The following is a 57671-nucleotide window of genomic DNA, read 5'->3' as shown; positions in this document are numbered from 1 at the left end:
CTGGAAGACCATGCCGACGTCGGCACGCAGCCGGGCCAGCTCCTTGCCCTCGGCGGGCAGCGGCTTGCCGTCGAGCGTGATGCTCCCTGAGTCGATGCCTTCCAGGCGGTTGATCGCCCGGCACAACGTCGACTTGCCCGAGCCCGAGGGCCCGATCACCACGACGACCTCGCCACGGGCGATGGTCAGGTCGATGTCCTGGAGCACATGCAACGCGCCGAAGTGCTTGTTGACGTTCTTCAGCACGACCAGTTCGTCCGCCGCCGGTGCGGCGTCCTTGGTCACCGATACTTCGGCCATGGGGGTTCTTGCTCCGTCCTCCTCGGTTGGGAGGACCTTAGTAATGCCGTACGACCAGCGTCATTACATCTGAGGGGAAATTGAGCATAACGATCCGGCAGCAACCGGACACTCCTCGTGAAGGGGACGCCCGCCCCGCGTACCGGCTGCATAACGGAACCCGCCCGTAACAAGAACGGCCTTGACGCCGTCGCCGTGCATCGGCGTGACTGCCTGAGTACATAAGGACCGCGTGAACGGAAGGAGGACAGGATGAGACTGCTGCTCGTCGAGGACGACGATCACGTGGCGGCCGCGCTGTCCGCCGTCCTCGCCCGGCACGGCTTCGATGTCGTTCACGCTCGCAACGGCGAAGAGGCGCTGCGAGCGCTGCTCCCCACGGACAAACCGCCCTTCGGGGTCGTTCTGCTCGATCTCGGACTTCCCGACCAGGACGGGTACGAGGTCTGCGGGAAGATCCGCAAGCGGAGTTCGACCCCCGTGATCATGGTGACGGCCCGCGGTGACATCCGCAGCCGGATCCACGGCCTGAACCTCGGCGCCGACGACTATGTCGTGAAGCCGTACGACACAGGGGAGTTGCTGGCCCGTATCCACGCGGTCAGCCGGCGCACGACGCAGGAGGACTCCACCGGCCCGATCGAGACGGGCATCACGCTCGGCGACGTCCATGTGGAGCTGCCCACGCGCAGAGTGACCGTCTCGGGTGAGGACGTACAGCTGACGCGCAAGGAGTTCGACCTGCTCGCGCTGCTCGCCCAGCGCCCGGGTGTGGTCTTCCGGCGCGAGCAGATCATCAGCGAGGTCTGGCGGACCAGCTGGGAGGGCACGGGCCGCACGCTCGAAGTGCATGTGGCCTCGCTGCGCTCCAAGTTGCGGATGCCCGCGCTGATCGAGACGGTGCGCGGCGTCGGCTACCGGCTCGTCGCCCCCGCATCGCCTGTCGCCTGAGGCCCCTTCGTGCGTACGCGTCTGCTCCCCCTGCTCATCGTGCTCATGGCCTCGATCCTGCTCGCCCTCGGCTTTCCGCTCGCGGTGAGCCTGGCAGCGGCGCAGCAGCAGAAGGTCGTGGTCGACCGGATCGAGGATGCCGCCCGTTTCGCGGGACTTGCGCAGTACGTCACCGATCCGCCGGAGACCCTGCCCGGCGACGAGGGCGAACGCCTGAAGACGCTGCGCAACGATCTTCAGCGCTACTACAAGGTGTACGGAATCCGGGCGGGCGTCTTCTACCGCGACCGGGAGGTGATGGTCCGCTCCCACGACTGGTCCGTGCCCGAGGACGGCGAGGGACGTGAGGCCTTCGAGGACGCGCTCTACAGCCACAGCAGCCAGGACCCGCGGCAGATCTGGCCCTGGCAGAAGCGCCGTCTGTACGTGGCGACTCCGGTCGTACGCGACGGCGATGTCGTCGCTGTCGTGCTCACGGACTCGCCCACCGGCAGGATGCGCTCCGAGATCACCCGCGGCTGGCTGCTCATCGGCGCCGGCGAGGCCGCGGCGATGCTCCTGGCGATAGGGGCGGCGCTGCGCCTGACGGGCTGGGTGCTCCGTCCCGTACGGGATCTGGACGCGACCACGCACGACATCGCGACGGGCCGTCTGAAGTCCCGCGTCGCGGTGGCCGGCGGACCGCCCGAACTGCGCCGTCTGGCCCGCTCGTTCAACGAGATGGTGGACAACGTCGAGGACGTCCTGGAGCAGCAGCGCGCGTTCGTGGCCGACGCCTCGCACCAGTTGCGCAATCCGCTGGCCGCGCTGCTCCTGCGCATCGAACTGCTCGCGCTCGAACTGCCCGAGGGGAACGAGGAGATCGCCTCGGTCCGTACGGAGGGCAAGCGCCTCGCCCAGGTTCTGGACGACCTGCTCGATCTCGCGCTGGCCGAGCACGCGGGCATAGAGGCGGAGCTGACGGACATCGGCGAGCTGGTCGCCGAGCGGGTCGCGGCCTGGGGCCCGCTGGCCGAGGACAAGGGCGTGGAGCTGCGTACGGAAGGGCTGCGCGCGGCGACGGCCTGGGCGGACCCGGTGACACTGTCCAGCGCGCTCGACGCGGTGATCGACAACGCCCTGAAGTTCACGCCCTCGGGCGAGCAGGTCACGGTGACCGTCGCGGCCAACGGCGCCAAGACGACGGTGGAGATCGCGGACGGCGGCCCCGGCCTCACCGAGGAGGAGCTGACCCGGATCGGGGACCGCTTCTGGCGCAGCAACCGCCATCAGAACATCAAGGGTTCGGGCCTGGGCCTCTCCATCACGCGGGCCCTGCTCACCTCGTACGGCGGCACGATCTCCTACGGCCCGAACGAGCCGCACGGCTTGCGGGTGACGGTGACGCTGCCTCGCTCGGCGGGTGCCTGAGCCCGCGGCTCAGGGCTCGACCCGCGGCTCAGGGCTTGACGGAGCGGTAATACCGCCGCGCGCCCTCGTGCAGCTCCAGCGGATCCGTGTACACGGCCGTGCGCAGGTCCACCAGTTGGGCCGCATGGACCTCACGGCCGATCTCGTCCCGGTGGTCTATCACCACCCGCGTCAGCCACTCCGTGACCCGTGTGTCCGCACGTTCCGTGGTGACCAGCAGGTTGGCCACCGCGATGGTCTGCACCGATGCCTTGTTCTTCACCTTCGGATAGGCATCGGCCGGCACGGTCGCCGCACGGTAGTAGCTGGACCGGCCGCCCTGGCGGTGCAGCTTGTCCACCAAGGCCGCGTCGAGCTCGACGAGCCTGATGTCGGTCCTCGTCGAGAGGTCCTTCACGAACGGCGTCGTCAGCCCTCCGGACCAGAAGAACGCGTCGACATCCCTCGTCGTCAACGACGGACCGGCCGCCTGCGACGCCGTGTCCACGGCCTCGATGTCGTCGAGCCCCAGGCCCGCCGCCGCAAGGACACGCTCGGCGATGATCCGTACACCGGATCCCTCAGGACCGACCACGACCCGCTTGCCCTTGAGGTCCTTGACAGTGGTCACGGGCGAATCGTCACGGACGACCAGGTGCACATAGTCGTCGTACAGACGCACACAGCCGCGCAGCCGGTCCCAGCCCGGAGCCTGGTCCTGCTGGTACTGCCGCACCGCGTCGGCCGCCGCGATGGTGAAGTCGGCCTTGCCGGTGGCGACCCGCTGAACGTTCTCCTTGGAGCCACGGCTGCCGCGCAGGTCGATGTCCAGATCGGGCAGGTCGTCCGCGACGGCCTTCTTCAGCTCATTGCCGTAGACCTCGTACACACCCGAGGCTCCCCCGGTGCTGAAGACCACCTTCCCGTCGGGCAGATCCTCGCCCAGGGGCAGCAGCCACCACAGAAGGAGCCCGAAGACCACGAGCCCGGCAGCCGCGCCTTCGAAGGCGCGGCGCCTGCTGAGGCGCGGGAGTGTGAGCGGCATGCGCGCGATCCTGCCAGGTCACGCGCTGTGAGCACCAGGGCCGATGTCACACCGTGACCGCCGGGGCGTCTGCACGGTGACCGCCTGGGCGCATACACGGCCAGGACGCGGGAGGGAAGCGTTCCGGACCCGACGGGAACGCGGCTTGACTCGGGAGGCATGCAGTCGGTTGCATACGTTCTGTGATCGTGCACCCTGCGCCAACTGCCCTCTCCCGTACGTCGTACAGCACCGAGACGGCAGGAGGCGCCGCACCGTGGACCCGGTGATCATCGTGGGCGCCGGGCCCGTGGGCCTCACGTCGGCCCTGGCCCTGGCCCGGCACGGCGTCCCGTCCGTCGTCCTGGACGAGGGACCCGGCAAGGACGAGCAGCGCCCTGCCCGCACTCTGGTGCTCCGCGAGGACACAGCCGCCCTCGTCGAACGACTCACGGGGATCACTCTGAGCGACAGCCGGTGGACGGGCTGGCGTTCCCTGCGCCGCAAGCAGGAGCTGCGCCACGTCGCCTTCGACGAGGCCGCCCCAGGGCCCGCACATCTGCCCCAGCACACCCTCACCGCCGCCCTGCGCGCCGCCGCCGACGAGGAACGCCTGGTCAAGGTGGCCGTCGACAGCCGCCTCGACTCCATCGAGCAGGACGCGGGCGGTGTCACCGCGCACACCCGGGGCCCCAAGGGCACCTGGTGGCGCGGCAGTTACCTGATCGGCTGCGACGGCCCGCGCTCCACCGTGCGCAAGCTCCTCGACGTCCGCTTCCCCGGCCGTACGGCGGTGGAACGGCACGCCGTCGCGGCCCTGCGCGCCGAACTGCCGTGGCCCGGTGAGGCCTTGCTGCACCGGATGGCCCCCTGGCGCGGCGCCCCGGCCGAGATCACCGCGCGTCCGCTGCCGGGCGACGTGTGGCGGCTCGACTGGCTGCTGCCAGCCCGCAGCGAACTGGTCACGCCCGAGCGCCTGGTCTCCCTCGTACGGGACACGCTGGCCGACTGGTGCGGTACGACGCCTCCGTACGAACTACTCGACACCGGCGTGCACACCGTGCACCACCGGCTGGCGCGGCGCTGGCGCGTGGGCCGCTGCTTCCTCGCCGGGGACGCGGCGCATCTGCTCGGCGCGCTCGGCACCCAGGGCGTGGACGAAGGGCTGCGCGACGCGGACAACCTCGCATGGAAGCTGGCGCTGTGCCGCGACCACGGCGAGTCGAAGCTGCTGCTCGACAGCTACCAGGCCGAGCGCCGCGGCGCGGTCGCGGCCCGCCTGCGCGCCGCCGACCAGGCGCTGCCGATACTGCGTGGCGGCGGAGGGCTGCGGGCTTACGTACCGGGGACGGCGCGCGGGCATGACGCGCTCCTGACCGACGGACACCTGGGCCGGGGCCCGCTGGGCTCGCTCCCCTCGTACGAGAAGTCGCCGCTCGCCCTCGAGGAGCCCTCGGAGTCCGAGGTTCCGGTCGGCACGGCGCCGGGTGCGCCGATCGCGGATGTGCCCGTGACCGCGCCGGACGGCGCCGAGGTGCGGCTGCGGGACCGGCTCGGGCGCGGCCGGCTGCTCGTGGTCCTGGTCGCGCCCGGCACGGGTGTGTGGGACCGGCGGCACTGGCTGACGGCCGGGGTGATGCCACGGCTCGCGGCGGCCGTCACGGCGCTGCCTCTGCCGGCCGAACTCCTCGTCGCGGAGGGCTATCCCGGCGCGGTGGCCCACACAGTGCTGCTCATCCGTCCCGACGGGCATCTGGTGACAGCGCTGAGCGGTGTACGGCCCGCCGAGCTGTACGCGGCGGCGGACACCGCGCGGGGCGGGAAGCCGGCGCCGCCGTCGGGGGCGCGGCGGGCGGCAGGGGACGAGGAGAGCTTGTCGGTGGACGACAGGGGCGCATCCGCTGCCACGGGGGCAAGCCCCGCCATCCGGGCCGCGGACGCAGATTGACCGCCTGACCGCGTCCTGGACGCCGATTGACCGCCACGTTCCGTCATGGTCTACTCCGCCCATGACGGAACGTGGCGTGCTGATGTGGCGGAGGGTCCATCTGGACCTGGTCCGCTACGCAGGCTGCGTCTGTACCGAATCCTGCTGATTCGCCCTTCCCTCGCGCTCCCCGCCCGAAGCGGGTCCGACGCGCATCCCAGCGAACCTTCAGGACGGTATCCGTGTCCGCACCTTCCGCCACCCCGACGCCCCCTGCCACAGCAGCTCCCACCCCTGCTCAACTCCTCGATTTCGTCCGGCGCAGCGCCGCCGACGCCGAGCTGATCGCCTCGCTCCCGCTCGACCCCGAGGGCCGCACCTGGCTGCGGCTCGAAGGGCCCGGCGGCAGCGAAGCCTGGCTGATCGGCTGGCCGCCGGGCACCGGTACGGGCTGGCACGACCACGCCGAGTCGGTCGGCGCGTTCGCCACGGCGGCGGGCACGCTCAAGGAGAACTCGCTCGCCGTCCGCATCCCGACCTTCGCCTGGAAGTCCCTGGAGCTGGCCGAAGACCTGGACAGGGAGCGGGAGTTGGAGGCGGGCGAGGGCCGCGCGTTTGGACAGCACCACATCCACGAGGTGCTCAACGAGTCCGCCGAACGGCACGCCGTCTCGGTGCACGCCTACTACCCGCCCCTGCCGCTGATCCGCCGCTACAGCCGCACCGGCCCGGTCCTGCGCCTCGAAGACGTCGAGCAGCCGGAGGACTGGCAGTGAGCGGCCGCCCCGTGTCGAACGGACCTGTATCGATCACCCCCGCGTCGATCGCCCCCGCATCAATCGCCCCCGTATCGATCGCCCCCGTATCGATCGACGAGCGCTTGGAGCAGGTCCGCGCCGGTCTGGACCGGATCTCACCGCAGGAGGCCTACGAGGGTTTCCAGGCAGGCGAGTTGCTCCTGGTGGACACCCGCTACGCGGAGCTGCGCGAGCGCGACGGGCTGATCCCCGGCGCGCTCGTGATCGAGCGCAATGAGCTCGAATGGCGCCTCGACCCACTGGGCAGCCATCGGGCGGCGGCGATCACCAGCCATGACCAACGCCTTGTGATCTTCTGCAACGAGGGTTACGCGTCGAGCCTGGCGGTGCAGTCCCTGCTGCAGCTGGGACTGCACCGGGCCACGGATCTGATCGGCGGCTTCCAGGCCTGGCGCTCGGCGGGGCTGCCGGTGGTGGATGCGGATTCCGTGCCGGATCCGGTGACCAAGCCGATCGCTTAGTCCCTTGCCAGCGCCGCCTCGATCGGCCGGGCCCGCAAGGCCGAACGGCCGGGCAGGGAGGTCGCGATGAGGGCGAGCCCGGCGGCCGCGGAGACGACCGTGACGTACAGGAGCGGAGCCACCGAAGGCGCGGCGGCGCCGGTCATACCGACGCTGAAGGCCGTGAGGACGGCGAGCGCGATACCGCTGCCGAGTGCCGTGGCGAGCAGCAGGACCGAGACCGCCTCGATCCGCAGCATCCGCAGCACCTGGTGGCGGGTCGCGCCGGCCAGGCGCAGCTGGGCGAACTCGCGGACGCGTTCCGACACCGACATCACCAGGGTGTTGACCACGGCGATCGCGGTGAAGGCGAGGACGAGGGCCATGGCGAGGAGGTTCACCTCGGCGCCTGCCTGCTGACGCTGCGCCTGGAGCTGGTCGGCCTCGTCCGGCGCGAGGATCTGCGTACCGGGGAAGTCCTCGAGCGCGTCGGCCAGTTGGTGGCGCGGCTTGTCGGAGGCGACGAGGACCGTGGCGGACAGGGGGTTGTCGACGTGGGTGGCGACCAGGTCGTGGGCGAGGGTGATGTCACCGAAGCCGAGGCCCCGTGTGTAGACGGCGGTGACCTCGACCGTCGCGGGAGTGCCGTCGCCGAGTGTCAGCTTCAGGGTGCTGCCGGGCTTCAATCCGAGCTGGTCGGCGGCCAGTTCACTGATCGCCGCGGTGCCGGTGCCGAATCCCTTGAGCGTGCCGGCCGTGACCTCGGGGTCCCAGGTGCGCAGGAGGCCTTCCGGGGTGACGCTCTGCGTCTGGTACTTGTCGAGGCCCACGCGCACCGTGGTCCGTACGACCTCAGTGGCGGTGGCGCCCGAGGCGCGGATCCGGTCCGCGGCTGCGGCCGGGACGCCGGGACCCTGCGCGGCGAGCACCCAGTCGGCCCGTACGCCTTCGCGGGCCTGGGCTCGGGCGGCGTCGCCGAGCGTGGACTGGACGAACAGGACCGTGCAGGTCATCCCGATCAGAAGGACGAGCGGGGTGACCACGGAGGCCATCCGTGCGGAGTTGCCGCGCAGATTGGCGGTGGCGAGCTTTCCGCCGTGGCCGGTGATCCGCAGCGGGAGCTTCAGCAGGAACGCCGTCGCCTTGACGAGCAGCGGTCCGAGCAGCGCCACGGCGACGGCGAGGACCACAACGGCCAGGAAGGTCACGGGAGTCGACGCCGGCTCGGTGCGCAGGGTGCTGAGCACGGCGACGAGGGTGATGCCGCCGGCGAGCGTGACGACTCCCGCGGCGATACGGGTCCACGCGGGGCGCGCAGGCTCCAGTGACGCTTCCGACAGGGCCTGGGCGGGGCGGATACGGGCGATACGGCGACCGGAGATCCGGGCGGCGGCCCATGCTCCGAGCAGGGTCGCGCCGACGGCGGCGAACAGCGGGAAGACGCTGACGGTGTGCTCCAGGGATGCGGGGATCGCGCCGGCCTCGACGAAGCGATGTTGCAGCCACGCCCCGAGCGGCAGGCCGAACAGGGCCCCGGTGATGCCGGCGAGCGCGCCTACCAACAGGGCTTCGCGGGCCAGCAGTTGACGTACCTGCTTCGAGGTGGTGGCGATGGCGCGCAGCAGCGCGAGCTCGCGGTGGCGCTGCTGCACGGAGAGCGCGAAGGTACCGACGACCACGAGCACGGCGACGAGCAGCGAGGTGCCGCCCATCGCGCCGCCCATGGAGACGAGTTTGGTGCGGGCGCCCGCGGCGTCCAGGAACTCGACGGCGCCCTTGGCCTCACCCGTGCTGACCTGCACCTGGGGTGCGGGGAGCGCCTCGCGCAGCCGCTCGCTCAACTCGTCAGCGGACACGCCGGCTTCGGGGATCACGGCGAGGGCCGTCACCTTGCCGGGGTGCGCGGCGAGACGCTCGGCCTCCGCGTCGCTGAAGAAGAGGGCGCTCTGGTGCCTGAGGTCCTGCCCCTGGGCTGGGGCGACGATCCCGGTGATGCGGTACGTGCGCGGGGTCTGCGTGGACTGCACGGTGAGCCGGTCGCCGGTGGTGAGACCCGCGCGCTCGGAGAATCCGCTGTCGACGACCAGGTCGGTGGCGCCCTTGGGCGCCTTGCCGTCGGTGAGGCGGAAGGGAGTGAGGGCGGCGGAGGACCAGGCGTGGCCGAGGGGGCTTGCCGCTGCGGAGGTGCCCAACGGCTGGGCGAGGAAGGAGAGTTCGGGGATCACCTGCCGCACCCCGTCGACGGCCCGCACCTCGTCGGCCGTCTCCCGGGGCAGCCAGGCCCGCTCGGCCAGGGGCTTGGCCTTGTGCTTGACCTTGGTCTTGCCCTTCTTCTCCTTGACCGTGGTCCGATGCACATTCTGATCGGCGGAGACGATCACGGGGGCGCCCGCATACCGCTCGGCCGCGATCTTTCCGCGCAGCCCGGTCTCGAGCAGCGAGCCACAGGCGGCGATCAGGGCGGCGGCACACATCAGCGCGAGAAACGCTCCGACGAAGCCACCTTTGCGGTGCCGGACGGTCCTGAGGGCGTAGCGCAGCAGCATGACGCAGGGTCTCTTTTCGGTTGTCGGGGAGGGAGCTCGGACCGCTCCGAACTGCCCCTCCAGGGTGCTGCGCGCACCCCGCCCGACACACTGGAGCCCTCTGCCGTCCTCACCGGGGGCTAACCCCACCGCTGCCGCTGCGGCTTCCCCTCACTCCATCCCGAACCCCAACTCCTCCACGTCCTCCCCCTCTTCCTCAAGCGCCCTGCGCACCACCCTGAGCGCCATCCCCTCCGGGTACCCCTTGCGAGCGAGCATCCCGGCAAGCCGGCGCAGCCGCTTGTCGCGGTCGAGCCCCCGCGTCGACCGCAGCTTGCGGGCGACGAGCTCGCGGGCCGTCTCCTCCTCCTGGTCGGAGTCGAGCTGGCCTACCGCCTCGTCGATGGTCATGGAGTCGACCCCGCGCGTACGCAGCTCCCTCGCCAGGGCACGCCGGGCGAGCCCACGGCCGTGGTGCCGTGACTCCACCCAGGCGTCGGCGAACGCCGAGTCATTGATCAGCCCGACTTCCTCGAAGCGGGAGAGCACTTCCTCCGCGACCTCGTCGGGGATCTCCTTCTTGCGCAGGGCGTCGGCGAGCTGCTTACGAGTGCGCGGGGTGCCGGTCAGCAGGCGCAGACAGATGTTCCGAGCGCGCTCGGCCGGGTCGGTCTCCCGCTCCGGCCGACGCGGCGCGCGCGACTCACCGTCCCGATCCGGCTCACCGCCCTGATCCGGCGCACCGTCCCCGTCCGGCCCACCGGCTCGCCACGCACGCGGCTCCCCCTCCCCGGCCCTCGACGGAGCGGGGGAACCGCTGTCCTGTTCGCCGAACCCACGCCGGCGCCCACGGCGCCCGCGTCCCCGTGGCTCGGACGGCCCGAGGCCGGAGTCCCCCGTCTCCTCGGGCCACTCGGTGCGACGTACCACGGATCAGCTCTTGGCCGCCGCGGCCTTGGTCGCCTTGGCCTTGGCGGCCGGGGCCGGAACGGTCTTGGCAGCCGCGTCCTTGTCGGCGTCCGCCGCGGCCGGACCGGCGGCGTCCGCGCCGGGCTCGGCCTCCGGGGCCGGCTTCACACCGACGCCGAGCTTCTCCTTGATCTTCTTCTCGATCTCATTGGCGAGATCGGGGTTGTCCTTCAGGAAGTTACGGGCGTTCTCCTTGCCCTGGCCGAGCTGGTCGCCCTCGTACGTGTACCAGGCACCGGCCTTGCGCACGAAGCCGTGCTCCACACCCATGTCGATCAGGCCGCCCTCGCGGGAGATGCCCTGGCCGTAGAGGATGTCGAACTCGGCCTGCTTGAAGGGCGGCGCGACCTTGTTCTTGACGACCTTCACGCGGGTGCGGTTGCCCACCGCGTCCGTGCCGTCCTTGAGGGTCTCGATACGGCGGATGTCCATGCGCACCGAGGCGTAGAACTTCAGCGCGCGGCCACCGGTCGTGGTCTCCGGCGAGCCGAACATCACGCCGATCTTCTCGCGGAGCTGGTTGATGAAGATCGCGGTGGTCTTGGACTGGTTGAGCGCGCTGGTGATCTTGCGCAGCGCCTGGGACATCAGACGGGCCTGCAGACCCACGTGGCTGTCGCCCATCTCGCCCTCGATCTCCGCACGCGGCACGAGCGCCGCCACGGAGTCGATGACGATCAGGTCGAGGGCGCCGGAGCGGACCAGCATGTCGACGATCTCGAGGGCCTGCTCACCATTGTCCGGCTGGGACAGGATGAGGTTGTCGATGTCGACGCCGAGCTTCTTGGCGTACTCCGGGTCGAGCGCGTGCTCGGCGTCCACGAAGGCCACCTGGCCGCCGGCGCGCTGGGCATTGGCCACCGCGTGCAGGGTCAGCGTGGTCTTACCGGAGGACTCCGGCCCGTACACCTCCACCACGCGGCCACGGGGAATGCCGCCGACGCCGAGCGCGACGTCGAGTGCGGTCGACCCGGTGGGGATGACCTCGATGGGCTCGTTCGGCCGCTCGCCCATGCGCATCACTGCGCCCTTGCCGAATTGGCGTTCAATCTGTGCGAGCGCGGCGTCCAGCGCCTTCTCGCGGTCGGTTCCTGCCATGGGTTCCACCCGATTTGCTTGAGTCGATCGCTTCACGTCAAAGACGCTATCGCCTGCCACTGACAATCCGCCCCGACGCCCGTCCAGCCTGTGGATAACTCCGCGCGAATCGCGGAGCACCCCCGCTGAAATCCCGTGCAAACCCCGGAATCACGGGCCTGCAGAGAGGCCAGGACATCAATGAGAATGGATGTTCGATTTCCGTGTCAAGCGCACCACGCGGCACGGCGCGCCGTGTCCCACGGGTGCTCCCGATGACTTTCGCCGCCGGACGGAGTCTGCCCTTCCGCCGGACGGAGTCCGTCCTTCCGGCACGCCGGCACCCGTCCGGCGCGGCAGAGAGGAGCCGATCGTGGCCGTGGGAATCTTCGCGGGCATCCCTGTCAGCGACTGCAAGAGCGCGGTGGAGTGGTACACCAAGCTCTTCGGCAAGGACCCGGCGTTCTTCCCCAACGAGGTCGAAGCCGTGTGGCAGCTGGCCGAGGACCGCTATGTCTACGTCATCGAGGACGCCGCCCGCGTCGGCGGCGGTGTCGGCATGATCTGGGTGGACGACCCGGCATCCGAGGTGGCACGGATCGCCGAGCGCGGGCTGCGCCCGGTGGACAAGGAGCAGCACGGCAACGTCTGCAAGTGGGTCTTCCATGACGCCGACGGCAACGAGACGGGTATCGGGGGCGAACTCGCCTCCGCACCCTGATGCAAGAGGCCGGCGGCCGGTGACCGGCGGCCGGCCGCTGGTGACCGGCGGCCGCCGCGAGGAAGCGCGAATATCCTCGGACCATGACTCTCCCCCCGGCCGACCCGCTCACCGCGCGCCTCTCGGAGCGCGGCAAGGACCTCGCCGTGGTGCTCGCCGTCGCGGCGGTCGTGGTCGGCGGGACGTTCTGGTCGATGCGGGGCAAGAGCGAGACGTTCTGGCAGGCGGTGACCGGCTGGGTGATCATCGCGTTGGCCTGCGGCGCCCTGTACTTCCGGCGCCGCTGGCCCGTCGGGGTCGCCCTGTTCACGCTCGCTGCCTGCGCCGTCTACTACCCGCTCAGCGTCTACGACGGCCCGGTGCTGGTCACCTTCGTGATCGCGCTGTACGCGGCCGCCGCCGAGGGCCGATTCGTCGCGGCGGTCGCGATCGGTGTCGCCGTGATGCTGATGATCGTCTACGGCGAGACACAGCAGGGCAGCGATCATCGGCATGTCGACGACGCCCAGTTCATGATGCTCGCCGGCTGGCTCCTGAGCATCCTGGTCCTCGCCCGCGCCCAACGCACCCGCGCCGCCTACCTGGAGGAGGTACGCGCCCGCGCGCTGGCCGCCGAGCGCGAGCAGGAGGCGCGGGCGCAGCAGAGCGCGACCGAGGAGCGGCTGCGGATCGCCCGCGAGGTGCACGACGTGCTCGGGCACAGCATTTCGCTGATCAACGTGCAGTCGAGCGCGGCACTGCACAAGCTGGGCAAGAAGCGCACCACCGACGATCCCGTCGCCGCGCTCGCCACGGCCGAAGCGGCCCTCGAAGCCGTGAAGTCCACCAGCAAGGACGCCCTGGGCGAGCTGCGCTCCACGCTCGGCATGCTGCGCGGCGCGGGCGAGGCCGCCCCCACCGCGCCCGCGTCGGGCCTTGCGCAGCTGCCCGAACTCGCCGAGCGGGCAAGGAGCGCCGGACTCGACGTACGCATCGTCACGCAGGGCGGCGCACGGGAGCTGCCGCCGCCGCTCGACCTGGCCGCGTACCGCATCGTGCAGGAGTCGCTCACCAATGTGACCCGGCACGCGCGGGCGACCGCCGCCACGATCACGCTCGACTACGGTACGGACGACCTGCGGCTGCGGATCGAGGACAACGGCGCGGGCGCCCCCGACGGGATCGGCGGGGGCAGCGGGATCCGCGGCATGGCCGAACGGGCCAGGGCCTTCGGCGGCGAACTGACCACCGAGAACACCGCGGACGGCTTCCGGGTCATGGCCCGGCTGCCGTTCGAGACGAACCAGGGGGCGCGATGAACAGCGTGGGGTACGGCTCGGCAAACAGCACGGGGCAGACGCCCGGCACGATCCGCGTCCTGCTTGCCGACGACCAGACGCTGGTGCGCGCGGGCTTCCGCTCCATGCTGGACGACGAGGACGACATCGAGGTGGTGGGCGAGGCCTCGGACGGCGAGCAGGCCTGTGCGCTGGCCCGCCAACTGCGCCCGGACGTGGTCCTCATGGACATCCGTATGCCCGTACTCGACGGCCTCGAGGCGACCGCGAGGATCACCGCCGACCCCGCGCTCGAAGGGGTGCGGGTGGTGATCCTGACGACCTTCGACATGGACGACTACGTGTACGGCGCGCTGCGCGCGGGAGCTTCGGGCTTCCTGGTCAAGGACACCGAGCCGATGGAACTCCTGCACGGCGTACGGGTGGTGGCGCGCGGCGACGCGCTGATCGCGCCGGCCGTGACGCGGCGGCTGATCGCGGAGTTCGCGGGCCGCGCCAAGCAGCCCGACCCGAGCCCGCGGCTCAACGCGCTGACCGACCGCGAGCGGGAAGTCATGGGCCTGGTCGGCGCCGGCCTCTCCAACGACGAGATCGCCCAGCGGCTCGTCCTGTCCCCCGCGACCGCGAAAACCCACGTCAGCCGCATCATGACCAAACTGGACGTCCGCGACCGCGCCCAGCTGGTGATCCTCGCGTACGAGTCGGGAATGATCACGCCGGGGTGGCTGGCCTGAGGCTCCAGGCTTCCCAGAGCGGACAGCCCCTCCCTCCTGGGGGCCGAGCCCTTCCAAGGCTATCGGCCCCCACTGACAACGCCGCCCCGCTGACGCCTCCCCTCTGACGCCTCCCCGCTGGCGCCGCCACCCCCGCCGACACAACTCCGGTGGTACACGCCCGCCCCCACCCACAACCCACGTGGTACCCCCACTGTCCACCGCCGGCCGACGCCCCACCCCCAGCCGTACGCCGACGCTGAGGGTGTGAATCCGGAAACGCTTGATCTCGCCCGGCTGCAGTTCGCCCTCACGGCGGGCGGCCACTTCCTCTTCGTCGCGCTCACCCTGGGCCTCGCGACGGTCGTGGCCTGTCTGCAGACGGCGGCGACGTTCAGCAGCAAGCCCCTGTACGCGCGGATGGTGCGCTACTGGGGCCAGCTGTACGTGATCAACTACGCGGTCGGGATCGTCACCGGCCTGGTCATGGAGTTCCAGTTCGGTCTGAGCTGGAGCGGACTCACCCATCACGCGGGCGATGTCTTCGGCTCCTCGCTGGCCATGGAGACGGTGATCGCCTTCTTCGTGGAGTCCACCTTCCTCGGCCTGTGGATCTTCGGCTGGCACCGCTTCTCCAAGCGCGTCCACCTGGCACTGATCTGGGGCGTCACGCTCACCGCGTACGCCTCGGCGTACTGGATCCTGGTCGCCAACGGCTTCCTCAACAACCCGGTCGGACACCGCGAGGAGAACGGCCGCCTGGTGCTCGACAACACCGTCGAGGTGTTCACCAACCCGTCCGCCCTGCTCGCCTTCGGCCACGTCCTGGGCGGCGCGCTGATCACGGCCGGGTTCTTCCTGGCCGGAGTCTCCGCGTACCACCTGTTCAAGCGCACACCCGAGTGGGAGTTCTTCAGCAAGAGCCTGCGGATCGGGGTGTTCCTCTCGCTGCCCGCGCTGTTCGTGACGGCCACCTTCGGCGGACTGCAGTTCGTGGGGATGCAGCCGATGAAGGAGGCGGTGTTCAGCGCGAAGAACGCCGAGATCGCCAAGCTGCAGGCCGAGATGGTGGAGCGGTTCGGACCTGGTGACTATGTGCCCTCCGAAGCGCTCACGCGCGCGGCCGGAATCCTGATGCTGCTCGCGTTCGCCCTGATGATGTACCTCTGCGTCGCCGGCGCCGTGCTCGCCGCCTTCCGCAAGGTCGTCTTCCGCTTCCGGCTCTGGCATGTGGTCCTGATGGCCGCCGTGCCGCTGCCGTATCTCGCGATGATCAGCGGCTGGGTGTTCCGCGAGGCGGGCCGCCAACCCTGGGTCGTATACGGCCTGTTGAAGACCGAGGACGCGGTCTCCAAGGTCTCGCCCGGGCAGATGCGCCTCTCCCTGATCGTCTTCACCTCGCTCTTCGCGCTGCTCGCCGCCCTCAACTTCTGGCTGATCGTGCGCCATGCGCGCCGCGGCCCCGTCGAGACCGACCTCGGCCTGGACGAACGCGAGGCCGACGACCCCGCCGACGCCCTGCCCGCCGCCCGCTACTAGGAGCCCAGGAGACCTGGACCGCCCACCAGACCTGGAGACCCGGAGACCGCCATGGAAACCCTCGCCACCGCCCTGCTCGGCTTCTTCGCCGCCGGCTACTTCGTCCTCGGGGGCGCCGACATCGGCACGGGCATGCTCGCCCCGTACCTGGGCCGCTCGGACCGTGAACGCCGCCTGGTCATCGCCTCGTTCGCCCCCTTCTTCCTCGGCAACGAGGTGTGGCTCGTGGCCACCGCCGGACTGCTCATCGGCTGCTTCCCGGAGCTCGAAGGGGAGCTCCTGAGCGGCCAGTTCGCGGTCTTCGTCCCGCTCCTGACCGGCTGGATCGTGCGCGACACGGGCCTGTGGCTGCGCGGCCGCGCCGGCGGCCGCGGCTGGCGCCTGGCCTGCGACACGGCGGTGACGGGCGGCAGCTGGACCGTGGCCCTGGCCTGGGGCTGGCTGCTCGCCGGCCTGTTCGGCGGCTCGCTCCACGAGCCCGCGAGCGGACCGGTCGCGGTGATCACGGCCCTCGCGGTGGCGGTGCTCTTCGCGCTGCACGGGCTCGGCTTCGCGGTCCTGAGGCTGACCGGCGATCCGTACGCCCGCGCCCGCGTCCTGATCGGCCGCGCGGCCCGCCCCTGGCAGTCGTTCGCGCTGACCGCCGCCCTGATGGCGGCCCTGCCGCTGGTCGCCGGACTCGGCCTGCCGCTCGGCGAGTCGGCCGGCTCGTCCGTCGGCACCCTCGTGCCCGCACTGCTCGTGGTGACACCGCTGCTCGTGGCGGCCCAGGCGTGGATGTGGCGCACGTTCCGCGCCCGCGTCACACGCCCCTCGTACCTCTGACGTTCCGCGCCCGCGTCACACGCCCGTCCCCGCGTCACGCACCCCTCATACCTCTCGCGCCCTTCCCGACACCTTACGGAGAAGCCCATGTCCACCGACCAACTCACCAGGCCCACCGCCCGGTCGAGCATCTTCGAGCGGCTCGCCGCCTTCTCGCACCGCCACCGCTGGTGGGCGCTGATCCTCTGGGTCGTGCTCGTCGCGGGCATCACGGGCGCGTCCACGGCGGTCGGCAGCGCGTATCACAACGACTTCTCGCTGCCCGGCACCGATTCGCAGACCGCGCAGAGCGTCCTGGAGGAGCACGGCTCCGCGCAGGCCGACGCCTCGGTGCAGATCGTGTTCAAGGACGCGCAGGACATACGGGACGCAGGCGTGCGCGACCGCGTCGAGGACCTGCTCGGCAAGGTCGAAGGCATGCCGAGCGTGACCGGCGTGACCGGCCCGTACGAGGACAAGTCGGCGATCTCGCGCGACGGCACCGTCGGCTACGCCACCGTCACCCTCGACGGCGCCGCCGAGAACGTACCGAAGGAGCACGTCCGCGAGATCATCGAGGCCGCCAAGTCCCTTGACGGGGACGGGCTCCAAGCGGCGGTCGGCGGAGACGCGGCACGTGGCGCCGAGGAGGCCGGGGGCGGTGCGGCCGAGGGTGCGGGGATCCTCGGGGCGCTGGTGATCCTGGTGTTCCTGTTCGGGTCGCTCGTCGCGGCCAGCCTGCCGGTGGTGACCGCGCTGTTCGCGGTGGGCTCGTCGATCGGCCTGATCGCTCTCGCCTCGCACTTCGCGAACGTCGCCGACTTCACCCCGCCGATCATGATGCTGGTCGGCCTCGGCGTCGGTATCGACTACGCGCTGCTGATCTTCTCGCGCTACCGCTCCGAACTCCTGCGCGGCGCAGGCCCTGAGCAGGCCACCCGCTCGGCCCTGGACGCCGCCGGCCGTACGGTCTTCTTCGCGGGTTGCACCGTGATCATCGCCCTGATGGGTCTGGTCGCGCTCGGCCTCGGCTCACTGCAGGGTGTGGCGCTCGCCGTCGCGCTCACCGTCCTGGTGACGATGGCCGCCTCGCTGACGCTGCTGCCCGCGCTGCTCGGCATCTTCGGCAGCCGGCTGCAGCGCCAGGTGGCCAAGCGCGCGGCGAAGGCCAAGCGCGTCGAGGGCGCCGGCTGGCGGCGCTGGGCGACGGGCGTCCAGCGTCGGCCGTGGGCCGCGCTCCTCGTCTCCGTGGTGGCGCTCGGCGCGCTCGCGGCACCGGCCACGGGGATGCGGCTCGGCTTCGCGGACGCGGGCAACGACGCCACGACGACCTCAAGCCGCCAGGCGTACGACCTGCTCGCCGAGGGCTTCGGGCCGGGCTTCAACGGGCCGCTGTTCGTGGTCGCCGAAGGCACCGCGGACGTCGGGCCGGTCCGTACGGCGCTTGAGGACACCCCGGGCGTCGCGGCCGTCGGCGGCCCCATCCCGTCGAAGGACGGCGAGGTCGGCACGCTGATGGCGTTCCCCGAGTCGGCCCCGCAGTCGGAGGAGACCTCCGAGCTCGTGGACCGCCTGCGCGGCGACGTACTGCCGCCGCTGGTGGACGAGACCGGAGCGCGGCTCCTGGTGGGCGGCGCGACCGCCGCGACCGAGGACTTCGCGGCCACGGTGTCGGACCGGATGCCGCTGTTCGTGGCGATCGTGGTCGGGCTCTCTGCGCTGCTGCTCCTGCTCGTCTTCCGCAGCGTCCTGATCCCCCTGAAGGCCGCGCTGCTCAATCTCGTGAGCATCGGCGCCGCGCTCGGCGCGATCACGCTCGTCTTCCAGCACGGCTGGTTCGGCGTCGAGCCCGGTCCGATCGAGGCCTTCATCCCGGTGATGATCTTCGCGATCGTCTTCGGTCTCTCGATGGACTACGAGGTCTTCCTGCTCTCCCGTATCCACGAGGAGTGGGAGCGCACGAAGGACGCGCAGGCGGCTGTACGGGAGGGTCTTGCCGCGACCGGGAAGGTGATCACGGCGGCCGCGGCCATCATGATCGTGGTGTTCGGCGCGTTCATGATGAGCCCCGACCGGATGCTCCAGCAGTTCGGCCTCGGACTCGCGGTGGCGATCCTGCTCGACGCCGTGGTGATCCGCTGCCTGATCGTGCCCGCCGTGATGCAGCTCCTGGGCACGCGGGCCTGGTGGCTGCCGGCGTGGCTGCGCAGGGTGCTGCCACGGGTGGAGCTGGAGCGGCACTGAGGGGTCTTACGGGGTTCAGGTCCGGTCGCCGTCGGAGGTGGCCGGACCCGAACCGTCGGCGGCCGGACCCGAGCTGTCCGCCCCCGCCGAGGAACCGGCCCGGCCCGCACCGGCCGGACCCGAACCGTCGGCCGACACCGCCTGGTCCACGGGCGCCCCGGTGGGCTCGCCCCGCAGCGCCTTCCGCAGCCGGGCGAGCGGCGGCCCGCCCCGGCGCCGGTGGCCGTGCACGCGCGGGTCGTCGGTCACGTCGTACCGCTTCACGTACGCGCCGAGGAAGGCCTGCAGCGTCGCGACCGCCGGGATGGCGATCAGCGCGCCGACCGCGCCGAGCAGCGCGGTGCCCGCGACCACCGAGCCGAACGCGACCGCCGGGTGGATGTCGACGGTCTTGGCGGTGAGCTTGGGCTGCAGGAGGTAGTTCTCGAACTGCTGGTAGACGACGACGAAGATGAGCACCCACAGCGCGTACCAGGGGTCCACGGTGAACGCGATCAGCATCGGCAGCGCACCCGCCAGATACGTACCGATGGTGGGGATGAACTGGGAGATCACACCGACCCAGACGGCGAGCGCGGGCGCATACGGCACGTCGAGGAAGACCAGCAGGATGTAGTGCGCAATGCCGGAGATCAGCGCCATCAGACCGCGCGAGTACAGATAGCCGCCGGTCTTGTCGACGGCGATCTCCCAGGCGCGAAGGACCTCGGCCTGCCGGGCCGGCGGCAGCACCGAGCAGAGCGCGCGGCGCAGCCGGGGGCCGTCGGCCGCGAAGTAGAACGAGAACAGCAGGATGGTGAGCAGCCGGAACAGCCCGCCGAGCACCTGAGCGGACACGTCGAGCACACCCGTCGCGCTGTTCTGCACGTACTTCTGCAGCCAGTCCGAGTGCACGAGGCTGTCCTGGATCTCGACCCGGGACAGCTCGGTGTGGAAGGTCGTGTTGATCCAGCTGATCACCGAGTCGAGGTACTTCGGGAAGTCCTCGACCATGTCGACGATCTGGCCCGCGAGCATCGATCCGAGCAGGGTGATGAACCCCGCGCCCGCGACGATCACCCCGAGGAAGACCAGGCCCGTGGCCGCGCCGCGGCGCATGCCGTGGTGTGCCATCCGGCTGACCGCGGGCTCGACGGCGAGCGCGAGGAAGAACGCGATCAGGATGTTGATCAGCAGCCCGGTCAGCTGATGGAAGGCCCAACTGCCCAGCTGGAAACAGGCGATGAGGGCCAGCGCGAGCACCATCGCACGCGGCAGCCACCGCGGCATGGGGTTCGCCCGCCCCGACGGCGCCTCGGGCGGCACGGTCGTGGGCGGTCCTGAGTCCTGCGCTGCTGCGGTGTGTTCGGTGGCTGCCACGGGGTCAGTCTCGCCTACGTGCACCCGGTTCGTACGGACGGACGGCTGACGCCCGCGTCACATTCGGGGCCGGGCCCCTGCTCCGCCGCCCGGGCCTCCGCTCCGCCGCCCGGGCCCTGGCGACGGAGCAGGCCCTTCACCGGTCGGCGCACCGGGCCTACCGGAAGGCCGGCAGACTGCGCTCGACCCAAGCGCCGAAGGGCCTTCCGGGACGCCCGAGCACCCGCTCGACATCGGGACCGACCGCCTGCTCGTCGGGCAGCGGTCGCCCGAGGATGTCGAGGGTCCCGTCGATCACCTCGTCGGGCATGAACTGCGCCAGGTGCGCCCGCGCGTCCTCCCGGCTCAGCTCCACGAAGGCGACCTCCTCCCCCAGCGCCCGCGCGATCGCCGCGGTCTGCTCGCGCGGGCTGACGGCTTCGGGCCCGGTCAGCTCGTACGTGCGCCCCGCATGCCCCTCTTCCCGCAGTACGGCCGCGGCGACCGCGGCGATGTCCGCCGGATCGATCACGGGCAGGGCCACATCACCGAAGGGCGCGAAGACCGTGCGCCGCGTGCGCACGGAGTCGGCCCAGGCGAAGGCGTTGGAGGCGAAACCGCCCGGACGCAGAATCGTGAAATCGACGCCCGACGCGCGTGTGGCGGCCTCGAATTCCCGCAGCCTGGCATGTGAACCGGCCTGCGGGCGCGTGCGGTTGATCTGCGAGGAGACGAGGACGATGCGCTTGACGCCGCCCTCCAGGGCCGCGTCGAGCAGGACGTCCGGGCTTTCGCCGCCTCCGTTCAACTCCCCGCCGAGCAGCAGGAAAAGGGCATCGGCCCCTTCCAGTACGGGCCGCATGCCGGCGCCGTCGCCGACGTCCGCCCGGGCGTGCCGGACACCGGCCGGCAGACCCTCGGGGCGCGGGCGCCGCGAGACGGCGAGCACCTGCTCGCCCGCCTCGTGCAGCAGCGGAACCAAGGTCTGTCCGATGTTTCCGGTCGAGCCTGTCACTACGATCATCGCCGTACCCCTGAAGTGAGTTAGTTGACTGACTTAGTTGGACCGTAGCACGGCTCCACGGGGTGCTGTCTATAGTTAGTCGGGTGACTGACTCAGTGAAGCCCGCAGCGCGGGCACGAGCGCAGGACAAACGCCGCCGGCTGACGCGGGAGGCGGCGCGCGTCCTGCACGAGAAGGGCGTCGAGCGCACCACGCTCGCCGACATCGCGCGCGCGGCCGACGTACCGGTCGGGAACGTCTACTACTACTTCAAGACCAAGGACGACCTGATCCTGGCGGCGCTCTCCGAGCACAGCGCGCACCTCGACGAACTCACCGGGCGCCTGGAGCAGTTGGCCGACCCGCGCGACCGCCTCAAGGGGCTCATCGAGGCCTGGGTCGACCAGCGCGAGATCGCCGCCCTGCACGGCTGTCCGACCGGCACCCTCGCCGTCGAGCTCGACAAGCGCGCCGACGGCACGCTCGACGCGGAGGCCGGCGTGGTCATGCGGCGGCTGATCGACTGGGCCGAGCGCCAGTTCCGCGCCCTGGGCATGGCCGATCCGGCCGATCTCGCCGTCAGCCTCGTCTCCGCCTACCAGGGCATGTCCCTGCTGGCCAACGCCCTGCGCGACCCGGAGCTCATGTCCCGCCAGGGCGCCCGGCTCCTCGACTGGCTGGACTCGCTGCAGAAGCCCGACGGCAGCCCTGACTCCGACGGACAGGCCTGAGCGGGACGGGCAGCCCTGAGGACTTACCGGGACTCCGCCGGCACCCCCATCGCCGAGCACACACCCCGCCACACGTCCTTGGCCTCCCAGCCCGCGTCCAGTGCCTCGTGCACCGTCCGCCCGCCGAGCTCGGACATCACATGATCGCGCGCGAACATCTCGGCGTACCCCGCACCGAAGTGCTCCGCCATCCGCTCCCAGAAGACCGTCAACCGCATGACTCCAGTATCCAGCCCGTGAGAGTGGGCCTTGGCCCGAACCTCTTGTGGGGAGCGCTTTCCGGCCTACGGTGCCGTGCATGGCCGAATCCGTAGCCCCGGGACAGTCCCCGGGCGCCGCCGCCCCGGGGCAGTCCCCCGCCGGGCGTTCCCCAGCAGAACCGTCACCTCACCGCTCCGCGCTGGCCCGGGCCGAGCAGTTCATCTGGCTCACGGCCCGCGTCCTCGAGCAGCGCCGCTTCGCGTACCACTTCCTGGGCGCCGCCGCCGAGCCGGTCGAGGCTGCCCTCGCCGCCTACCGCACCGACGACGACGGCTACGGCCACGCGCTGGAGCCCGATCTGCGCGGCCCCGTGAGCCAGCCCCTGCACACCGCCCATGCGCTGCGCGTCCTGGACGCGATCGGGCGCTGCGGCGGTCAGCGCGTCGAGCGCGTCTGCCGCTATCTGTCCGAGGTCTCGACGCGGGACGGCGCGCTGCCCGCGATCCACCCGAGCCAACGCGGCTATCCCTACGCCCCGTTCGTCCCCGTCGTCGACAACCCGCCGAGCGACCTGCTCGCCACCGGCCCCGTGGTGGGTCTCCTGCACCGCAACCAGGTCTGGCACGCATGGCTGTTCCGCGCCACGGACTACTGCTGGGCCGCGGTCGAGGCGCTGGACAAGTCGCACCCGTACGAGATCCATGCGGCGGTCGCGTTCCTGGACGGCGCACCTGATCGCTCGCGGGCCCAGGCCATGGCGGACCGGCTCGGCCGGCTCGTACGCGAGCAGCGTCTGGCCGTGCTCGATCCGCGCCGTCGTGACGCGTATCCGGTGGCCGCCGGGTACGCACCCGGCGAACACCACTTCCCGCACGACTATGCGCGGGTCCCGACCTCGCTGGCCCGCTCCTGGTTCACCGACGAGGAGATGGAGCTCTCGCTCGACCACCTCGCCGCGGAACAGGAGGAGGACGGCGGCTGGCCCGTCCACTGGAAGCAGTGGGCCCCGGGCACGTCCCTGGAATGGCGCCCGATCGTCACGATCGAGGCGCTGCGCACACTGCGGGCGCATGGGCGGTCGCTGGAATGAGCGCCTCGCCCGCACGTTGTCCGGGCGCTCAGACCATGGCCAGGAGGTGCTCTGTGGGGCCGTAGTCGATCTTCCAGTCGACGTAGACCCCGCAGAACCCGTCCTCGACGCACCGCAGGCCGACGGTCACCCAGCGGACCGTCCCCTCGTCACCGAGCGAGAACGCGACCGCGGCCTCGAACTCCTCGCTCCCGCACGGACAGCAGGCCTCTCCGGGCTCGTCGCCCTCCTGGGACACGTCGTCCCAGTACTCCTCGCTGTCCGCGATGAAGGCACGGCCGCCGCAGCCGGCGCACGCGCGCTCTGCCACGGACTCGCCGACCAGCACGGAGAACACCCGCCCCGCGCACCCGGCACACACGCACGCGGCGATCTTCACCGGACGCCCGTCGTCCTCACTCCGCAGGAAGTCGGCGAGCTCCGCGGAGACGGTCTCGTCCACCTGATCATCGGCATGGACCGGCGCATCGTGTCAGGCGTCCGGAACGACCACCAGGTCTGTGGGGCGGATCGCATCCGACCCGCGCGGATGCCGCGCCCTCACCCCCCGATCGCCCGCACCCCCGCCGTCACCACCACCGCGGCGCCGATGATCAGCAGGAACGGGGCACGCAGGACGAACGCCACCGCGGCCGCGAGGAGGCCGGCCGCCTTGGCGTCCAGGATCAGGGACTGGCCGTCGGCGAAGGTCTGCTGTGCGGTGAGCGCCGCGAGCAGCGCCACGGGAAGCAGCGCGGCCATCCGCTTGACCAGCGGCCTCTCCAGTACGCCCACGGGTACGAGCAGTCCGAGCAGCTTGACGGCGTAGCAGCCGACCGCGGTCACCGCGATCGCGATCCAGATGTTCAACGGTCGGTTCCTTCCCGGGAGTTCGCATCGGCCGACTGCCGGCGGCCGTGGGCACCGGCCGACTGCCGACGGCCTTGCACGAAGAGGACCAACGGCGCGGCGAGCGCCGCCACCAGCACGGGCACACCGTTCGGCAGCACGGGCACGAGGCCGAGCATCAGGACCACGGCGAGCGCCGCCACGGCCCGCTCGGTCGTCGAGCGCAGCATGGGCCCGAGCAGCGCGAGGAAGGTCGCGGGCCCCGCCGCGTCCAGGCCCCAGGCGGCGGTGTCCCCGATGGCCTCCGCCCCGAGGGCGCCGAGCAGGGTGGTGAGGTTCCACAGCACGTACAGCGTGAGACCGGTGACCGCGAAGCCGATCCGCCGGGCACGCCGCGTGGGCTGCGCCAGCGTCACGGCGGCGGTTTCGTCGATCACCCACTGGGCTGCGAACGGCCGTACCCAGCGCGGAAGTTGCAGCAGCTGCGAAAGCCGAAGGCCGTAGAAGGCGTTGCGCACGCCGAGGAAGAACGCCCCCGCCGCGGCCGTCACCGGATTCCCGCCGCCCGCGAGCGCCCCGACGAGCGCGAACTGCGAGGCTCCGGTGAACACGAGCAGGCTGAGCGCACAGGTCTGCAGGAGGCTGAGCCCGTTGCTCGCCGAGGTGACACCGAAGGCGAAGCCGGAGAGCCCGACGGCGAAGCCCACGCCGAGCGCGTCGCGTACGACGGCGGAGTCGGGCTTGGCGGCGCCGTTCAGTCGGTCCGGTGCGCGTCCGCCGGTCCCTGGCCCCTCGGCTGGTCGTCCTTCGGTACGTATAGGTGCGGGTGTCTGCTGTTCTGCCACGCGTCCGACCGTACGAGGAGGCGGCCGCTCCGGTCTTGTACGTTCTTGCGGGCACCTTCGGCGGCCGACCCCCGGCTACCGCGCCCCTTCTGATACGCCCCCGGTGGCACCCCCACGATCCGGCTGAAGTGCCGGTTGAGGTGCGGCTGGTCCGTGAACCCCACGGCGGTGGCCGCCTCGGCGGGCGCGGTGCCCGCGTCGAGCAGCGCACGGGCCCGCCGTACCCGCGCATTGGTGAGCCAGCTGTGCGGCGGCATCCCGTACTGCTGCTTGAAGGCCCGGAGCAGTGCGAAGGGGCTGGTGCCGAGCTCGTTCGCCAGCGCCTCCAGGGTGGGCGGCTCGGCCATCCGCTCCTGGAGCACGGCCCGCGCCCGCTGGGCGTTGCGCGCCCCCGCCGAACGGGGCGCCCGGGGCTGCAGCGCGCTCCCGTGCCGCCGCAGCATCCGCGCGACAAGGACCTTCAGAACCGTGTCGGCCGCGAGCGCGTTGCCTTCCTCGGCGGCGCGGTGCACCTCCCGTATGAGATGCGCGCCCTCCACGTCGGGCACGTCCACCTCGGCGAATCCGGGGGTGCCGCGCAGCCCGGTGGTCTCCTCGGCGATCTTCGCGACGAGCTCGACCGAGGGGTAGAGCGTCGAGTACGACCACCCCTCCGGCACCCCGGCCCGTGCCGAGTGCGGCACTTCCGGATTGAGCAGAATGACGTTGCCGGGTGCGCAGTGCACGGTGGACCCGTCGGGCATGAACAGATCCTCGACACCGCCGCTGACGGCCGCGACCACGTACCCCTCGTGCGTATGCCGCGAAAAGGTGTGCCGCACATACCGCGCCTGAAGCAGGTCGACCCCCGGCAGCTCCTCATGCTGCCAGTACCGCGCCCACTCCTTCGCTGCCATCAGCCAAGTCTGACATTCCAGCCCCTGCGGCGTTTGAGCAGATCCGAACGAAGTTCGGATGCGGGGTCCGGGGCGAAGCCCCGGTTTCGGGAAGGGGCGGGGCGGGGAGAAAGGCCCGCCGCAGGCGCCACCCACCCCAGCCCGGACGCACCCGCACCCCGACTGTCAGTGCCAAGGTGCACGATGGCCTCATGACCCGGAGCGCCCTCGACCTGTTCTCCCCCGCGACCCGCAGCTGGTTCCAGGGCGCCTTCGACGCGCCCACCTCCGCCCAGGAGGGCGCATGGGGAGCCATCGCGGAGGGCGCGGACGTCCTGGTCGTCGCCCCCACCGGCTCCGGCAAGACCCTCGCCGCGTTCCTCTCCGCCCTCGACAAACTCGCCAGCACCCCACCCCCCGCGGACAGCAAGAAGCGCTGCCGCGTCCTCTACGTATCGCCGCTCAAGGCACTCGCGGTCGACGTCGAGCGCAATCTGCGCAGCCCGCTCACCGGCATCCGCCAGGAGTCCGTCCGCCTCGGCCTGCCCGAGCCCGAGATCAAGGTGGGCATCCGCTCCGGCGACACCCCGGCCGCCGAGCGCCGCGCGCTGAGCACCCGGCCGCCGGACATCCTGATCACCACGCCCGAGTCCCTGTTCCTGATGCTGACCTCGGCCACCCGCGAGGCCCTGACCGGCATCGACACCGTCATCCTCGACGAGGTGCACGCGGTCGCCGGCACCAAGCGCGGCGCCCATCTCGCCCTGTCCCTGGAGCGGCTGGACGAGCTGCTGCCGCGCCCGGCCCGCCGTATCGGCCTCTCCGCGACCGTACGGCCGGTCGACGAGGTCGCCCGCTATCTCTCGCCGCAGCGCCGCGTGGAGATCGTGCAGCCGCCGTCCGGCAAGGAGTTCGACCTCTCGGTGGTGGTCCCCGTCGAGGACATGGGCGAGCTCGCGGGCTCCCCGGTCACCGACACGGACGGCGGCGGACAGGCGGACCGCCCGTCCATCTGGCCGCATGTCGAGGAGAAGATCGCGGACCTGGTCCAGGCCCACCGCTCCACGATCGTGTTCGCCAACTCCCGCCGCCTCGCCGAGCGCCTGTGCAACCGGCTCAACGAGATCGCGTACGAGAGGGCCACCGGCGAGACGATCCCGGAGGCCCACTCCCCGGCCGACCTCATGGGCGGCTCCGGCGCCGCCCAGGGCGCACCGCCGATCCTCGCCCGCGCCCACCACGGCTCCGTATCGAAGGAGCAACGCGCGCTCGTCGAGGAGGACTTGAAGGCGGGCAGGCTCCCCACGGTCGTCGCCACCTCCTCCCTGGAGCTCGGCATCGACATGGGCGCGGTCGATCTGGTCGTCCAGGTCGAGTCCCCGCCCTCCGTCGCCTCCGGCCTGCAGCGCGTCGGCCGCGCGGGCCACCAGGTCGGCGCGGTCTCCACGGGCGTCGTCTTCCCCAAGTACCGGGGCGACCTCGTCCAGGCCGCGGTCGTCACCGAGCGCATGCGCACCGGCGGCATCGAATCGCTGCGCGTCCCGGCCAACCCCCTGGACGTACTGGCCCAACAGCTCGTCGCCATGGTCGCGCTGGACTCCTGGCAGGTCGACGACCTCCTGTCCGTCGTCCGCCGCGCGGCCCCCTTCGCCTCCCTGCCCGAGTCGGCGTTCACCGCGGTCCTCGACATGCTCGCGGGCCGCTATCCCTCGGACGCCTTCGCCGAGCTGCGCCCGCGTGTGGTCTGGGACCGTGTGGCGGGCACGGTCACCGGCCGCCCGGGCGCCCAGCGCCTGGCCGTCACCTCCGGCGGCACCATCCCCGACCGCGGCCTCTTCGGCGTCTTCCTCGCCGGCTCCGACCCCAAGAAGGGCGGCGGCCGGGTCGGTGAGCTCGACGAGGAGATGGTCTACGAGTCGCGCGTGGGCGATGTGTTCACGCTCGGCACCAGCTCCTGGCGTATCGAGGACATCACCCGCGACCGGGTCCTTGTCTCCCCCGCGCCCGGAGTCCCCGGCCGCCTCCCGTTCTGGAAGGGCGACCAGCTGGGCCGCCCGCTCGAACTCGGCCGTGCGGTGGGCGCGTTCCTGCGCGAGGTCGGCGGCCTGAGCGCCGACGACGCCCGCGCCCGCCTCGCCGCAGCGGGCCTCGACCAGTGGGCGGCGGGCAATGTCCTCGCCTACCTCGACGAACAGCGCAAGGCCTGCGGCCACATCCCCGACGACCGCACCATCGTCGTCGAGCGCTTCCGCGACGAGCTCGGCGACTGGCGTGTGGTCGTCCACTCCCCGTTCGGCGCGCAGGTCCACGCGCCCTGGGCGCTGGCCCTCGGTGCCAAGCTGACCGAGAAGTACGGCATGGACGCCCAGGTCATGCACGCCGACGACGGCATCGTGCTCCGCCTGCCGGACGCCGACCTGATGGGCATGGACCTGCTCGACCAGGAACCCATGAAGCTCGGCACGGAGTTCGACTCCGAGCAGGCCCCGGTCGGCGCGGCCGATGTCGCCTTCGACAAGGGCGAGGTCAACCAACTGGTGACGGACCAGGTGGGCGGCTCGGCCCTGTTCGCCTCGCGCTTCCGCGAGTGCGCGGCCCGCGCCCTGCTCCTGCCCCGCCGCAACCCCGGCCGTCGCACACCCCTGTGGCAGCAGCGCCAGCGCGCGGCCCAACTCCTCGAGGTGGCAAGCGAGTTCGGCTCGTTCCCCATCGTCCTCGAAGCCGTACGCGAATGCCTCCAGGACGTCTTCGACGTGCCCGGCCTCACCGAGCTCATGGGCGACATCGAGTCCCGCCGCGTCCGCCTCGTCGAGGTCACCACCCCCGAGCCCTCGCCCTTCGCCCGCTCGCTGCTCTTCGGCTATGTGGCGCAGTTCCTGTACGAGGGCGACTCGCCCCTGGCCGAACGGCGCGCGGCCGCCCTGTCGCTGGACTCCCGCCTCCTGGCCGAGCTGCTCGGCCAGGCGGAGCTGCGCGAGCTCCTGGACGCCGACGTACTCGCCGAGTTGGAGCAGGAGCTGCAGTGGCGGACGGAGGACCGCCGGGTCAAGGACGCGGAAGGCGTGGCCGATCTGCTGCGCCTGCTCGGCCCGCTGACCGCCGCCGAACTCACCGAGCGGGGCGCCGACCCCGCCTGGGCCGAGGAGCTCGCGGCGACCCGCCGCGCCATCCGGGTCCGTATCGCGGGCGCCGACCACTGGGCGGCCGTCGAGGACGCGGGCCGGCTGCGCGACGCCCTCGGCACCGCACTGCCCGTGGGCGTACCAGAGGCCTTCACCGAGCCGGTCAAGGACCCGCTCGGCGATCTGCTCGCCCGCTTTGCCCGCACCCACGGCCCGTTCACCTCGGCCACCGTGGCCGGGCGCTTCGGCCTCGGCATCGCGGTCACCGAGGGCGCACTGCGCCGCCTGGCCGCGAACGGCCGTGTCGTACAAGGCGAGTTCCACCCAGCGGGCATCGGCCAGGAGTGGTGCGACGCCACCGTCCTGCGCCGGCTGCGCCGCCGCTCGCTCGCGGCCCTGCGCCAGGAGCTGGAGCCCGTACCGCCCGCGGCCCTCGCCGACTTCCTGCCGCAGTGGCAGCACCTCGGCGGCCACGGTCTGCGGGGCGTGGACGGCCTGGTCCGCGCGATCGAGCAGCTCCAGGGCGCCTCGGTCCCGGCCTCGGCCCTGGAGAAACTGGTCCTGCCCTCGCGCGTCCAGGGCTACCACCCCGCCCTTCTCGACGAGTTGACGACCACCGGTGAGGTGGTCTGGGCGGGCGCGGGCGCCCTGCCCGGCAAGGACGGCTGGATCTCCCTCTACCTCGCCGACGCGGCCCCGCTGCTGCTTCCCGACCCGCACCCCATGGAGCTCACCGCGCTCCAGGAATCGATCATGACCGCCCTGTCCGGCGGCTACGGTCTCTTCTTCCGCCAGATCGCCGACCAGGTGCGCGCCACCACCCACCCCGAGGCATCGGATCCCCAACTGGCCGACGCCCTTTGGGAACTGGCCTGGTCGGGCCGCCTCACCAACGACACGCTCGCCCCGCTGCGCGCCCTGCTGGGCTCCGGCCGTACGGCGGGTTCCACCGCGCACCGCGCCAAGCGCCCGGTCCCGCGCGGCCGTTACGGAGCCCTCTCCGGCGGCGCCCGGCCCGTCTCCCGTACGGGACCGCCGACCGTGGCCGGCCGCTGGTCGCTGATCCCGGCCCGCGAGCCCGACCCGACGGTGCGCGCCCACGCCCTGGCCCGCACCCTCCTCGACCGGCATGGCGTGGTCACCCGCGGCGCGGTCGCCGCAGAGGGCGTGGAGGGCGGCTTCTCCGCCGTCTACCGGATCCTGTCCGCCTTCGAGGACAGCGGTCAGGCCCGCAGGGGCTATGTGGTGGAGGGCCTGGGCGCGGCCCAGTTCGCCATGGACGGCGCGGTGGACCGCCTGCGCGCGGCGGCCACGGCCCGCGAACGCGGCGGGGAGTCCACGACCGGCCAGGCGGTGGTCCTGGCGGCGGCCGATCCCGCGAACGCCTATGGCGCCGCGCTGAGTTGGCCCGAACCCCCGGCCGGCGCCGGCCACAAGCCGGGCCGCAAGGCGGGCTCCCTCGTCGTCCTGGTGGACGGTGAACTGACCCTGTACATGGAACGCGGCGGCAAGACCCTGCTCGCCTGGCCCACCGACCCGCAGGAATCGCCGGCCCCGGACGACCCCCGGCTGCGCGCCGCCGCCGAGGCCCTGGCCGCAGCGGCCTCCGCGGGCACCCTGGGGACGGTCACGGTGGAGCGGATCAACGGCGCCGCGTCGCTGACGTCTCCCCTGGGCCGCCTCCTGGAGGACGCGGGCTTCGTGGCCACGCCTAGGGGGCTGCGTCTGAGGGCGTGACGGAACGGGGAGCCGTCGGCGTCCGCAGGACCTCGCGGGCCTGTTCGGCGGCCCGTTGGATGCTCTCGCCGATGAAGTCGACGAAGCGCGCGATGTTCTCCAGACGCTCCGCGGCCGGGCTGCCGGGACCGAGGACCTGGACGCCCTGCCGTGCCGTCTCCCCGAGTCGGAGACTCGCCCGCGCGCTGGCGAGCGTCGACTCGTACCAGACGTCGTCGTCCGCCCGATAGCGCTCGCGGCGGCCCTCGTCACGCTCGCGCAACACGAGGCCCTGGCTCTCCAGGAACCCGACGGCCTTGGACACGGACGCCGGGCTGACCTGGAGCCGCCCCACCAGCTCGGACGCCGTGAGGCTGCCCTCGTCGGCGGTGTAGAGGCAGGTCAGCACCCTGGCCATCATCTTGGGCAGCCCCTGCTGCATCAGCAGCGTGGCGAAGACCTCTTCGTACTCCCGTACGGCATCGGCATCACGCCCCGGCACCTGCCCGGGCGCCACCCTGCGGCGCGGCGCAGGCGTTCTGCGCCGATGGGCCCGGCGTTCGGTGGCGCGGTGCGCCAAGTCGGCGCGGTACGCGGCCGGTCCGCCGTTGCGCATCACTTCGCGGGTCACCGTCGAGGTGGGCCGCTGCAGACGTCTGCCGATCTCCGCATAGGCAAGGCCGTCGGCGAGCCACTGGGCGATCTGCTGCCGTTCCTGCTGCGAGAGCCTGCCACCCGGCATCACGGCCTCCTTCGCACCCCTGGTACAGCGTCTTCCGCAAGCTAGCGTTCACCCCCATTCCATTGCAATGGCACCCACGCGCGGCGTTGCATTCGATTCACATCCATTGCAACAATTTCCCAACTCCCACCTGCGACAACGGCAGTTGAGCGCAATGAACTCATTGCCCACACCGCGAACGCAACGTAGCGTTTCCCACGTCGGAAACGACGAGCAGGCGCACCACCGGTCCACGAGCACGCGCGAACCGACCCGAAGCAGCCCGAAGCAGACTGGAGAGTCCCATGCACACGTTCGACACCCCCGCCCCGATCTCCGCCGTCCTGGACATCCCCGCGGGTCACGTCCAGTTCATAGCCGCCGACCGCGCGGACACCACGGTCGAGGTCCGGCCGCAGAGCGCGTCGAGCAGCAAGGACGCCAAGGCCGCGGAGAACGTCACGGTGGCCTTCGCCGACGGCGTGCTGCGCATCGAGTCGGAGGCCGCGAAGAACCGCGTGCTCGGCAACTCCGGAGCGGTCCAGATCACGGTCCAGCTGCCCGCGGGCTCCCGCATCGACGCGAAGGCCGCCAGCTCCGAACTGCGGGGCGTCGGCCGGCTCGGCGACGTCACGTTCGAGGGCGCGCACGGCACGGTCAAGCTCGACGAGACCGGCGCCGCCAAGCTCACGCTCCAGGCCGGCGACGTGACGGTCGGCCGCCTGGCCGGCCCGGCGGAGATCAGCACCCAGAAGGGCGACATCCGGATCGCCGAGGCCGTGAGCGGCGCCTTCGACCTGCGCACGGAGCACGGCGACATCAGCCTCACGGCCGCCCCGGCCGCCTCCGCCACCCTGGACGCCGCAACCGCCTACGGCCGTATCGACAACGCCCTCAAGAACGCCGCGGACACCCCGACCCTGACCATCAAGGCCACCACGTCCTACGGCAACATCACGGCCCAGGCCGGCTGACTCAGCCCCTACGGCCAACCCAGCCCGTGCGGCCAACCCAGCCCCTACGGCCAACCCAGCCCCGCCGGCGTTTAAGGCGATCCGAACGAAGTTCGGATGCGGGGGGCAGGGGGCGAAAGCCCCCGCCGGCCCACCCACCCTGGGGGCTCAGCAGGCCCCACCCACCCCTGGGGGCTCCACAAATGGGGCCCGGGGCAAAGCCCCGGTTTCGGGAAGGGGCGGGTAGGGGAAATCCGCCCGCCTCAGGCGCCCCCACCCGCACCCCCACCCACCCGCACGCGACAACACCCGCACGCGACACCACCCCGCCCCACCCGGCCACCCCGCACGCGACACCACCCCGCCCCACCCGGCCACCACCGACACGCAACAGCACACCGCAGCGCCCCGCACAATGACCCCATGCCCGAAGGCGACACCGTCCACCAAGCAGCCACCCGCCTCCACAAAGCCCTGGCCGCCAGGAAGCTCACCCGCAGCGACCTCCGCGTCCCGAAGTACGCCACCGCCGACCTGACCGGCCGCGAGGTCCTCGACGTCACACCGCGCGGCAAGCACCTCCTCACCCGCATCGAGGGCGGGCTCACCCTGCACTCCCACCTCCGCATGGACGGCTCGTGGCGCGTCTTCGCGCCGGGCGAGCGCTGGAGCGGCGGCCAGGCCCACCAGATCCGCGCGATCCTGGGCAACGAGCAGCACACAGCGGTCGGTTACCGCCTCCCCGTCCTGGAGCTCCTGCGCACCACCGACGAGGCGAAGGCGGTGGGCCACCTCGGCCCCGACCTCCTCGGCCCGGACTGGGACCCCGACAAGGCCCTGGCCAACCTCCTCCGAGACCCCGCCCGCGAACTCGGCGAGGCCCTCCTGGACCAGCGCAACCTCGCCGGCATCGGCAACATCTACAAGAGCGAGCTCTGCTTCATGGCCTCCGTCACGCCATGGACCCCCGTGGGCGAGCTCCCCGACGGCCTCGCCCCTCGCCTGATCGCCGCGGCCCACCGCGTCCTCGACGCCAACCGCGACAACCCCCTACGCAGCACCACGGGCCGCCGCGACCAGCGCCTGTACGTCTACGGCCGCGCCCCGCGCCCCTGTCTGCGCTGCCGCACCCCGATCCGCACAGCCCAGCAGGGCGACGGCAGCCGCGACCGCCCCACGTACTGGTGCCCCCACTGCCAGACCGGTCCGACTCCCTGACGCCACGGGCCACCGGTACGGAACGCCCGCGGGGAACTCGTACGGCAGCACCCCCGGGGAACCCGTCCAGCCAATCCCGCACAGACAATTGACGGACCGTCAGAACAATCCGTACCGTCCGACCATGCCCGTCATCCAGGCGTACGACCTCACCGGCCGCACCGCGTTCATCACCGGAGCCGCCAGCGGTATCGGCCGCGAGAGCGCGCTGCTGCTCGCCCGCGCGGGCGCCGTCGTGCACTGCGCGGACCGCGACGCGGAAGGCCTGCACGAAACCGCGACGGCCGTGAAGGCCGAGGGCGGCACGGCCCATACCCACGTCCTCGACGTGACGGACCGTACGCAGATCAAGGCGGCCATCGTCCAGGCGCAGCCGGACATCCTCGCCGCCGTCGCCGGCGTCATGCACAGCAGCCCCGTGCTCGAGACCACGGACGAGGACCTCGACCGGGTCCTGGACATCAACTTCAAGGGCATCCTGTACGCCTGCCAGGAAGTCGCCCGCGTGATGATCGCCAACGGCACCAAGGGCAGCATCATCACCATGGCCTCGGGCGCGGTCGACACCGGCGGCCCGGGCCTGCTCTGCTACGGAGCCGCGAAGGCCGCCGTCGTCCAGCTCACCAAGACCCTCGCGACCGAGATCGGCCGGCACGGCATCCGCGTCAACGCGGTCGCCCCCGGCTGGATCCGCACACCGATGACGCTGCGGCACAACAACAGCGAGGTCCAAGCCCACACCGAGGCCCTGATGTCGAAGATGTCCCCGCTCGGCCGGGTCGGTCTGCCCGAGGAGATCGCGCACGCGGTGCTGCATCTGGCATCCGACGCGGCCTCGTTCACGACGGGCCAGATCCTCCGCCCCAACGGCGGCGTCGCCATGCCGTGGTGAGACGGGACATCCGCCCGTCGCCCACCACCCGCCGCCACAGCGCCTGCCGCCGCGCCCGCGCCCGATAGGCGGCCCGCACCCGCCGGGGCCCCACAGCGCGCGCCCACGGCACCGTATGCACGGGCAGCAGACTCAGCCCCCACCCGCCGGCGGCTATGGAGGCCTCGACGACTCCGGCCCGGCCGGGAGCGAACACGAGGCGGCCCATCGCCCACCACCACACGATCCCGCCCGCCAGCGCCAGGACGACAAGCAGCCCGCGGGGCACGTTGCGTACGAGAGCGGTCCCAGCTGCCATGGCGCTCACCTCCAGCGCGGTCCGCATCGAAGCCGGACCGCCGCACCCTGGGCCCCAGTCTCCGCCCCTCTTGCCCGGGCCGCATCCAGGACCGCACACTCGTCCGGTCGGTCCACGGCTTCGAGGAGGCGCACTCGATGAGTCCCGGTTTCGGCCCACCACGCCCGCCCTCCTCTCCGCGCGACCGCTCGGAGCCGGAACCCCCGCCGAGCATGTCGGCGCAGCCCGCACCCGAACCGCTGCCCACGCCGACGCCGCGTTTACCCGAGTACATGCGCCGGTCCGCAGACCCGACGGCGGAGCAGATCGACGATGACGGCCCCGAGCACTCTCCCCTTCCCGGCAGCCCTACCCCCGAGGCCGCGCCCAGCACCGAAACCGCGCCCACCCTCCGAGCCGAGGTGCCCTTCTTCGTCAACGAGGACCGCGTCCTCGCCACGGCCCTCGCCGAACTCGACAAGGACCCCGCCCCCACGAGCTGCGACGAGGCGAACGACCGCATCCGTCATCTGGCCATCCGCTTCCACGAGACCCGGACCGCCGACGCGACGGACACGGTGGCCGTCAGCTGCCCCGTGTTCCTGGAGCCCGACCGCCGCGTTCCCGACCGCCGCGAGGAACCCGATCGGCGCACCCAGCTCATCGACACCCGTGAGACGGCCGAGCGGGAACGGCAGTTCTTCGACTGGGCGACCGTCGGCCTCAATGCCGCGTACGGCGACCTGGACACCGCCGCCGCCCTGGCAGTCGACGCGACCGCGGCCCGTCTCGACGGACCGGGCGCCGGACTCACACGGGCCCTCACCGGCACCTTCCTCATCTGGGTGGCACCGACCACGGTGATCGGCCAAACCGTGACGATGCTCGGCGACGCCCTACGGGAGATCAACGGACTCCCACCACTCGACCGCTACGCCGACGCCTTGCCCTTGCTCCAGAACCACCTGCTTCTCGGCTCCCTCACCCGGCAGGGCGAGCAGACGCCCAAGGGCTGAGCGCTCCCGGGGAACGCCGAAGGGGACCACCCGCCGGGCGGTCCCCTTCGCACCTGACCGGCCTCAGCCGTTCTCGGCCTGGAACATCCAGTGGTGCTTCTCGAGGTCGGCGGTGATCCCGATGAAGATGTCCTGGCTCACGGGGTCCGCGTCACCGGTCGCGTCCACCCGCTCGCGCATCCGCGTGATCACCGCACCGAGCGCGTCCACCAGCGCCCGTACGGCATCCACGTCCTTGACCCAGCCCTCGTGCACCGCACCGATGCCACTGGTCTTCGCCACGGTCGCGGCCCGCCCGTCCGGCGAGACGCCGAGGGTCGAGGCACGCTCGGCCACCGTGTCGGAGTGCAGCCGCGCGGTGTCCACGACCTCGTCGAGCTGCAGATGAACGGAGCGGAACCGGGGCCCGACGACGTTCCAGTGGATCTGCTTGGCCACGAGCGAGAGATCCACCAGATCCACGAGCGCGCCCTGGAGCGCCTCGGACACGACCTTGAGATCCGCATCGGACAACGGGCTCTTCACGACGTACATGCGCTTCCTCGCCACCTTTCGGAACGGAAATCCGGCTCTCTCCACCTTGGCACGCCATCACAAAGGGGGGCATTTCGAAGGTCCCGTACCCTCGGGACCAAAGTCCTGGCGCGCGCCCGGAAACGCCTGATCCCCGGCCGGAGTACCCGGCCGGGGATCAGGGAAAAGCCGAAAAACCGAAAGGCGATCAGGCCGCCACCACGTCGACGGCCTCGGCGGGCGCCTTGATGGTGACCCGTTCCGGCGGCACACCGGTCACGGAGACGGAATTGAGCATGGGACGCACTCCGGCGGGCACCGGTTCGCGCGCGGTCTCACCCGCGGCGGCCGATGCGGCCAGCTCGGCGAGCGACAGCTCGTCACTGACCTCACGCATGAGCTCGGACATCCGTACGTCCAACGCGTCGCAAATCGCGGACAGCAGCTCGGAGGATGCCTCCTTCTGCCCCCGCTCCACCTCGGAGAGATAGCCGAGCGAGACTCGGGCGGACGAGGAGACTTCGCGCAGAGTACGGCCCTGGCGCTGGCGCTGCCGACGCAGCACGTCACCCAGCAGGCGACGGAGCAGAATCATCGGTGGCTCCCTCCTCGGACCGCGTAGCCGCATCCTTCACGCCCCACCGTACCGCCTCGCGGGGCGGCCGTGCGGGGAGCGATGTCGTGTTCACTCAGGGCTGCAAACATCAATTCCCCCCGTTCTGTTCCGTATCCTGTGCGCTCGCATTCCCGGTCAGTTGGCTCACGAGCAGTCCAAGCACGCTCCGTACACTCTCCATACGAATTTCCGTACGGTCGCCGTTCAACCTCAGAGCAGCGACTTTCCCATGTTCCGGACGAGGCCGCCCGGTGGGTTCGTCCGGTTCCGTGACCTCTTCGGCCGGTCCGGCGACAGCCACGTAGACCGTCCCGACGGGCTGCCCGTCCTGTGGGTCGGGCCCGGCGACACCGGTGGTCGCGATGCCCCAGTCCGCACCGAGCAGTCGGCGCACACCGACGGCCATCTGCCGTGCGACCTCGGGATCGACCGCGCCGCGACCGGCAAGAAGCGCACCGTCCACGCCGAGCACCGAGTGCTTGATCTCGGTGGCATACGCGGTGACGGAGCCGCGCAGCACCTTGGAGGCGCCCGGCACGGCCGTGAGCTCTGCGGCGACCATACCTCCGGTGAGGGACTCGGCGACGGCCAGCGTTTCACCCCGTGAGACAAGGAGCCGCTGCACCTCCGCCGCCACCACCTCGGCGGCCCCGGCGGTCACGACCGCTCCAGCGCCTCGGCCCGCTCCTGCGCGAGCCCCTGGCGCCGCAGCACAACGGCCTGGCGCACATAGTCCAGGCCGGTACCCACAGTGAGCACCACGGCTATGGCCATCACCCAGAACCGCAGCGTGGCCAGCGGACCGGTGAGCGCCAGGACGTACATCCCGACGGCGATGCCCTGCGCAAGCGTCTTGAGCTTGCCGCCACGGCTCGCCGGGATCACTCCGTACCGGATGACGATGAAACGAAGGAGCGTGATGCCGAGTTCCCGGCCGAGGATCACGCCGGTCACCCACCACGGCAGATCACCGAGGTACGAGAGGCAGATCAGCGCGGCGCCCATGATCGCCTTGTCGGCGATCGGGTCGGCGATCTTACCGAAGTCGGTGACGAGGTTGTACGTACGGGCGAGATGTCCGTCGAACAGGTCCGTGATCATGGCGATGGCGAAGGCAGCCCAGGCGAGCGAGCGCCAGGCCGGGTCGTACCCGCCGTTGGCCAGCATGAGCAGCACGAATCCCGGCACGAGGAGCAGCCGGATCATGGTGAGGATGTTGGCGATGTTCCAGAGGCTGGCCTGATTGACGGCCGCAGCACCCAGCTTGCCGCCGGGCACCGGCTTGCCACCGGTCCCGCCCGCCGCCGATGCCGGGACTCCCGTCATCTGCCCGCCTCCTCAAGACACTCCACGACCAGGTCGACGCCCTCGGTGCCGACGACCTTTGCCTCGACCATACGACCGACAGTCAAGCCCTGACTCGACGTGAACACCACCTGTCCGTCGGTCTCGGGTGCCTGGTGGGCGCCGCGGCCGACGGCCCCGTCCTCGTCGTCCACGGACTCGACGAGCACCCGCAGGGTCTCCCCCACGCGCTCGTCGGCCCGCTGGTGGGTCAGCTCCTCGGCCAGCTGCGAGATCCGCGCGAGCCGCTGGGCGACCACGTCCTCGTCCAGCTTGTTGTCGTACGTGGCCGCCTCGGTGCCGTCCTCGTCGGAGTAGCCGAAGACACCGATCGCGTCGAGCCGCGCCCCCGTGAGGAAGCGCTCCAGCTCGTCCACGTCCGCCTCGGTCTCACCGGGGAAGCCGACGATGAAGTTGGACCGCACACCGGCCGTGGGGGCCTTGGCGCGGATCGTGTCGAGCAGCTCGAGGAAGCGGTCGGTGTCGCCGAAGCGGCGCATGGCGCGCAGCACGTTCGGCGCGGAGTGCTGGAAGGAGAGGTCGAAGTACGGGGCGACGTTCTCCGTCGAGGTCAGCACGTCGATCAGGCCCGGGCGCATCTCGGCCGGCTGCAGATAGCTGACGCGCACCCGCTCGATCCCGTCGACCGCCGCGAGCTCGGGAAGGAGGGTCTCCAGGAGACGGATGTCGCCGAGGTCCTTGCCGTACGAGGTGTTGTTCTCGGAGACCAGCATGATCTCCTTGACGCCCTGCTCGGCCAGCCAGCGGGTCTCGCCGAGCACGTCCGAGGGACGGCGCGAGATGAACGAGCCGCGGAAGGACGGGATGGCGCAGAACGAGCAGCGCCGGTCGCAGCCGGAGGCCAGCTTCACGGAGGCGACGGGCGAGGTGCCCATACGGCGGCGCAGGGGCGCACGGGGACCGGACTCCGGAGCCAGACCCTCCGGGAGGTCCTCGGGGGCCTGGGCGTGCCCGGGCAGCGCCGTGCCCGCGGCGGCGGCCTGGCGCTCGGCGGGCGTGATCGGAAGGAGCTTTCGGCGGTCGCGCGGCGCGTGCGCCTCGATGTTGCCGCCGCTGAGGATGGTGTTCAGACGGCTGGAGATGTCGGTGTAGTCGTCGAAGCCGAGCACTCCGTCGGCTTCGGGCAGCGCCTCGGCGAGCTCCTTGCCGTACCGCTCGGCCATGCAGCCCACGGCCACGACGGCCTGGGTCCTGCCATGGTCCTTGAGGTCATTGGCCTCGAGCAGGGCGTCGACGGAATCCTTCTTGGCGGCATCGACGAATCCGCAGGTGTTGACGACGGCGACATCCGCGTCCGAGGCGTCCTCGACGAGCTCCCAGCCGTCCGCCTCCAAGCGGCCTGCGAGCTCCTCCGAGTCCACCTCGTTACGGGCGCAGCCAAGAGTGACAAGGGCGACGGTACGGCGTTCGGGCATAACGTCCAGAGTATCTGGTTCACCTGCCCGCCCTCGCCGCCAGGCCTCCCGGCCGCCTGCGGGGGCCCGGCCCGGAAAACGCGACGCCCCGCCGGGCACCAACCCGGCGGGGCGTACGAAGCGCAGGTCAGCCGACTTCGGGGTCCTCTCCCGCGTCGCCCTTGGTGTACGAGAGCCGCTCGACCTGGCCCGGCTGGAAATCGTCCTTGATCTCCTTGCCGTTGACGAAGAGCTTTATGGCGCCTGCGTTCCCGAGCACGAGATCGATGCGCTCGTCGTCCATGAAGGTCTTGGTCTGGCCCTTGTCGAGGAACCCGTCGAACATCGTCACGCCGTTGTGATCCTTGACGGAGATCCAGCTCTTGCCCTGGTCCGCGCTGATCAGGACGGTGACCTTGTCCTTCGGGGCACCGGCGATCGCGCTGTCCGCCGGGTCCGGCTTGGGGTCGGCCGGCTTCTGCGGCGCCGGCTTGTCGGCGGGCTTGCTGGTCGAGGGCGCCACGGAGCCCTCGGCCACGGAGTTCTTGCCGCTCTTGTCGGAGTCGCTGAACATCGTGAACCCGACGAAGCCGACCACCGCGACGATCGCGGCGACCATGGCGGCGGTCCAGTTGGGCCGGCGCGGCTCGGGGCGGATGCGTTCGGCCTCGAACAGCGGGGCCGCGGGCGTCGGGCTCGGCCGGCCGCCGCGCTCCTCGGTGAACTGGGCGAGCAGCGGCGCGGGGTCGATGCCGACGGCGTGCGCGATGGTGCGGATATGCCCACGTGCATAGACGTCGCCACCGCAGCGCGAGAAGTCGTCCTGTTCGATCGCATGCACGATCGGTACCCGGACGCGGGTCGCCGCGCTGACCTCGTCGACCGTGAGGCGCGCGTCGATGCGGGCGAGCTGCAGGGCTCGGCCGATCGAGGGACGGTCCTCGTCCTCCGGGAAGGAAGGACGGTCGTCTTCAGGGGAGTTGCCGATGGACACGGGGGCGCCTTTCGAGCGTGTAGCCACCTGCTGGACGTTCAGTCTAGGGGGGGTACGAAAGGGTGAGGCAACCGGGCGGGAGCACTTTGTACGCCATCAGGCTGGCCGGACATTGGCCATGACCGGACATCCTGATGGTGGGACAGGTCGCCTTCCCTCCATCCAACTTGACGTGGTCCGAAGAGAAACGGTTGCCTGCCGTCCCCTTATGGGTGAGCCTCCCCGCGGATCCCTGCCAGCACTCCATCCAATTCATCCGGCTTGACCAGAACGTCCCTGGCTTTCGAGCCTTCGCTGGGTCCGACGATGTTCCGCGACTCCATCAGGTCCATCAGGCGCCCCGCCTTCGCGAACCCGACCCGGAGCTTGCGCTGGAGCATCGAGGTCGACCCGAACTGGGTCGAGACGACCAGCTCGGCGGCCTGGCACAGCAGGTCCAGGTCGTCGCCGATCTCCTCGTCGATCTCCTTCTTCTGCTTCGTGCCGACCGTGACGTCCTCCCGGAACACGGGCGCCATCTGGTCCTTGCAGTGCTGCACGACGGCGGCGATCTCGGCCTCGGTGACGAACGCGCCCTGCATACGGGTCGGCTTGTTCGCGCCCATCGGCAGGAAGAGCCCGTCGCCCTTGCCGATCAGCTTCTCGGCGCCCGGCTGGTCGAGGATGACCCGGCTGTCGGCGAGCGAGGAGGTGGCGAAGGCGAGCCGTGAGGGCACGTTCGCCTTGATCAGACCGGTCACGACGTCCACGGACGGACGCTGCGTCGCGAGCACCAGGTGGATACCGGCGGCGCGCGCGAGCTGGGTGATGCGCACGATCGAGTCCTCGACGTCGCGCGGCGCGACCATCATCAGGTCCGCGAGCTCGTCGACGATCACCAGTAGATACGGGTACGGCTGGAGCTCGCGCTCGCTGCCGAGCGGCGGAGTGACCTTGCCGTTGCGTACGGCCTCGTTGAAGTCGTCGATATGCCGGAACCCGTACGCCGCGAGGTCGTCGTAACGCAGATCCATCTCGCGCACGACCCACTGCAGGGCCTCGGCGGCCCGCTTCGGGTTCGTGATGATCGGCGTGATCAGGTGCGGGATGCCCTCGTACGCGGTCAGCTCCACGCGCTTGGGGTCCACGAGGACGAGGCGTACGTCCTCCGGGGTGGCGCGCACCATGATCGAGGTGATCAGGCAGTTGATGCAGGAGGACTTGCCGGAGCCGGTGGCGCCGGCGACCAGGATGTGCGGCATCTTGGCGATGTTCGCCATGACGTAGCCGCCCTCGACGTCCTTGCCGAGCGCGACCAGCATCGGGTGGTCGTCCTCGGCCGCGTCCGCGAGCCGGAGCACGTCGCCGACGTTGACCATCTCGCGGTCGGTGTTCGGGATCTCGATGCCGACCGCGGACTTGCCGGGGATCGGGCTGATGATCCGGACGTCCGGCGAGGCGACCGCGTACGCGATGTTCTTCGCCAGGGCCGTGATCTTCTCGACCTTCACTGCGGGGCCGAGCTCGACCTCGTAGCGCGTGACCGTCGGACCGCGGGTGAAGCCGGTGACGTCGGCATCGACCTTGAACTCGGCGAACACATTGCTCAGCGAGGCCACCACGGCGTCGTTCGCGGCGCTGCGCGACTTGCCGGGCCCGCCGCGCTCCAGGAGATCGAGCGAGGGCAGCGCGTACGTGATGTCGCCGGAGAGCTGGAGCTGCTCGGCGCGCGGCGGCAGATCGCGGGGCGCTTCGGGCGCGGACTTGGTGAGGTCGGGTACGGAGCTCTCGGCGCGCGGCGCCTCGGGAGCCGGTGCCGGAGCAGGTGCGGCTTCCCGGATACGGGCGCTCGGCACCGGCGTCGGCGTCGGCTCGGGCCGCTCCACTGTGACGCCCTGGGTGAGGTCGGCGACGATCGGCGAGGGCGGCATCCCGTGCATCACCGCGCCGTCGAGCGCGGCGGCGGCCGCCGCGGCCACGTCGATCGCGTCGAGCGAAGGCTCCATCTCGGGGCGCGCGCTCGTGCGGCGCGGCCGGCGCCGCTTGGTGAGCGCCTCCTCCTCGGCCTTCTCCGGGTCGTACGGGTCCGGGGCGGCCTGCTGCCTGCGGCGGCCGCGCGGGGACGCGGGCAGCGCCTCGCGCCACTGCTCGTCGTAGCGCGCGTCGTCCTCGGCCCCGTCCATGAACTCCACGGCGGCCGGGTCGGGCTGGATGATGCCGAGCTTCTGGCCCAGCAGCCTGAGCCGCTGCGGAATGGCGTTCACCGGGGTCGCCGTGACGACGAGGAGGCCGAAGACGGTGAGCAGGACGAGCAGCGGTACGGCGAGCACCTCGCCCATCGTGAAGATCAGGGGACGGGACGCGGCCCAGCCGATCAGCCCGCCGGCGTCCCTTATGGCCTCGGTCCCCTCACCGCGTCCGGGCGCCCCGCACGCGATGTGCACCTGGCCGAGCACGCCGATGACCAGGGCCGAAAGCCCGATGACGATACGGCCGTTGGCCTCCTGCTGCTCGGGGTGGCGGATGAACCGTACGGCCATCCCGCCGAGCAGCAGTGGTACGAGCAGGTCGAGACGGCCGAACGCGCCCGTGACCAGGAGCTCGACCAGATCGCCCACCGGGCCGCGGAGTTGGGACCAGGTGCCGGCCGCCACGATCAGGGCGAGCCCGAGCAGCAGCAGCGCGAGGCCGTCCTTGCGGTGTGCGGGGTCGAGGCCCTTGGCGCCACGCCCTATGCCGCGGAAGGTCGCCCCCACCGCGTGTGCGAGACCGAGCCAGACGGCGCGGGCGAGCTTGTAGACGCCACCGGTGGGATTCGGGGCGGGCTTCGGCGCCGGCTTGGCCGCGGCCTTCTTGGCGGGCGCCTTCTTGGCCGGCGCCTTGGCTGCCGTGGCCTTTTTCGCCGGAGCCTTCTTGGGCGCCGCCGCCTTCTTGGCAGGGGGCTTCTTGGCTGCGGAGGGACGTGAGGCCATGGGGGTGAGGTTACCGGTGCGGACCACTGCGGACACGTGTGCCTACTGCTTCACCCGTTCGTGTCGGCGTACCGAGGCACGAAACTGACGCGGGATCACCTCTGCAGGTGGGGTGCCGCCGGTGACGTACGAAACGAGCGTCAGTTCTGCGTGGGCACCGAGGCGGCACCGGGTCCGGCGCCGGGCTCCAGAGCGTCAAGTGCCCGGCGCAGGCCGGTCAGTTTGCGCTCCAGGTGGGCCGCCGTGGCCACCGCGGCGGCGTCCGCGGACTCGTCGTCGAGCTGCTTGGACAGCGCCTCGGCCTGCTCCTCGACGGCCGCGAGCCGAGCCGAGAGCTCGGCGAGCAGCCCTGCGGGCTCGCCCTTGTCGCCGACCGGCGTCTTGCCGCCGCCTTCGAGCTGGAGCCGCAGCAGAGCGGCCTGCTCCCGCAGTTGGCAGTTCTTCATGTACAGCTCGACGAACACCGAGACCTTGGCGCGCAGCACCCACGGGTCGAAGGGCTTCGAGATGTAGTCCACCGCGCCCGCCGCGTAACCACGGAAGGTGTGGTGCGGACCGTGGTTGATCGCGGTGAGGAAGATGATCGGGATGTCCCGGGTCCGTTCCCGGCGCTTGATGTGCGCAGCGGTTTCGAAACCGTCCATTCCAGGCATCTGGACGTCCAGCAGAATGACCGCGAAATCGTCCGTGAGCAGTGCTTTGAGCGCTTCCTCCCCGGACGATGCCCGCACCAGGGTCTGATCGAGCGCAGAGAGGATGGCCTCGAGCGCCAGCAGATTCTCCGGCCGGTCATCGACCAGGAGGATCTTGGCCTTCTGCACCATGGCCCGTCCTCCTCGCCCCGGCAGTCCACCGGTCGCCGCCCCAGGGGACGACTCCGTCCTGCCGCCCGTCCTTGTGCCGGTCATGGTAGCCGCACCCCGCCTGTCGCCACACCCTGTCACCGCGATGTCACTGTGCACGTAGCAGAAACGCAAGCGGAGACCAGAAGGTTCCCCGAATCCCGCACTTCTACACGGCAACGGACACGTTCCGTCAGCACGTCCACGGGCGCGACCGGTCACAAATCCGGCCGCGCACGGACAAGCTACACACGCTCCCGCACAGTCCCCGCTCAGCGCTCGTTCATCCAGCTCTCCATGACCGAAAGCAGATGGTCGGGATCGACGGGCTTCGTGACGTAGTCGGAAGCTCCCGATTCGATGGCCTTCTCACGGTCGCCCTTCATCGCCTTCGCGGTGAGCGCGATGATCGGCAGACCCGCGAACTGCGGCATCCGACGGATCGCCGTCGTCGTCGCATAGCCGTCCATCTCGGGCATCATGATGTCCATCAGAACGAGCGTCACATCGTCGTGCTGCTCCAGCACTTCGATGCCCTCGCGGCCGTTCTCCGCGTACAGGACCGACAGGCCGTGCTGTTCGAGCACGCTCGTCAGCGCGAAGACGTTGCGGATGTCGTCGTCGACGATCAGCACCTTCTCGCCGCCGAAGTGGTAGCTCGGCCGCTGCTGCGGCGCCGCCTGTTCCGCGCCGTCCCACTGGTCCTGGCCGCTCTGGCCCGCGGTCTGGCCGGGCAGCGCGGCCCGTGGCTCGGCGGCCTGCACGGAGCGCCTGCGGCGCCGGAACAGGGTGCCCGACTGGGCCACCGGCTCCGGTGCGGAGATCTCCGCCTTGCCGTTGTCGCTCGTGGCGAACGGCTCGTCGACCGGCGCGGGCGGCAGCGCCTGCAGGCCCGTGTGGCTCTCCGGCTCGATGGCGGTGGAGAGTTGCGCGTACTCCGGCGGCGGCAGCTCGTTGGGGTGCAGCGGCAGATACAGCGTGAACGTGGAGCCGCGGCCCGGTTCGCTCGCCGCGTGGATCTCGCCGCCGAGCAGCCGCGCGATGAGCCGGCTGATCGACAACCCGAGGCCCGTACCGCCGTACTTGCGGCTCGTGGTGCCGTCGGCCTGCTTGAACGCCTCGAAGATGACCCGCATCTTGCTGCCCGGGATACCGATGCCGGTGTCCGTGACCGAGAACGCGATGATGTCCGAGTCCGGGCTGCGCAGCGTGCCCATCTCCAGGAGCTGGGTGCGGATCTCGTGCGGCACGTCCGTGCCCGCGGGCCTGATGACCAGCTCGACGGCGCCGGAGTCGGTGAACTTGACCGCGTTCGACAGCAGGTTGCGAAGGACCTGCAGGAGCCGCTGCTCGTCCGTGTGCAGCGTCGCGGGCAGCTCCGGAGACACTCGTACGGAGAAATCGAGGCCCTTCTCCGCGGTGAGCGGCCGGAAGGTCGCCTCCACGTAGTCCACGAGCTGGACGAGGGCGATCCGCGTCGGCGAGACGTCCATCTTGCCCGCCTCGACCTTGGACAGGTCGAGGATGTCGTTGATCAGCTGCAGCAGGTCGGAGCCCGCGCCGTGGATCGTCTCGGCGAACTCGACCTGCTTCGGGGAGAGATTGCCCTCCGCATTGTCGGCGAGCAGCTTCGCGAGGATGAGCAGCGAGTTGAGCGGGGTGCGCAGCTCGTGCGACATGTTCGCGAGGAACTCGGACTTGTAGCGCATCGAGACCGCGAGTTGTTCGGCGCGCTCCTCGAGGACCTGGCGGGCCTCTTCGATCTCGGTGTTCTTGACCTCGATGTCGCGGTTCTGCTGGGCGAGCAGCTCGGCCTTCTCCTCCAGCTCCGCGTTGGAGAGCTGCAGCGCCTTCTGCCGGTTCTCCAACTCCTCGGAGCGGTCACGGAGTTGCTCGGTGAGCTCCTGCGACTGCTTCAGCAGGACTTCCGTCTTCGTATTGACGGAGATCGTGTTGACGCTGGTCGCGATCATCTCGGCGATCTGGCTGAGGAAGTCCCGCTGGATCTGCGTGAACGGCTGGAACGAGGCCAACTCGATCACACCGAGCACCTGGCCCTCGAAGAGCACCGGCAGCACGATCACCTGCGCGGGCGGCGCGTCCCCGAGACCGGATGCGATCTTGAGATAGCCGGAGGGCGCGTTCTCGACGAGGATCGTGCGCCGCTCCTGCGCGGCCGTGCCGATGAGCGTCTCACCCGGCTTGAAGGACGTGGGCATGGAGCCCATCGAGTAGCCGTAACTGCCCATCATGCGCAGCTCGTACGCCTCGTCGTCGGACGCTCCGGACTCCTTGGCGTCGTCCGTGGGCATCGCCAGGAAGAACGCGCCGTGCTGCGCGGAGACCACCGGGGTCAGCTCGCTCATGATCAGGCCGGCCACGTCCGCGAGGTCGCGGCGGCCCTGCATCAGGCCGGAGATACGGGCCAGGTTGCCCTTGAGCCAGTCCTGTTCCTTGTTGGCGATGGTGGTGTCGCGCAGGTTGGCGATCATCGTGTTGATGTTGTCCTGCAGGACCTGGATCTCGCCCGCCGCGTCCACGTCGATCTTCAGGTTGAGGTCGCCGCGGGTCACCGCCGTGGCGACCGCGGCGATCGCGCGCACCTGCCGGGTCAGGTTCCCGGCCATCTCGTTCACCGATTCGGTGAGGTCGCGCCAGGTGCCGTCGACGTCGCGCACGCGCGCCTGACCGCCCAGCTGGCCTTCCGTACCCACCTCGCGGGCGACTCGGGTGACCTCCTCGGAGAAGGAGGAGAGCCGGTCGACCATGGTGTTGATGGTGGTCTTGAGCTCCAGGATCTCGCCGCGCGCGTCGATGTCGATCTTCTTGGTGAGATCGCCCTTGGCGATGGCGGTCGTGACCATCGCGATGTTGCGCACCTGGCCGGTCAGGTTGGCGGCCATCTGGTTCACGGACTCGGTGAGGTCCTTCCACGTACCGGCGACGCCGGGTACGCGGGCCTGGCCGCCGAGGATGCCGTCCGTGCCCACCTCGCGGGCCACCTTGGTGACCTGGTCGGCGAACGAACTCAGCGTGCGCACCATGGTGTTGAAGGTGTCGGCGAGCTGCGCGACCTCGCCGCGCGCCTCGATCGTGACCGTACGGGTCAGGTCGCCGTTGGCGACCGCCATCGCGACCTGGGAGATGTTGCGCACCTGGCTGGTCAGGTTGGAGGCCATCAGGTTCACGTTGTCGCTGAGGTCCTTCCAGATGCCGGTGACTCCCGGCACCCGGGCCTGACCGCCCAGCTGGCCCTCCGTGCCCACCTCGCGGGCCACGCGCGTGACCTGCTCGGCGAAGTTGGAGAGCTGGTCGACCATCGTGTTGACGGTCGTGACGAGTTCGAGGATCTCGCCCTTCGCGTCGACGGTGATCTTCTTCGACAGGTCGCCCATGGCCACCGCGGTGGTGACCTCGGCGATGTTGCGCACCTGGCTGGTCAGGTTGTTGGCCATGAAGTTCACGGACTGCGTGAGGTCCTTCCACGTACCCGCGACGCCCTGCACCTCGGCCTGTCCGCCGAGGATGCCCTCGGTGCCCACCTCGCGGGCCACCCGGGTCACCTGGTCGGCGAAGCTGGAGAGCTGGTCCACCATCGTGTTGAGGGTGTTCTTCAGCTCCAGGATCTCGCCGCGCGCGTCGACCTCGATCTTCTGCGACAGGTCACCGCGGGCCACCGCGGTCGCGACCTGCGCGATGTTGCGCACCTGGGCCGTGAGGTTGCCGGCCATGCCGTTCACGGAGTCGGTCAGATCGCGCCACACGCCGGCGACGCCGGGCACCTGCGCCTGGCCGCCGAGCCGGCCTTCCGTGCCCACCTCGCGGGCCACGCGGGTCACCTGGTCGGCGAAGGCGGAGAGCTGGTCGACCATCGTGTTGATGGTGTTCTTCAGCTCCAGGATCTCGCCGCGCGCATCGACCTCGATCTTCTGGCTCAGGTCACCGCGCGCCACCGCCGTGGTGACCTGAGCGATCTGCCGCACCTGTGAAGTCAGGTTGCCGGCCATGAAGTTGACGGAGTCCGTGAGGTCCTTCCACGTACCCGATACGCCGTCCACACGGGCCTGACCGCCGAGGCGGCCCTCCGTGCCCACGTCCCTGGCCATCCGGGTCACCTGGTCGGCGAAGCTGGAGAGCTGGTCCACCATCGTGTTCACGGTGTTCTTCAGCTGGAGCATCTCGCCGGACACGTCGACCGTGACCTTCTGCGAGAGGTCGCCGTTCGCCACCGCCGTGGTGACCTGGGCGATGTTGCGCACCTGGCCGGTGAGGTTGCGGAAGGCGGTGTTCACCGAGTCGGTGAGGTCCTTCCACGTACCCGCGGCGCCGGGCACCTCGGCCTGGCCGCCGAGCTCACCCTCGACGCCGATCTCCCGCGCCACACGCGTCACTTCGGAGCCGAAGGCCGAGAGCTGGTCGACCATCGTGTTCACGGTGTTCTTGAGTTCCAGCATCTCGCCGGCCACGTCGACCGTGACCTTCTGCGAGAGATCACCGCTGGCCACCGCCGTCGTGACGGTCGCGATGTCACGTACCTGGGTGGTGAGGTTGCGGAAGACCGTATTGACGGAGTCGGTGAGGTCCTTCCACGTGCCCGCGGCGCCCGGCACGAGCGCCTGCCCGCCGAGTTGCCCGTCGAAGCCGACCTCGCGCGCCACGCGCGTGACCTCGTCCGCGAACGTACGGAGGGTCTCGGTCATCTGGTTGATGGTCTCGGCGAGTTGGGCCACCTCGCCGCGCGCGCTCACCGTCACCTTGCGGGACAGATCACCGTTGGCGACGGCCGTGGTGACCTCGGCGATCCCGCGCACCTGCGCGGTGAGGTTGCCGGCCATCAGGTTCACCGAGTCGGTGAGGTCCTTCCACACGCCGGCGACGCCGGGCACCTGCGCCTGACCGCCCAGCTCGCCCTCCGTACCCACCTCGCGGGCCACACGCGTGACCTCGGAGGAGAACGAGGAGAGCTGGTCGACCATGGTGTTCACGGTGTTCTTCAGCTCGAGCATCTCGCCCGCGACATGCACCGTCACCTTGCGCGACAGATCGCCCTTGGCGACCGCGGTCGTGACGAGAGCAATGTCACGCACCTGCGCGGTGAGCCGGTACGCCATGGTGTTGACCGAATCCGTGAGATCCTTCCACGAACCGGACATTCCACGCACCCGGGCCTGACCGCCCAGCTTGCCCTCCGTACCGACCTCGCTGGCCACGCGCGTGACCTCGTCGGTGAACCGGGAGAGCTGGTCGACCAGGTTGTTGACCGTGCGGCCGACCTTCAGGAACTCACCGCGCAGCGGATGCGCCGAGCCGTCCGAGCCGGGCGCGCGCAGCTCCATGCGCTGCTCCAGATCGCCCTCCGCGACCGCCGAGAGCACCCGGCCGACCTCGGACACCGGCCGTACGAGATCGTCGACGAGGGCGTTGGACGCGTCGATCGCCGCGGCCCACGACCCCTCGTACGCGCCGGTCTCCAGGCGCTCCGTGAGTTTCCCCTCACGTCCGACCATCCGCCGCACCCGCGAGAGCTCGCCGGTCAGATGCAGATTGCGGTCGGCGACATCGTTGTAGAGCGCCGCGATCTCCGCCATCACCCCGTCATTGGTGACGGTGAGCCGCTTGCGGAAGTTGCCGTCCCGCATCGCGACGAGCGCGGCGACCAGCTTGTTCAGCGCCGCGGCGTCGACTTCTACGGTCCCGTTGCCGCGGCCGCCACGGGACTGAGCGCCTTTCGCGCGCGTGGACTTGCCTCGCGCAGCTGTACCGGACTCCACCGTGTCCCTCCCGAGGGGATCGACCACATGCTCGGTTGCTCGATGCTCATTGCCGTTGCCCGGGCTGTCTCATAGAGCTTGCCCAGTGTTTCACCCTGCCCGAACCAGGCCATAACACTTCGGCAGCTTCGTACACCGCCGAAGACACCCTTGGCAGCACCTCCGGGCGGAAACACGGCAACCGGCATCCGCATGAACCGCGAAGGTAAGTAATCTGGCATCCGGCTGTCCAACCACCCCGGTCCGCCCGGCCTGGGCGGTGGTACGGGAACTTACGGGCTGACGCGCTTGTGGAGGGGCGGCCGCACGATGGGCAGTGGAAACGTGTACGTCGACGGATCCGACACCGAAACGCGCACAAGGAGTGCTGTGATCACCGCGCGAGCGGCCGCCACATTCGAACCCGTAGGGCGCTCGGTCGCCGGCGCCCGTGCGTTCGTCCGCGACACGCTCCAGGGCTGGGGATACACCGACATCATCGATGACGCGGTGGTCCTGACCAGCGAACTCGTCACCAATGCGGTGGTGCACGCCGGCACCAAGGCCGACGTGCTGTGCCTGCGCAGTGAAGATGCTGTACGGATCGAGGTCGCCGACCGCTATCCGGAGCGAGAGATCCCGCTTCAGCAGTCTTTGCGCACTCTTGGAAGTCCGGACCGCGAGGGCGGCCGCGGCCTCCAGCTCTGCGCGGCGCTCGCCAGCCGCTGGGGTGTCGAGTACACACCGACGCAGAAGCAGGTCTGGTTCCGGCTCGACCTGCCCGAGCGCCCCGTCGGCGCCCGCACCGCGGGTCCGCTGCTCCCCGTCGACCTGCTGCCGGTCGCCGACCCGCGTGTCCATGTCGCGGTCGTCCAGATCGACCGTGACGGCGCGATCACCGCATGGAGCGATTCCGCGGAGAGCCTGTTCGGGTACGAAAGCGAAAAGGTGCTCGGCCGCCAGCTCACCGACTTCGCGGCCTGGCCGCACACCCCCGGCACCGGCACCGGCATCGTCGAGGCGCTCCAACTCTCGCGCTGGGAAGGCAGTTACGGCATCCGCGGCGCCGACGGCCGCGTGATCCCCGTATACGCATCCCATCTGCGCGTACGGGATCCGGAAGGCGATCCCTCGACGGTCTGCCTGCTCGTACGGGACACCGAACGGGCCGTGCTGCAGAGCCCGCACCGCGGCCCTGCGCCCGACGCCGCGACGCTCCCCGCCTCGGGTACCTCGGCCGACCCCTTCGAGACCTTCATCGGCTCCCCTGCGCCCGACGACCTCGACGGCCTGCTGCAGCGCACGGTCGAGCGCGCCCGCGACATGCTCGACGGCGACGCGGCCTTCCTGCTGCTCGCCACCGACGACGAGACCGAGCTGGAGGTACGCGCCTCCACCGGCCTGCCCTCCGCCCGCCAGCGCTTCGCCCGCGTCCAGGTCGAGGCCGGCACCGGGCGCTACGGCTCCGCCCGTATGCCCGCCGTCCACGAGGACCTCACCGTGGCGCCGGGCGCGGCCCCGCTGCTCGACGGCACCGGCATGCGTTCGGTCGTCACCGTCCCACTGAAGGTCGAGGGCCGGCTCACCGGTTCGCTCGGTGTCGCGGCCGAGGCACCCGGGCGGTACTCCAACGAGGAGGCCCTGCGCCTCCAGTTCGCCGCCGACCGCATCGCGCTCAACGTCGAATCGGCCCGCCTCAGCGAACTGGAACGACTGCGCCGGGGCTCGCTCAGCTTCCTTGTCGAGGCCTCCGACCTGCTCGCCGGCACCCTGGACCGGGACCAGACCCTGGCGCTCATGGCGCAGATGACGGTCCCGACCCTCGCCACCTGGTGCGCGGTCTACACGATCGCCGACCAGTCATCCGAGCCGTATCTCTCCTACGTCCTGCACGAGGACGAGGACCGTATCGACGGCCTCAAGGCCCTGCTGCAGCGCATCGATCCGCCGGACCCGGTACCGACCCCGGGCGCCCGCGTCTGGAACGCGCCGTCGGAAGCCGCCCACCGCGCCGCCCTGCGCACCTCGATGCGCAGCCTCGGCCTGGGCGAGCCCACGCGCCTTGCGGCCGGCATCGGCACCACCCTCGCGACGGCCTCGGCGGTCGGCGGCGAAACGGTCGTGCTCCCCCTCGTCGCCCGCAACCGCGTCATCGGCATGCTCACGCTCGGCAAGCCCTCCGAGGAGCACTTCCGCCAGGAGATCCTCGAACTCGCCGAGGACCTCTCCCGCCGCGCCGCCCTCGCGCTCGACAACGCGCGCCTGTACTCGGAGCGCATGGCCATCAGCCAGTCCCTCCAGCGCAGCCTCCTCCCGCCCGGCCTCCCCCAGATCCCGGGCGTCGAGGTCGAGGTGATCTACCGCGCGGCCGGCGAGGGCAACGAGGTCGGCGGCGACTTCTACGACCTCTTCCCGATCCGCGACGGCGCGTACGGCTTCGCGATCGGCGATGTCTGCGGCACGGGTCCGGAGGCCGCCGCGGTCACCGGCCTCGCCCGGCACGCTCTCAGACTCCTCGCCCGCGAGGGCTTCGGCGGCCCCGCGGTCCTGGAGCGCCTCAATGCGGCGATCCTGGACGAGGGTGCCCGCAGCCGCTTCCTCACGCTCCTCTACGGGGAGTTGTGGCCCCAGGAGGACGGCTCGGCCGTCCTCAAGCTGGTCTGCGCCGGCCATCCGCTGCCGCTGCGTCTGCGCCAGGACGGCACGGTCGAGCCCTTCGCCGAGCCGCAGCCGCTGCTCGGTGTGATGGAGGACCTGGAGCTGTACGAGCAGACCATGACGCTCGAGCCCGGCGATGTGCTCCTGTGCGTGACGGACGGCGTCACCGAGCGCCGCGAGGGCACCCGCATGCTCGGCGACGACGGCCTGATGGACGTCCTGACCACCTGCACCGGTCTGACCGCCGGCGCCGTGGCCTCGCGGGTGATGCGCGCCGTGGAGCGCTTCGCGACGGACGCGCCCTCCGACGACATGGCGATCCTGGCGATGCGGGTGCCGGAGCCGCACAAGGACTGACCCCGCGCCGCACAGGGCCTGACCGGGGCCGCACAACGGCTGACCGGGGCCCGGAAACGGAAGAACCCCGCCCGGTGACCGGGCGGGGTTCTTGCTTTCCTGAGCCCCCATGCGGAATCGAACCGCAGACCTTCTCCTTACCATGGAGACGCTCTACCGACTGAGCTATAGGGGCCTGTTGACCTGCACGGTTTCCCGCTCGGCAACGACACAGATCATACCCCGAATCCCGGCCCGTACAGAACCACCGCTTCCTCTGGACCGCCTTCCGCCGCGCTGCCACCATGCGCGCATGCCGCCTAAGGGTTTACGCCGCATCCTCGCCGCCGTCCTCCTGGCCCTGGCCCTCGCGCTGGCCGGCTGTTCGTCCGGTTCGGGCGAAGGCAAGGGCGAGAAGCCGAAGAAACCGTCCAAGTCGGCTTCCCCGCAAGCCAGTCCGGGCCCCGGCGACCAGACCGTCACGCTCGACTGGAAGGGCACGAAGCGCACGTACGCGGTCCATGCCCCGCCCTCCTACGCGCCGGGCCGGAAGCTGCCGCTGGTGATCGTCATGCACCCCTACCCCAGCACCGGCACCCATGTCGCCAAGCTGAGCGACTTCTCCGCGAAGGCCGACAAGGAGAACTTCCTGGCCGTCTACCCGGAGGGGGTCAACGGCGGCATGAACGCCCTGGTCTGCTGCGGCAGCGAGGACGACGTCGGCTTCCTCCGTACGATCACCAAGAGCCTGGTCGACACCTGGGGCGCGGACCCGCAGCGGATCTACGCGACGGGGATCTCCAACGGCGGCGACATGTCCTTCAAGCTGGCCGTCGAACTCTCCGACACCTTCGCCGCCATCGCCCCGGTCAGCGGCGGCTACAGCGGCCGCATCACCGACCCCGACACGTATGTGCCGAAATCCCCGGTCTCGGTGATCACCTTCATCGGCGGCGACGACAAGTGGTACCCGGTGTTCAACGCCGGCCTGACCATCTGGCAGGAGCGCCTGAAGTGCAAGGAGGGCCCGCCCACAAAGCTGAAGCAGAAGATCACCCGCACCGCGGCACGCTGCGCGGACGGCTCCGAGCTCGTGGCGTACCGGCTGCCGGACATGGGCCACAGCTGGCCGCAGGGCAAGTCCGACATGGCCGAGCGGGAAGCGGCGGTGAACGCCACGGATCTGATCTGGGACTTCTTCAAGTCGCACCCGAAAAAGGCGACTTAGCGATCCCAGGCGCCCTGCTCTCAGTACGCCACGGTCAGATGCCGGACCCCGGAGGGCGTCTCGATCTCGTCGAGCACCGCGACAGCGAGGTCCTCGACGCTGATGAGCGAGCGCCCGTCCGGGTCCACGAGCAGGGTGTCGCCGCCACGCCGGTACGTTCCCGTGCGCTCGCCGGGAGCGAGCAGCGCCGGCGGGCTCAGGTAGGTCGACGTGTCGCCGAAGTGACTTTCACAGACGGCCAGTTGCTCACAGCTGGCCACCGCGATGGCCCGCCACTGCCGGGGGACGTACACCGGGTCGTCGACGACCAGACCACCCGCCGGGCTGCGCAGCGGCCCGGCACCGCCCACGACCAGCACCGGCATACCCGCGGCCGCATCGAGCAGCTTGGCCGTGAGCGGCGCGAGCGAACCCTCGTCCCCCGGAGCCGGCCGGATGGCGAGCACCGCGGCGTCGGCCGCCGCGAGCACCGCCTTCAACCCTTCCGGCTGTGCCACGTCGGCGGCCACCCGACGCGCACCCGCGGGCAGGTCCTGCGGCGCACTGCGCGATACGGCGGTCACGTCATGCCCCCGTCGTAGGGCTTCGGCGGTGACGCGGCTGCCGACCATCCCGGTGGCACCGATGACTGCGAGCTTCATTGCGGGACTCCTTCTTCGACTGCGAGCTGTACGGGACGACCTCGGGCGGCCTTCAGGAGCGAGCCCACCGAGGGTTGAGCTGACCGGCGACCAGCGCACCGAGCGCGAGCGTCAGTCCGGCGACCTGCCAGGCGGTGAAGGACTCACCGAGCGCGAGCACCCCGATCACGGCGGCGACCAGCGGCGACAGGAGAATGAGCAGAGCGGTCGCCGTCACCGGCAGCCGCCCGATCCCGCGCAGCCAGAGGGTGTGCGCGATGAAGCCGCCCACGGTGCCGAGCCACAGGTACCCGAGGACCGCAGGACCGTCGATCTGCGGCGGCGCCCCCTCGAAGACCAGGGTCAGCGGTACGAGGAAGAGCCCGCCCGCCGTGAGCTGCCACCCGGTCATCGCCATCGGCCCGACCCCTGCCGGCGCCTTCCAGTGCTTGGTCAGGACGACCCCGAGCGCCATGGACGCCGTACCGAGCAACCCGGCGGCAACCCCGGCAAGGCCGAGACCGGCGCCAGGACCGAGCACGACAAGCCCCACACCGACCGCTCCCGTGACCGCCCACGCGATCCGCCACAGCGAAGGCCGCTCCCGCAGCACCCCGACCGCGAGACCGGCCACGATCAACGGCTGTACGGCCCCGAGCGTGGCCGCGACCCCACCGGGCAGCAGCTCGGCGGTGAGGAAGAGCAGCGGATAGAACGCGCCGATGTTCAGCACACCGAGCACCGCCGCCTTCCACCACCAGGCGCCGTGCGGCAGCACCCGGGTCAGCGCGATCATCAGCAGCCCACCCGGCAGCGACCGCAACAGGGCCGCGAACAGCGGGTGATCGGCCGGCAGGAACTCCGTCGTCACCGCATAGGTGGTCCCCCACGCCATGGGCGCGAGAGCGGTGGCCAGGATCAGGGCGAACGTGCCGCCGACAGCAAGGGAACGCGCCTTGGGCGCCACCGTCTGCACCGGCCGCACGGGCTGCGGGGTCATCACTGAGGTCATGTGAAGAGTCTCGGCCCGCCCCTATCGATCGGTCCAACACATGGTTGTCATCGAACCAATCGCGTTGCACGATAGATCGCATGGAGCTGAACGCCTGATGGAGCTGAGACAACTCCGGTACGCCCTCGCCGTCGCGGAGACCCGCAACTTCACCCGCGCCGCGCGCCAGCGCTACGTCGCCCAGTCCGCTTTGAGCCACCAGATCGGCTCCCTGGAGCGCGAGTTGGGCGTCCAGCTCTTCGCCCGCACCAGCCGCCGCGTCGAACTCACCCCGGCCGGCGAGGCCTTTCTCGTACGGGCGAAACAGTGCGTCGAAGCCGCGGAGCTCGCCGCCGCCGAAGCGGCCGCCGCCGTGGGCGAGGTCAGGGGCAGCCTCAGGATCGGCATCATCCCCACCGTCGCGGCCGTCGACATCCCGACCGTCCTGCAGCGCTACCGCGAGCGCTACCCACAAGTGAAGGTGAGCCTGCACGTGGGATCGAGCGACGCGATGAGCGCCCAGGTGGCGGCCGGCGAACTCGACATCGCCTTCCTCGGCCTGCCCGCCTCCCGCGAACCCCAGGGCGTCGAGACCCGCGAACTGGCCCGCGAAAAGCTCGTCGCCGTGGTGGCCCTCGACCACGCACTGGCGGACCAGAGCAAGGTCACACTCCGCCGGCTCGCCGAGTCCCCCTTCGCCGACTTCCCCGTCGGCTCCCAGGGCCGCTCACAGAGCGATCTGGCCTTCGAGGCGGCCGAGTTGGAACGCGAGGTCGCCTACGAGCTGATGTCGGCGGAGCTGATGCTGCGCATCGTCAGCCGCGGCCTCGCGGTGGCCCTGCTCCCCTCCCCCATCGCCCACGAGTACCCCGAGGTCCGCGTCCTGTCGGTAATCGACGGCCCGCGCCGCGTGGAGTACGTGGCCTGGAGCAAGTTCAACCCGACACCCGCGACCCGGGCCTTCCTCGACACGATCGACTGAGGGATCTTCAAAAGGCCGGTACGAGCAGCCCGCCGAGCGCATTGCACGAGGACACGATCCGCTGCAGCTCCCGACGGCCGAGCTCCGCGCCAATCTGCAGCGCGAGCGTCTCGTCGGCGGCCCGCTCGGTCCGGGGCAGCTCCACGTCCCGCCGGTACTCGGGCAACCGGTGCACCGGCGTCTTCACGGGCACGGAACAGCGAACTCCCCTGGCCCGTACGGCGCGTGCGAAGGCGTCGCGATCCGGCCGCCCGTTCCCCGGCACCCGCACCACGTACTGCCGATACGTGTGCCCCGCGCTGTGCACCGGAGCATCCACGCCCCTGAGCCGGGCGGACAGATAAGCCGCTTGAGCCCGCCGCCGCCCTACTGCCACCGGACCGTCGCCCTCGGCCGCACCGGAGGGGTCGGCCGTGTCGACCTCCTGAAGCACCAACAGCCCTTTCCCCGTGCCGACTTCGTGCACCTGCTGCAGCCCGGCCGACTCACCGAAGCGCCGTACGGCGACGATGGCGGCGGTACGCGGCCCTATGGCAGCGGTGACAGCGGCGGCATCCAGGCAGTACGTGCCGGGATCGATATCGGCGAACACGGGCAGCCCGCCGGCGGACACCACGGCTTCGGCGATCTCGACGTTGCCGTACGCCGGCACGATCACCTCGTCGCCGAGTCCGATGCCTGCGGCCTTGAGCATTGCGACTGTCCCCATGCCGCGGATGCTGTCGTGGCAACGTGAACGGGGAGTGACACAAAACAAAAAGACGCCGGTCCCTGAACCGAAGTTCAGGGACCGGCGTCTTATTATCAAATTTAGTTCGGCGGCGTCCTACTCTCCCACAGGGTCCCCCCTGCAGTACCATCGGCGCTGTGAGGCTTAGCTTCCGGGT

General features: G+C 70.8%; 46 protein-coding genes, 1 tRNA gene, 1 rRNA gene and 1 pseudogene (1 of these 49 running past the window's edge). 21 read left to right on the top strand and 28 right to left on the bottom strand.

The annotated features are described in order from the left end of the window. On the bottom strand, positions 1-300 hold the beginning of the coding sequence (locus tag H9Y04_RS37890) for an amino acid ABC transporter ATP-binding protein (RefSeq protein ID WP_187818752.1). Its footprint begins 477 nt before the window's first position; only the first 300 of its 777 coding nucleotides appear in the window; its start codon is at positions 298-300; the stop codon falls past the left edge of the window. Positions 301-552: 252 nt separating this feature from the next. On the opposite strand from H9Y04_RS37890, the gene H9Y04_RS37885 reads away from it, so the two are divergent. Both H9Y04_RS37885 and H9Y04_RS37880 read left to right on the top strand, forming a co-directional pair. Next, positions 553-1251, top strand: coding sequence for a response regulator transcription factor (locus H9Y04_RS37885; RefSeq protein ID WP_187818751.1), 699 nt, complete (start codon positions 553-555; stop codon positions 1249-1251). A gap of 9 nt (positions 1252-1260) precedes the next feature. Continuing rightward, positions 1261-2661, top strand: coding sequence for a sensor histidine kinase (locus H9Y04_RS37880; RefSeq protein ID WP_187818750.1), 1401 nt, complete (start codon positions 1261-1263; stop codon positions 2659-2661). Positions 2662-2689: 28 nt separating this feature from the next. Here H9Y04_RS37880 and H9Y04_RS37875 read toward each other — a convergent pair whose 3' ends face one another. Then, complete coding sequence (locus tag H9Y04_RS37875; RefSeq protein ID WP_187818749.1) at positions 2690-3685, bottom strand: TAXI family TRAP transporter solute-binding subunit; 996 nt, start codon at positions 3683-3685, stop codon at positions 2690-2692. Positions 3686-3941: 256 nt separating this feature from the next. On the opposite strand from H9Y04_RS37875, the gene H9Y04_RS37870 reads away from it, so the two are divergent. The 3 genes from H9Y04_RS37870 (at position 3942) to H9Y04_RS37860 (ending at position 6870) form a co-directional block, all read left to right on the top strand. After that, positions 3942-5612, top strand: a complete 1671-nt coding sequence (locus H9Y04_RS37870) for an FAD-dependent monooxygenase (protein ID WP_187818748.1) — start codon at positions 3942-3944, stop codon at positions 5610-5612. 221 nt (positions 5613-5833) lie between these two features. Next, the gene (locus H9Y04_RS37865) at positions 5834-6367 is read left to right on the top strand and encodes a cupin domain-containing protein (protein WP_187818747.1); all 534 of its coding nucleotides are present in this window, start codon (positions 5834-5836) and stop codon (positions 6365-6367) included. A 32-nt stretch (positions 6368-6399) separates the two neighbouring features. Continuing rightward, entirely contained in the window at positions 6400-6870 is a 471-nt protein-coding gene (locus H9Y04_RS37860) for a rhodanese-like domain-containing protein (protein WP_438818205.1), read from the top strand. Here the strand turns inward: H9Y04_RS37860 and H9Y04_RS37855 are convergent. The 3 genes from H9Y04_RS37855 to recA form a co-directional block, all read right to left on the bottom strand. After that, positions 6867-9395, bottom strand: a complete 2529-nt coding sequence (locus H9Y04_RS37855) for an FtsX-like permease family protein (protein ID WP_187818746.1) — start codon at positions 9393-9395, stop codon at positions 6867-6869. The two genes, H9Y04_RS37860 and H9Y04_RS37855, sit on opposite strands and share 4 nt — an antisense overlap. 150 nt (positions 9396-9545) lie before the next feature. After that, positions 9546-10304, bottom strand: coding sequence for a recombination regulator RecX (gene recX / locus H9Y04_RS37850; protein WP_187818745.1), 759 nt, complete (start codon positions 10302-10304; stop codon positions 9546-9548). A 3-nt stretch (positions 10305-10307) separates the two neighbouring features. After that, positions 10308-11441, bottom strand: a complete 1134-nt coding sequence (gene recA / locus H9Y04_RS37845; RefSeq protein ID WP_187818744.1) for a recombinase RecA — start codon at positions 11439-11441, stop codon at positions 10308-10310. Positions 11442-11793: 352 nt separating this feature from the next. On the opposite strand from recA, the gene H9Y04_RS37840 reads away from it, so the two are divergent. The 6 genes from H9Y04_RS37840 to H9Y04_RS37815 all read left to right on the top strand — a co-directional run bounded on the left by H9Y04_RS37840 (position 11794) and on the right by H9Y04_RS37815 (position 18718). Further along, positions 11794-12141: a VOC family protein gene (locus H9Y04_RS37840; protein WP_214662034.1), complete on the top strand. Its 348-nt coding sequence runs from the start codon at positions 11794-11796 to the stop codon at positions 12139-12141. Between the two features lie 83 nt (positions 12142-12224). Beyond that, entirely contained in the window at positions 12225-13439 is a 1215-nt protein-coding gene (locus tag H9Y04_RS37835; RefSeq protein ID WP_187818743.1) for a sensor histidine kinase, read from the top strand. Beyond that, positions 13436-14152 (top strand): response regulator, encoded by a 717-nt coding sequence (locus H9Y04_RS37830; protein WP_187818742.1) that lies wholly within the window; start codon positions 13436-13438, stop codon positions 14150-14152. The genes H9Y04_RS37835 and H9Y04_RS37830 overlap by 4 nt, the downstream gene beginning before the upstream one ends. A 246-nt stretch (positions 14153-14398) precedes the next feature. After that, a complete protein-coding gene (locus tag H9Y04_RS37825) occupies positions 14399-15670 on the top strand; it encodes a cytochrome ubiquinol oxidase subunit I (protein ID WP_187818741.1) in 1272 nt (423 codons plus the stop codon). 51 nt (positions 15671-15721) lie between these two features. Continuing rightward, on the top strand, positions 15722-16495 hold the full coding sequence (locus H9Y04_RS37820; protein WP_187818740.1) for a cytochrome d ubiquinol oxidase subunit II: 774 nt from the start codon (positions 15722-15724) through the stop codon (positions 16493-16495). A gap of 87 nt (positions 16496-16582) precedes the next feature. Then, entirely contained in the window at positions 16583-18718 is a 2136-nt protein-coding gene (locus H9Y04_RS37815; protein WP_187818739.1) for an MMPL family transporter, read from the top strand. A gap of 15 nt (positions 18719-18733) precedes the next feature. Here H9Y04_RS37815 and H9Y04_RS37810 read toward each other — a convergent pair whose 3' ends face one another. Both H9Y04_RS37810 and H9Y04_RS37805 read right to left on the bottom strand, forming a co-directional pair. Then, positions 18734-20077: an AI-2E family transporter gene (locus H9Y04_RS37810; protein ID WP_438818203.1), complete on the bottom strand. Its 1344-nt coding sequence runs from the start codon at positions 20075-20077 to the stop codon at positions 18734-18736. A gap of 157 nt (positions 20078-20234) precedes the next feature. Further along, positions 20235-21080, bottom strand: coding sequence for an SDR family oxidoreductase (locus H9Y04_RS37805; RefSeq protein ID WP_187818738.1), 846 nt, complete (start codon positions 21078-21080; stop codon positions 20235-20237). An 83-nt stretch (positions 21081-21163) separates the two neighbouring features. Here H9Y04_RS37805 and H9Y04_RS37800 point away from each other — a divergent pair, with 83 nt between their 5' ends. Then, a complete protein-coding gene (locus H9Y04_RS37800; RefSeq protein WP_187818737.1) occupies positions 21164-21790 on the top strand; it encodes a TetR/AcrR family transcriptional regulator in 627 nt (208 codons plus the stop codon). 23 nt (positions 21791-21813) lie between these two features. Here the strand turns inward: H9Y04_RS37800 and H9Y04_RS37795 are convergent, their stop codons facing one another. Next, the gene (locus H9Y04_RS37795) at positions 21814-22008 is read right to left on the bottom strand and encodes a DUF3046 domain-containing protein (protein ID WP_187818736.1); all 195 of its coding nucleotides are present in this window, start codon (positions 22006-22008) and stop codon (positions 21814-21816) included. Positions 22009-22088: 80 nt separating this feature from the next. On the opposite strand from H9Y04_RS37795, the gene H9Y04_RS37790 reads away from it, so the two are divergent. Continuing rightward, positions 22089-23081, top strand: coding sequence for a hypothetical protein (locus H9Y04_RS37790; RefSeq protein ID WP_236071958.1), 993 nt, complete (start codon positions 22089-22091; stop codon positions 23079-23081). Between the two features lie 28 nt (positions 23082-23109). Here H9Y04_RS37790 and H9Y04_RS37785 read toward each other — a convergent pair whose 3' ends face one another. The 4 genes and pseudogenes from H9Y04_RS37785 to H9Y04_RS37770 form a co-directional block, all read right to left on the bottom strand. After that, positions 23110-23523 (bottom strand): hypothetical protein, encoded by a 414-nt coding sequence (locus tag H9Y04_RS37785; protein ID WP_187818735.1) that lies wholly within the window; start codon positions 23521-23523, stop codon positions 23110-23112. Positions 23524-23621: 98 nt separating this feature from the next. Continuing rightward, positions 23622-23930, bottom strand: coding sequence for an AzlD domain-containing protein (locus tag H9Y04_RS37780; RefSeq protein ID WP_187818734.1), 309 nt, complete (start codon positions 23928-23930; stop codon positions 23622-23624). Continuing rightward, on the bottom strand, positions 23927-24754 hold the full coding sequence (locus tag H9Y04_RS37775; RefSeq protein WP_187818733.1) for an AzlC family ABC transporter permease: 828 nt from the start codon (positions 24752-24754) through the stop codon (positions 23927-23929). The genes H9Y04_RS37780 and H9Y04_RS37775 overlap by 4 nt, the downstream gene beginning before the upstream one ends. A gap of 77 nt (positions 24755-24831) precedes the next feature. After that, positions 24832-25650 (bottom strand): annotated as a pseudogene (locus H9Y04_RS37770) (AraC family transcriptional regulator); the annotation flags it as partial. A gap of 191 nt (positions 25651-25841) precedes the next feature. Between H9Y04_RS37770 and H9Y04_RS37765 the strand changes: the two are divergent. Next, a complete protein-coding gene (locus tag H9Y04_RS37765) occupies positions 25842-30488 on the top strand; it encodes an ATP-dependent helicase (protein WP_187818731.1) in 4647 nt (1548 codons plus the stop codon). Here H9Y04_RS37765 and H9Y04_RS37760 read toward each other — a convergent pair. Further along, positions 30463-31209, bottom strand: coding sequence for a GbsR/MarR family transcriptional regulator (locus tag H9Y04_RS37760; protein WP_187818730.1), 747 nt, complete (start codon positions 31207-31209; stop codon positions 30463-30465). The genes H9Y04_RS37765 and H9Y04_RS37760 overlap by 26 nt on opposite strands. A gap of 284 nt (positions 31210-31493) precedes the next feature. On the opposite strand from H9Y04_RS37760, the gene H9Y04_RS37755 reads away from it, so the two are divergent. The 3 genes from H9Y04_RS37755 to H9Y04_RS37745 all read left to right on the top strand — a co-directional run bounded on the left by H9Y04_RS37755 (position 31494) and on the right by H9Y04_RS37745 (position 34251). Further along, positions 31494-32162: a DUF4097 family beta strand repeat-containing protein gene (locus tag H9Y04_RS37755; RefSeq protein ID WP_187818729.1), complete on the top strand. Its 669-nt coding sequence runs from the start codon at positions 31494-31496 to the stop codon at positions 32160-32162. Positions 32163-32564: 402 nt separating this feature from the next. Continuing rightward, positions 32565-33359 carry an Fpg/Nei family DNA glycosylase gene (locus tag H9Y04_RS37750; protein ID WP_187818728.1) on the top strand — a complete coding sequence of 265 codons (795 nt, stop codon included), beginning with the start codon at positions 32565-32567 and terminating at the stop codon, positions 33357-33359. A gap of 124 nt (positions 33360-33483) precedes the next feature. Next, entirely contained in the window at positions 33484-34251 is a 768-nt protein-coding gene (locus H9Y04_RS37745) for an SDR family NAD(P)-dependent oxidoreductase (protein WP_187818727.1), read from the top strand. Here the strand turns inward: H9Y04_RS37745 and H9Y04_RS37740 are convergent. Continuing rightward, positions 34199-34549 (bottom strand): hypothetical protein, encoded by a 351-nt coding sequence (locus H9Y04_RS37740; protein WP_187818726.1) that lies wholly within the window; start codon positions 34547-34549, stop codon positions 34199-34201. The two genes, H9Y04_RS37745 and H9Y04_RS37740, sit on opposite strands and share 53 nt — an antisense overlap. 272 nt (positions 34550-34821) lie before the next feature. Here H9Y04_RS37740 and H9Y04_RS37735 point away from each other — a divergent pair, with 272 nt between their 5' ends. Beyond that, positions 34822-35544 (top strand): hypothetical protein, encoded by a 723-nt coding sequence (locus tag H9Y04_RS37735; protein WP_187818725.1) that lies wholly within the window; start codon positions 34822-34824, stop codon positions 35542-35544. Between the two features lie 63 nt (positions 35545-35607). On the opposite strand, the gene H9Y04_RS37730 is transcribed toward H9Y04_RS37735, so the two are convergent. The 9 genes from H9Y04_RS37730 to H9Y04_RS37690 all read right to left on the bottom strand — a co-directional run bounded on the left by H9Y04_RS37730 (position 35608) and on the right by H9Y04_RS37690 (position 49990). Beyond that, positions 35608-36078, bottom strand: a complete 471-nt coding sequence (locus H9Y04_RS37730) for a Dps family protein (RefSeq protein ID WP_187818724.1) — start codon at positions 36076-36078, stop codon at positions 35608-35610. Positions 36079-36265: 187 nt separating this feature from the next. Further along, the gene (locus tag H9Y04_RS37725; RefSeq protein WP_187818723.1) at positions 36266-36652 is read right to left on the bottom strand and encodes a helix-turn-helix domain-containing protein; all 387 of its coding nucleotides are present in this window, start codon (positions 36650-36652) and stop codon (positions 36266-36268) included. Between the two features lie 109 nt (positions 36653-36761). Continuing rightward, positions 36762-37334 (bottom strand): CinA family protein, encoded by a 573-nt coding sequence (locus tag H9Y04_RS37720; RefSeq protein ID WP_187818722.1) that lies wholly within the window; start codon positions 37332-37334, stop codon positions 36762-36764. Next, complete coding sequence (gene pgsA, locus H9Y04_RS37715) at positions 37331-37999, bottom strand: CDP-diacylglycerol--glycerol-3-phosphate 3-phosphatidyltransferase (protein WP_187818721.1); 669 nt, start codon at positions 37997-37999, stop codon at positions 37331-37333. The genes H9Y04_RS37720 and pgsA overlap by 4 nt, the downstream gene beginning before the upstream one ends. Continuing rightward, positions 37996-39453: a 30S ribosomal protein S12 methylthiotransferase RimO gene (gene rimO, locus H9Y04_RS37710; protein ID WP_187818720.1), complete on the bottom strand. Its 1458-nt coding sequence runs from the start codon at positions 39451-39453 to the stop codon at positions 37996-37998. The genes pgsA and rimO overlap by 4 nt, the downstream gene beginning before the upstream one ends. Positions 39454-39580: 127 nt before the next feature. Next, the gene (locus tag H9Y04_RS37705; RefSeq protein WP_187818719.1) at positions 39581-40426 is read right to left on the bottom strand and encodes a helix-turn-helix domain-containing protein; all 846 of its coding nucleotides are present in this window, start codon (positions 40424-40426) and stop codon (positions 39581-39583) included. A gap of 206 nt (positions 40427-40632) precedes the next feature. Next, a complete protein-coding gene (locus H9Y04_RS37700) occupies positions 40633-43377 on the bottom strand; it encodes a DNA translocase FtsK (RefSeq protein WP_187818718.1) in 2745 nt (914 codons plus the stop codon). A 140-nt stretch (positions 43378-43517) separates the two neighbouring features. Further along, positions 43518-44201, bottom strand: coding sequence for a response regulator (locus H9Y04_RS37695; protein WP_187818717.1), 684 nt, complete (start codon positions 44199-44201; stop codon positions 43518-43520). Positions 44202-44491: 290 nt separating this feature from the next. After that, a complete protein-coding gene (locus H9Y04_RS37690) occupies positions 44492-49990 on the bottom strand; it encodes a HAMP domain-containing protein (protein ID WP_187818716.1) in 5499 nt (1832 codons plus the stop codon). A gap of 309 nt (positions 49991-50299) precedes the next feature. Between H9Y04_RS37690 and H9Y04_RS37685 the strand changes: the two genes are divergently transcribed. Then, positions 50300-52984 carry a SpoIIE family protein phosphatase gene (locus H9Y04_RS37685; RefSeq protein ID WP_187818715.1) on the top strand — a complete coding sequence of 895 codons (2685 nt, stop codon included), beginning with the start codon at positions 50300-50302 and terminating at the stop codon, positions 52982-52984. 102 nt (positions 52985-53086) lie between these two features. Here H9Y04_RS37685 and H9Y04_RS37680 read toward each other — a convergent pair. After that, positions 53087-53159, bottom strand: a tRNA-Thr gene (locus H9Y04_RS37680). A 117-nt stretch (positions 53160-53276) separates the two neighbouring features. Here H9Y04_RS37680 and H9Y04_RS37675 point away from each other — a divergent pair. Beyond that, the gene (locus tag H9Y04_RS37675; protein ID WP_187818714.1) at positions 53277-54191 is read left to right on the top strand and encodes a CE1 family esterase; all 915 of its coding nucleotides are present in this window, start codon (positions 53277-53279) and stop codon (positions 54189-54191) included. A gap of 20 nt (positions 54192-54211) precedes the next feature. On the opposite strand, the gene H9Y04_RS37670 is transcribed toward H9Y04_RS37675, so the two are convergent. Together H9Y04_RS37670 and H9Y04_RS37665 are read right to left on the bottom strand one after the other, a co-directional pair. Then, positions 54212-54832 (bottom strand): NAD(P)-dependent oxidoreductase, encoded by a 621-nt coding sequence (locus H9Y04_RS37670; protein WP_187818713.1) that lies wholly within the window; start codon positions 54830-54832, stop codon positions 54212-54214. Between the two features lie 52 nt (positions 54833-54884). Further along, a complete protein-coding gene (locus H9Y04_RS37665; RefSeq protein ID WP_268980543.1) occupies positions 54885-55823 on the bottom strand; it encodes an EamA family transporter in 939 nt (312 codons plus the stop codon). Positions 55824-55920: 97 nt separating this feature from the next. Between H9Y04_RS37665 and H9Y04_RS37660 the strand changes: the two genes are divergently transcribed. Next, positions 55921-56784, top strand: coding sequence for a LysR family transcriptional regulator (locus H9Y04_RS37660; RefSeq protein ID WP_187818712.1), 864 nt, complete (start codon positions 55921-55923; stop codon positions 56782-56784). 7 nt (positions 56785-56791) lie between these two features. Here the strand turns inward: H9Y04_RS37660 and H9Y04_RS37655 are convergent, their stop codons facing one another. Both H9Y04_RS37655 and rrf read right to left on the bottom strand, forming a co-directional pair. After that, positions 56792-57493, bottom strand: a complete 702-nt coding sequence (locus tag H9Y04_RS37655; protein WP_187818711.1) for a DegT/DnrJ/EryC1/StrS family aminotransferase — start codon at positions 57491-57493, stop codon at positions 56792-56794. Positions 57494-57597: 104 nt separating this feature from the next. Further along, a 5S ribosomal RNA gene (gene rrf / locus H9Y04_RS48705) occupies positions 57598-57671 on the bottom strand; the annotation flags it as partial.

The organism is Streptomyces polyasparticus, from assembly GCF_014493765.1.
Taxonomy (GTDB): domain Bacteria; phylum Actinomycetota; class Actinomycetes; order Streptomycetales; family Streptomycetaceae; genus Streptomyces; species Streptomyces polyasparticus.
Note: the sequence above shows the minus strand (reverse complement) of the source record. Positions and strands in the feature narration are given on the sequence as shown.

What these genes read in the sequence shown, in the direction of transcription:
- H9Y04_RS37885 (WP_187818751.1), top strand. Translation starts at nt 553, where the DNA reads ATGAGACTGCTGCTCGTCGAGGACGACGATCACGTGGCGGCCGCGCTG.
- H9Y04_RS37875 (WP_187818749.1), bottom strand. Translation starts at nt 3,685, where the DNA reads ATGCCGCTCACACTCCCGCGCCTCAGCAGGCGCCGCGCCTTCGAAGGC.
- H9Y04_RS37855 (WP_187818746.1), bottom strand. Translation starts at nt 9,395, where the DNA reads ATGCTGCTGCGCTACGCCCTCAGGACCGTCCGGCACCGCAAAGGTGGC.
- recA (WP_187818744.1), bottom strand. Translation starts at nt 11,441, where the DNA reads ATGGCAGGAACCGACCGCGAGAAGGCGCTGGACGCCGCGCTCGCACAG.
- H9Y04_RS37835 (WP_187818743.1), top strand. Translation starts at nt 12,225, where the DNA reads ATGACTCTCCCCCCGGCCGACCCGCTCACCGCGCGCCTCTCGGAGCGC.
- H9Y04_RS37830 (WP_187818742.1), top strand. Translation starts at nt 13,436, where the DNA reads ATGAACAGCGTGGGGTACGGCTCGGCAAACAGCACGGGGCAGACGCCC.
- H9Y04_RS37820 (WP_187818740.1), top strand. Translation starts at nt 15,722, where the DNA reads ATGGAAACCCTCGCCACCGCCCTGCTCGGCTTCTTCGCCGCCGGCTAC.
- H9Y04_RS37815 (WP_187818739.1), top strand. Translation starts at nt 16,583, where the DNA reads ATGTCCACCGACCAACTCACCAGGCCCACCGCCCGGTCGAGCATCTTC.
- H9Y04_RS37805 (WP_187818738.1), bottom strand. Translation starts at nt 21,080, where the DNA reads ATGATCGTAGTGACAGGCTCGACCGGAAACATCGGACAGACCTTGGTT.
- H9Y04_RS37795 (WP_187818736.1), bottom strand. Translation starts at nt 22,008, where the DNA reads ATGCGGTTGACGGTCTTCTGGGAGCGGATGGCGGAGCACTTCGGTGCG.
- H9Y04_RS37790 (WP_236071958.1), top strand. Translation starts at nt 22,089, where the DNA reads ATGGCCGAATCCGTAGCCCCGGGACAGTCCCCGGGCGCCGCCGCCCCG.
- H9Y04_RS37765 (WP_187818731.1), top strand. Translation starts at nt 25,842, where the DNA reads ATGACCCGGAGCGCCCTCGACCTGTTCTCCCCCGCGACCCGCAGCTGG.
- H9Y04_RS37760 (WP_187818730.1), bottom strand. Translation starts at nt 31,209, where the DNA reads ATGCCGGGTGGCAGGCTCTCGCAGCAGGAACGGCAGCAGATCGCCCAG.
- H9Y04_RS37755 (WP_187818729.1), top strand. Translation starts at nt 31,494, where the DNA reads ATGCACACGTTCGACACCCCCGCCCCGATCTCCGCCGTCCTGGACATC.
- H9Y04_RS37750 (WP_187818728.1), top strand. Translation starts at nt 32,565, where the DNA reads ATGCCCGAAGGCGACACCGTCCACCAAGCAGCCACCCGCCTCCACAAA.
- H9Y04_RS37745 (WP_187818727.1), top strand. Translation starts at nt 33,484, where the DNA reads ATGCCCGTCATCCAGGCGTACGACCTCACCGGCCGCACCGCGTTCATC.
- H9Y04_RS37740 (WP_187818726.1), bottom strand. Translation starts at nt 34,549, where the DNA reads ATGGCAGCTGGGACCGCTCTCGTACGCAACGTGCCCCGCGGGCTGCTT.
- H9Y04_RS37735 (WP_187818725.1), top strand. Translation starts at nt 34,822, where the DNA reads ATGCGCCGGTCCGCAGACCCGACGGCGGAGCAGATCGACGATGACGGC.
- H9Y04_RS37730 (WP_187818724.1), bottom strand. Translation starts at nt 36,078, where the DNA reads ATGTACGTCGTGAAGAGCCCGTTGTCCGATGCGGATCTCAAGGTCGTG.
- H9Y04_RS37725 (WP_187818723.1), bottom strand. Translation starts at nt 36,652, where the DNA reads ATGATTCTGCTCCGTCGCCTGCTGGGTGACGTGCTGCGTCGGCAGCGC.
- pgsA (WP_187818721.1), bottom strand. Translation starts at nt 37,999, where the DNA reads ATGACGGGAGTCCCGGCATCGGCGGCGGGCGGGACCGGTGGCAAGCCG.
- rimO (WP_187818720.1), bottom strand. Translation starts at nt 39,453, where the DNA reads ATGCCCGAACGCCGTACCGTCGCCCTTGTCACTCTTGGCTGCGCCCGT.
- H9Y04_RS37700 (WP_187818718.1), bottom strand. Translation starts at nt 43,377, where the DNA reads ATGGCCTCACGTCCCTCCGCAGCCAAGAAGCCCCCTGCCAAGAAGGCG.
- H9Y04_RS37695 (WP_187818717.1), bottom strand. Translation starts at nt 44,201, where the DNA reads ATGGTGCAGAAGGCCAAGATCCTCCTGGTCGATGACCGGCCGGAGAAT.
- H9Y04_RS37685 (WP_187818715.1), top strand. Translation starts at nt 50,300, where the DNA reads ATGGGCAGTGGAAACGTGTACGTCGACGGATCCGACACCGAAACGCGC.
- H9Y04_RS37675 (WP_187818714.1), top strand. Translation starts at nt 53,277, where the DNA reads ATGCCGCCTAAGGGTTTACGCCGCATCCTCGCCGCCGTCCTCCTGGCC.
- H9Y04_RS37670 (WP_187818713.1), bottom strand. Translation starts at nt 54,832, where the DNA reads ATGAAGCTCGCAGTCATCGGTGCCACCGGGATGGTCGGCAGCCGCGTC.
- H9Y04_RS37665 (WP_268980543.1), bottom strand. Translation starts at nt 55,823, where the DNA reads ATGACCTCAGTGATGACCCCGCAGCCCGTGCGGCCGGTGCAGACGGTG.
- H9Y04_RS37660 (WP_187818712.1), top strand. Translation starts at nt 55,921, where the DNA reads ATGGAGCTGAGACAACTCCGGTACGCCCTCGCCGTCGCGGAGACCCGC.
- H9Y04_RS37655 (WP_187818711.1), bottom strand. Translation starts at nt 57,493, where the DNA reads ATGGGGACAGTCGCAATGCTCAAGGCCGCAGGCATCGGACTCGGCGAC.